This is a genomic window from Streptomyces sp. NPDC035033, from assembly GCF_040636735.1.
Taxonomy (GTDB): Bacteria; Actinomycetota; Actinomycetes; order Streptomycetales; family Streptomycetaceae; genus Streptomyces.
Genome location: NZ_JBEZUZ010000013.1, coordinates 57,672 through 105,935 on the forward strand (window position 1 = coordinate 57,672; position 48,264 = coordinate 105,935).

General features: G+C 71.4%; 41 protein-coding genes and 3 pseudogenes (1 of these 44 cut by a window edge). 29 read left to right on the plus strand and 15 right to left on the minus strand.

Features of this window, described 5'->3' with window-relative positions:
* The 3 genes from AB0E83_RS08450 to AB0E83_RS08460 all read left to right on the plus strand — a co-directional run.
* On the plus strand, positions 1 to 381 hold the 3' portion of the coding sequence (locus tag AB0E83_RS08450; RefSeq protein WP_362107834.1) for a hypothetical protein. The gene continues 105 nt to the left of window position 1, outside the view; 381 of the gene's 486 nt are visible here — the last part of the coding sequence; the start codon falls outside the window, past its left edge; its stop codon occupies positions 379 to 381.
* A gap of 418 nt (positions 382 to 799) precedes the next feature.
* Complete coding sequence (locus AB0E83_RS08455; protein ID WP_362107837.1) at positions 800 to 1,033, plus strand: hypothetical protein; 234 nt, start codon at positions 800 to 802, stop codon at positions 1,031 to 1,033.
* Entirely contained in the window at positions 1,033 to 1,302 is a 270-nt protein-coding gene (locus AB0E83_RS08460) for a hypothetical protein (protein WP_362107840.1), read from the plus strand. Before AB0E83_RS08455 ends, AB0E83_RS08460 begins: the two co-directional genes overlap by 1 nt.
* Before the next feature lie 327 nt (positions 1,303 to 1,629).
* On the opposite strand, the gene AB0E83_RS08465 is transcribed toward AB0E83_RS08460, so the two are convergent.
* The 3 genes from AB0E83_RS08465 to AB0E83_RS08475 form a co-directional block, all read right to left on the minus strand.
* Complete coding sequence (locus tag AB0E83_RS08465; protein WP_362107843.1) at positions 1,630 to 1,758, minus strand: hypothetical protein; 129 nt, start codon at positions 1,756 to 1,758, stop codon at positions 1,630 to 1,632.
* 1,070 nt (positions 1,759 to 2,828) lie between these two features.
* The gene (locus AB0E83_RS08470; RefSeq protein WP_362107846.1) at positions 2,829 to 5,594 is read right to left on the minus strand and encodes a DUF6185 family protein; all 2,766 of its coding nucleotides are present in this window, start codon (positions 5,592 to 5,594) and stop codon (positions 2,829 to 2,831) included.
* A 223-nt stretch (positions 5,595 to 5,817) separates the two neighbouring features.
* A complete protein-coding gene (locus AB0E83_RS08475) occupies positions 5,818 to 6,162 on the minus strand; it encodes a hypothetical protein (protein ID WP_362107849.1) in 345 nt (114 codons plus the stop codon).
* Between the two features lie 215 nt (positions 6,163 to 6,377).
* Between AB0E83_RS08475 and AB0E83_RS08480 the strand changes: the two genes are divergently transcribed.
* Complete coding sequence (locus AB0E83_RS08480) at positions 6,378 to 7,937, plus strand: hypothetical protein (protein WP_362107852.1); 1,560 nt, start codon at positions 6,378 to 6,380, stop codon at positions 7,935 to 7,937.
* A 61-nt stretch (positions 7,938 to 7,998) separates the two neighbouring features.
* Here AB0E83_RS08480 and AB0E83_RS08485 read toward each other — a convergent pair whose 3' ends face one another.
* The 3 genes from AB0E83_RS08485 to AB0E83_RS08495 all read right to left on the minus strand — a co-directional run bounded on the left by AB0E83_RS08485 (position 7,999) and on the right by AB0E83_RS08495 (position 13,300).
* The gene (locus tag AB0E83_RS08485) at positions 7,999 to 9,399 is read right to left on the minus strand and encodes a glycosyltransferase (protein ID WP_362107855.1); all 1,401 of its coding nucleotides are present in this window, start codon (positions 9,397 to 9,399) and stop codon (positions 7,999 to 8,001) included.
* A 213-nt stretch (positions 9,400 to 9,612) separates the two neighbouring features.
* On the minus strand, positions 9,613 to 10,908 hold the full coding sequence (wecB, locus tag AB0E83_RS08490; RefSeq protein ID WP_362107858.1) for a UDP-N-acetylglucosamine 2-epimerase (non-hydrolyzing): 1,296 nt from the start codon (positions 10,906 to 10,908) through the stop codon (positions 9,613 to 9,615).
* A gap of 415 nt (positions 10,909 to 11,323) precedes the next feature.
* On the minus strand, positions 11,324 to 13,300 hold the full coding sequence (locus AB0E83_RS08495) for a SpoIIE family protein phosphatase (RefSeq protein WP_362107861.1): 1,977 nt from the start codon (positions 13,298 to 13,300) through the stop codon (positions 11,324 to 11,326).
* 222 nt (positions 13,301 to 13,522) lie between these two features.
* On the opposite strand from AB0E83_RS08495, the pseudogene AB0E83_RS08500 reads away from it, so the two are divergent.
* Positions 13,523 to 13,733: pseudogene (locus tag AB0E83_RS08500) on the plus strand (IS5/IS1182 family transposase); the annotation flags it as partial.
* Positions 13,734 to 14,061: 328 nt separating this feature from the next.
* On the plus strand, positions 14,062 to 14,199 hold the full coding sequence (locus AB0E83_RS08505) for a hypothetical protein (protein WP_362107864.1): 138 nt from the start codon (positions 14,062 to 14,064) through the stop codon (positions 14,197 to 14,199).
* A gap of 124 nt (positions 14,200 to 14,323) precedes the next feature.
* Here AB0E83_RS08505 and AB0E83_RS08510 read toward each other — a convergent pair whose 3' ends face one another.
* Complete coding sequence (locus AB0E83_RS08510) at positions 14,324 to 14,539, minus strand: hypothetical protein (RefSeq protein WP_362107867.1); 216 nt, start codon at positions 14,537 to 14,539, stop codon at positions 14,324 to 14,326.
* 332 nt (positions 14,540 to 14,871) lie between these two features.
* On the opposite strand from AB0E83_RS08510, the pseudogene AB0E83_RS08515 reads away from it, so the two are divergent.
* The 10 genes and pseudogenes from AB0E83_RS08515 to AB0E83_RS08560 all read left to right on the plus strand — a co-directional run.
* Positions 14,872 to 15,093 (plus strand): annotated as a pseudogene (locus tag AB0E83_RS08515) (IS630 family transposase); the annotation flags it as partial.
* Between the two features lie 96 nt (positions 15,094 to 15,189).
* On the plus strand, positions 15,190 to 16,278 hold the full coding sequence (locus tag AB0E83_RS08520) for a LacI family DNA-binding transcriptional regulator (RefSeq protein WP_362107947.1): 1,089 nt from the start codon (positions 15,190 to 15,192) through the stop codon (positions 16,276 to 16,278).
* A gap of 130 nt (positions 16,279 to 16,408) precedes the next feature.
* Positions 16,409 to 17,716: an extracellular solute-binding protein gene (locus AB0E83_RS08525; protein WP_362107870.1), complete on the plus strand. Its 1,308-nt coding sequence runs from the start codon at positions 16,409 to 16,411 to the stop codon at positions 17,714 to 17,716.
* A gap of 100 nt (positions 17,717 to 17,816) precedes the next feature.
* A complete protein-coding gene (locus AB0E83_RS08530) occupies positions 17,817 to 18,713 on the plus strand; it encodes a sugar ABC transporter permease (RefSeq protein ID WP_362107873.1) in 897 nt (298 codons plus the stop codon).
* A gap of 89 nt (positions 18,714 to 18,802) precedes the next feature.
* Positions 18,803 to 19,657: a carbohydrate ABC transporter permease gene (locus tag AB0E83_RS08535; protein WP_362107950.1), complete on the plus strand. Its 855-nt coding sequence runs from the start codon at positions 18,803 to 18,805 to the stop codon at positions 19,655 to 19,657.
* A 24-nt stretch (positions 19,658 to 19,681) separates the two neighbouring features.
* Complete coding sequence (locus AB0E83_RS08540) at positions 19,682 to 20,695, plus strand: hydroxyacid dehydrogenase (protein WP_362107876.1); 1,014 nt, start codon at positions 19,682 to 19,684, stop codon at positions 20,693 to 20,695.
* 123 nt (positions 20,696 to 20,818) lie between these two features.
* Entirely contained in the window at positions 20,819 to 22,840 is a 2,022-nt protein-coding gene (locus AB0E83_RS08545) for a PQQ-binding-like beta-propeller repeat protein (protein ID WP_362107878.1), read from the plus strand.
* Positions 22,841 to 22,842: 2 nt separating this feature from the next.
* Positions 22,843 to 23,196, plus strand: coding sequence for a hypothetical protein (locus AB0E83_RS08550; RefSeq protein WP_362107881.1), 354 nt, complete (start codon positions 22,843 to 22,845; stop codon positions 23,194 to 23,196).
* A gap of 129 nt (positions 23,197 to 23,325) precedes the next feature.
* Positions 23,326 to 24,258 carry an ROK family protein gene (locus tag AB0E83_RS08555; protein WP_362107884.1) on the plus strand — a complete coding sequence of 311 codons (933 nt, stop codon included), beginning with the start codon at positions 23,326 to 23,328 and terminating at the stop codon, positions 24,256 to 24,258.
* 275 nt (positions 24,259 to 24,533) lie between these two features.
* Positions 24,534 to 25,568 carry a zinc-binding dehydrogenase gene (locus tag AB0E83_RS08560; RefSeq protein WP_362107887.1) on the plus strand — a complete coding sequence of 345 codons (1,035 nt, stop codon included), beginning with the start codon at positions 24,534 to 24,536 and terminating at the stop codon, positions 25,566 to 25,568.
* On the opposite strand, the gene AB0E83_RS08565 is transcribed toward AB0E83_RS08560, so the two are convergent.
* The gene (locus AB0E83_RS08565) at positions 25,558 to 26,286 is read right to left on the minus strand and encodes a GntR family transcriptional regulator (RefSeq protein ID WP_362107890.1); all 729 of its coding nucleotides are present in this window, start codon (positions 26,284 to 26,286) and stop codon (positions 25,558 to 25,560) included. The two genes, AB0E83_RS08560 and AB0E83_RS08565, sit on opposite strands and share 11 nt — an antisense overlap.
* A gap of 167 nt (positions 26,287 to 26,453) precedes the next feature.
* Here AB0E83_RS08565 and AB0E83_RS08570 point away from each other — a divergent pair, with 167 nt between their 5' ends.
* The 6 genes from AB0E83_RS08570 (at position 26,454) to AB0E83_RS08595 (ending at position 32,889) form a co-directional block, all read left to right on the plus strand.
* Positions 26,454 to 28,532: an alkaline phosphatase D family protein gene (locus AB0E83_RS08570; protein ID WP_362107893.1), complete on the plus strand. Its 2,079-nt coding sequence runs from the start codon at positions 26,454 to 26,456 to the stop codon at positions 28,530 to 28,532.
* Positions 28,533 to 28,711: 179 nt separating this feature from the next.
* Entirely contained in the window at positions 28,712 to 29,617 is a 906-nt protein-coding gene (locus AB0E83_RS08575; protein WP_362107896.1) for a phosphate/phosphite/phosphonate ABC transporter substrate-binding protein, read from the plus strand.
* Entirely contained in the window at positions 29,617 to 30,330 is a 714-nt protein-coding gene (locus AB0E83_RS08580; protein WP_362107898.1) for an ATP-binding cassette domain-containing protein, read from the plus strand. The genes AB0E83_RS08575 and AB0E83_RS08580 overlap by 1 nt, the downstream gene beginning before the upstream one ends.
* Positions 30,327 to 31,148 (plus strand): phosphonate ABC transporter, permease protein PhnE, encoded by an 822-nt coding sequence (gene phnE, locus AB0E83_RS08585; RefSeq protein WP_362107901.1) that lies wholly within the window; start codon positions 30,327 to 30,329, stop codon positions 31,146 to 31,148. The genes AB0E83_RS08580 and phnE overlap by 4 nt, the downstream gene beginning before the upstream one ends.
* Before the next feature lie 19 nt (positions 31,149 to 31,167).
* Complete coding sequence (locus AB0E83_RS08590; RefSeq protein WP_362107904.1) at positions 31,168 to 31,821, plus strand: phosphonatase-like hydrolase; 654 nt, start codon at positions 31,168 to 31,170, stop codon at positions 31,819 to 31,821.
* Between the two features lie 759 nt (positions 31,822 to 32,580).
* Positions 32,581 to 32,889 carry a hypothetical protein gene (locus AB0E83_RS08595; protein ID WP_362107953.1) on the plus strand — a complete coding sequence of 103 codons (309 nt, stop codon included), beginning with the start codon at positions 32,581 to 32,583 and terminating at the stop codon, positions 32,887 to 32,889.
* A 261-nt stretch (positions 32,890 to 33,150) separates the two neighbouring features.
* On the opposite strand, the gene AB0E83_RS08600 is transcribed toward AB0E83_RS08595, so the two are convergent.
* The gene (locus AB0E83_RS08600; protein ID WP_362107907.1) at positions 33,151 to 33,444 is read right to left on the minus strand and encodes a hypothetical protein; all 294 of its coding nucleotides are present in this window, start codon (positions 33,442 to 33,444) and stop codon (positions 33,151 to 33,153) included.
* A gap of 257 nt (positions 33,445 to 33,701) precedes the next feature.
* Here AB0E83_RS08600 and AB0E83_RS08605 point away from each other — a divergent pair, with 257 nt between their 5' ends.
* Positions 33,702 to 34,301, plus strand: a complete 600-nt coding sequence (locus AB0E83_RS08605; protein ID WP_362107909.1) for a TetR/AcrR family transcriptional regulator — start codon at positions 33,702 to 33,704, stop codon at positions 34,299 to 34,301.
* A 347-nt stretch (positions 34,302 to 34,648) separates the two neighbouring features.
* Here the strand turns inward: AB0E83_RS08605 and AB0E83_RS08610 are convergent, their stop codons facing one another.
* Positions 34,649 to 35,029, minus strand: coding sequence for a PPOX class F420-dependent oxidoreductase (locus AB0E83_RS08610; protein WP_362107912.1), 381 nt, complete (start codon positions 35,027 to 35,029; stop codon positions 34,649 to 34,651).
* 793 nt (positions 35,030 to 35,822) lie between these two features.
* Between AB0E83_RS08610 and AB0E83_RS08615 the strand changes: the two genes are divergently transcribed.
* Genes AB0E83_RS08615 through AB0E83_RS08635 form a run of 5 tightly spaced genes read left to right on the plus strand, consistent with a single transcriptional unit; the run spans position 35,823 to position 40,183 of the window.
* Positions 35,823 to 37,046 (plus strand): acyl-CoA dehydrogenase family protein, encoded by a 1,224-nt coding sequence (locus AB0E83_RS08615; RefSeq protein ID WP_362107915.1) that lies wholly within the window; start codon positions 35,823 to 35,825, stop codon positions 37,044 to 37,046.
* Positions 37,043 to 37,858: an SDR family NAD(P)-dependent oxidoreductase gene (locus tag AB0E83_RS08620; RefSeq protein ID WP_362107918.1), complete on the plus strand. Its 816-nt coding sequence runs from the start codon at positions 37,043 to 37,045 to the stop codon at positions 37,856 to 37,858. Before AB0E83_RS08615 ends, AB0E83_RS08620 begins: the two co-directional genes overlap by 4 nt.
* Positions 37,859 to 37,911: 53 nt before the next feature.
* Entirely contained in the window at positions 37,912 to 38,451 is a 540-nt protein-coding gene (locus AB0E83_RS08625) for an SDR family NAD(P)-dependent oxidoreductase (RefSeq protein ID WP_362107921.1), read from the plus strand.
* Positions 38,448 to 39,518 (plus strand): phosphotransferase family protein, encoded by a 1,071-nt coding sequence (locus tag AB0E83_RS08630; protein ID WP_362107924.1) that lies wholly within the window; start codon positions 38,448 to 38,450, stop codon positions 39,516 to 39,518. The genes AB0E83_RS08625 and AB0E83_RS08630 overlap by 4 nt, the downstream gene beginning before the upstream one ends.
* 17 nt (positions 39,519 to 39,535) lie before the next feature.
* Positions 39,536 to 40,183, plus strand: a complete 648-nt coding sequence (locus AB0E83_RS08635) for a histidine phosphatase family protein (protein ID WP_362107927.1) — start codon at positions 39,536 to 39,538, stop codon at positions 40,181 to 40,183.
* Between the two features lie 39 nt (positions 40,184 to 40,222).
* On the opposite strand, the gene AB0E83_RS08640 is transcribed toward AB0E83_RS08635, so the two are convergent.
* Positions 40,223 to 40,828, minus strand: coding sequence for a TetR/AcrR family transcriptional regulator (locus tag AB0E83_RS08640; RefSeq protein ID WP_362107930.1), 606 nt, complete (start codon positions 40,826 to 40,828; stop codon positions 40,223 to 40,225).
* A 100-nt stretch (positions 40,829 to 40,928) separates the two neighbouring features.
* Here AB0E83_RS08640 and AB0E83_RS08645 point away from each other — a divergent pair, with 100 nt between their 5' ends.
* Entirely contained in the window at positions 40,929 to 42,179 is a 1,251-nt protein-coding gene (locus tag AB0E83_RS08645; protein ID WP_362107933.1) for an NADH:flavin oxidoreductase/NADH oxidase family protein, read from the plus strand.
* 278 nt (positions 42,180 to 42,457) lie between these two features.
* Here the strand turns inward: AB0E83_RS08645 and AB0E83_RS08650 are convergent, their stop codons facing one another.
* The 4 genes and pseudogenes from AB0E83_RS08650 to AB0E83_RS08665 form a co-directional block, all read right to left on the minus strand.
* Positions 42,458 to 44,056: a succinic semialdehyde dehydrogenase gene (locus tag AB0E83_RS08650; protein ID WP_362107936.1), complete on the minus strand. Its 1,599-nt coding sequence runs from the start codon at positions 44,054 to 44,056 to the stop codon at positions 42,458 to 42,460.
* Between the two features lie 24 nt (positions 44,057 to 44,080).
* Complete coding sequence (locus AB0E83_RS08655; RefSeq protein ID WP_362107939.1) at positions 44,081 to 45,001, minus strand: acetoacetate decarboxylase family protein; 921 nt, start codon at positions 44,999 to 45,001, stop codon at positions 44,081 to 44,083.
* A 1,297-nt stretch (positions 45,002 to 46,298) separates the two neighbouring features.
* The gene (locus AB0E83_RS08660) at positions 46,299 to 46,763 is read right to left on the minus strand and encodes a transposase (protein WP_362107942.1); all 465 of its coding nucleotides are present in this window, start codon (positions 46,761 to 46,763) and stop codon (positions 46,299 to 46,301) included.
* Positions 46,764 to 47,709: 946 nt separating this feature from the next.
* A pseudogene (locus AB0E83_RS08665) lies at positions 47,710 to 48,264 on the minus strand (2,4-dienoyl-CoA reductase); the annotation flags it as partial.

Consider the following 48,264-nt stretch of genomic DNA (forward strand, 5'->3'; position numbering starts at 1 on the left):
GCCCGTCAGGAGCGAAGTCACCAGCGTCTTCTTGACGCCTGCGCCGGATTCGTCGCCTTGGCGGAGGACTACCGGCGGGCGCAGTACGACCGGTGGACAAGCTGGCACGCAGCGCCCGATTCCGAGGCGGCCGGCACAGCCCGGGCGGAGTCGCACCGCCTCTACGTCGAGGTCCGCAGCAGCATCTTCCGGCTCCGCCTCGTCACCCCCGACCCCCAGGAACGGCAGCTCGTCGACCAGGCGGCCGAGATACAGAAGAAGACACGAGAGATCTTCTTCGCCGCCGACAAGGCCGACATGCTTGCCAGGGGCGAGGCCGCAGAACGCGCCTGCGAAGCCTTCGCGCTCCATGCCGCAGAGGTGCTGGCGGCAAGAGGGTGACGAACCGGTCGGTTCACGCTCTCCGCACAAGCCGCCGGACTCGTTCCCGGAAGGCCCGGAAAAGCTCGTGCCACGAGGAGATCGTCGCCCCGTGGAAGACGGCGGACGCCGCTCTCTGACGACCCGGCAACGCGGCACCACACATGCGCGGGCAATCGTCGGACGGGCCGACGGGTGGCGATCTCCTGGACCCTGGAGAACGCCGACACTCGGCACCCTGGCGAACGCTGACACGCGGCCCCCTGGAGAACGCTGCCACTCGGCGCCGGCTGCCCTTCCCGTTCCCAGGAGGCTCTCCGGCCCTCACCGCCGGCGCGGCTTTGAGGAAGAGGCAGGTTCGGCCAGACCGGCTCCGGCGCCTTGGGCCCGGCGATACCGTAGTGAGCGACGTCCACCCCGCTCCTCCACGGAGGCATCGATGAACGAGCAGCCGGCCCCCGCCGACACCGTCCGGCAGCACCTGGATCCGGCAGCCGCCGACGCCGTACGCGCGTACGCGGCCCGGACCCGCGAAAGCGCCGACCAGTTCGCCGCGGTTCTCGAGGACCTCGCCACCAACGGACTGCCCAGCGCCGACGAGTGCACGCCGTGGGAGGAACTGCGCGAGAAGCACCTCGCCCGCCTCGCCGCCCAGCGCCCGGCCGTCGCCTGATGTCACCCCACGCGCGCCGGCGTGCCCGGATCGCATTCTCCGAAGCCGCCGCCAAGCAGCTCGAAGCGCTCACCGACGAGGCCGAGCTCCACGCCCTGGACCGCGCCCTGGTCGTCATCTCCGTCGACCCCGCGATCGGCGAACCGATCCCCGGCAACGCCCCCGGCCCCCAGCTCCTGCAGTACACCGACGAGGTCGAACAGGTACGCGTCCTGTACTTCGTCACCGCCCTGAAGACCGTGGTCGTCGTCGCCTACATCGAGGTCTAGCCTGGTCTTCGACGCCTGGACCCTTTGCTCCGCTGTTCGGACGGGGCCGAGCTGGCCTCAGGCTGCGCAGGCCCCCGTGCCACGCCATAGTTCCAGGCGGAGGGCCCCCGCCCGCCCGGATCTGACCCGATGAGTCTGGACACCCCTGTCACCAGCCACCGACCTGACCTGATCCCGTACCGGCTGAGGCACGTGCGCCACGCGAGGCTGCCCCTGCCGCAGGGCGGCGTCGGGGCCGGTCCTGTCCCGGGTGTCAGTGCGACCGTGCAGAGTGCCGGTCATGATCAACGACTTGGACAGGACCGACTGGGCGTCTCTGGAGCACGCCTACGGGGCGGCCGACGACGTGCCGGGGTGGCTGCGCGGCATGGTGTCGCCCGACCCCGCCGTACGGAAAGAGGCGTTCGACCGTTTCTCCAGCGCCGCGCTCCACCAGGGGAGCGTGTACTCGAGCACGGTGGCCAGTGTGCCGTTCCTGTTCGCGATGGCGGACGACCCTGCGACCCCTGACCGCGGGGAAGTCGTCGCGCTGCTGCTCGGCATCGGGCGGGAAGCGGTTGGCGCCGAGGAGGCATACGCCGCCGTCCGCGGCGAGGACGCTGAAGAGTGCACCGTCCACCCGGACACCGCACGCCTGATGCGCGAGCATGCCGACGCCTTCGTCACCTACGCCCATGACCCCGACCCGCGGGTGCGCAGGGCGTCGATCGAGGGTCTCGGGCTCTTCCTGGACGACGCCGGACGGGCGGGCGGTGGCGCTCCTGCAGGACCGCCTCGCGGAAGCAGGCGGGGCTGCCGAGCGTCTGCTGGTGGTGCGGACGACGGCCGACCTGGCGCTGCGCCTGCCCGCGGCCGCCACGCCGGTACGGGCGTGGCTGGACACGCTGGCCGACGGCGACACCACCGATCCGGACACCCGCCTGGCGGCGCTCGTCCACCGGGCCCGCTGCGCTCCCGACTCCACCGACGACCGGACGGTGCCGGCCGCGATCGAACTGCTCCGCCAGGTCACCCCCACGCCCCGGCCCGAGCAGGACCAGGAGCGCGGGGGCCAAGAGCCGTCCCGTCCCTGTGCGTGCGAGGCCGAGCCCGAACCCGACCCGGACGTCCCCGGGCACGTCGCGGCCGCCTTCGCCGACCTCGAACGGCGCGGACGCGTCCACGCCGCCACCACCCCCTTGCTGCTGGCCTTCCACACCGCCCTGGACATGCGCGCCGAGGACCGAACGGCTCTGCTCACCGAGCAGCTGCGCAGCCCGGACCCGGGAACCCGCTACGACGCCATCGACATGGCACGCCGTCTGATCACCTCCCTGCGGCCGATCACACCGGCCTGGTACGGCTCATCGCCGACTGCCTGCTCCCCGACGACTCCTACACCGCCGCGGCCGCGGCCGAGGCACTCGGTTCCCTCCACACCCTCGCCGAACCGGCCCGCGAAGCCCTCGCCGCCTACGTCACCGCCCACCGGCCCCGGGCGGCACCCGCCCTGCGCTGGAGCTTCAGCGCTGAGCGACCATCACGTTCTACCCTTTCGGTTCAGGTGGTTGAGGGGCGGCGTCGGGCTCGGAGAGGAACTGCCAGATGCTGATCATGGCGACGATCTGGGCGATCAGATACGCGAACTGCAGCGAGTAGTAACGCATCTGGTAGATCGACAAGAGGAGCCCCAGCCGACTCTGCCAGTAACGCTGCTCTGTGCGGAAGGTGTCGAAGTCGACGGCGATTCCAGTGACTGTCAGGACCAGGAGCATCGCCGAAACCGCCAGGGCGAGACCGGCAGTGCTCTCGTCGGTGAAGTGGAGAACGAGGCTGTCCGCCGCGGCCGGTAGCGCGAAGGCGGCTGTCACCGGCAGGGCCTTCGCCGCTCCGCGCCGACCGGGGAGCAGCCGCCAGAGGGCGCCGAGCACGAAGGCCGCTCCCGTCCAGGTCGCCGTCCAGCCGAGGAAATCCAGCACCAGGCCGGGGACACCGAAATGGTTGCTGAGGACCGACGTCCAGCCGTCACCGCGGATGCCCCAGACCCAGACCATGAGGACGGAGGCAGGGAGGGCAGGGATCAGGGAGAGACGGGCGCATCGGCTGCCATTGGCCCACCACGTGTCCCTGGGGCCGAGGGCCAGGGCCGCGTCCACTACGGAAATCCTGGCGGGGAGGCGGTCCGGGGCACCCGACGAGGGCGGATGCGCGGGCCAGTCGTGCAGGTCATCGAGGCGTTGTTCGAGGTCGCTGCGTTTCGGGGGTACGTCGCCGAACAGGCCCTGGTCCAGGCGGCGCAGCTCGGCATGGATCTCGCGGTAGAAGCGTGCTTTCTCCAGGAGTGCCGTCCGGCCTCCGGGGGCCGCTGCCGCCGACGTCAGGGGACGGCCTGAGAGTTCGAGGGGCTGAGCGAGCACGGATCGGCCGGCGAAGGGGGCTACCAGCCCGTACAGGGCCAGCATGCCGAGGAGGATCCACAGAGCGGTGGCCGCGCTGTTCCCGACGACGTACCCCCCGATGAGCGGGACCACGGCAGCGAAGAAGGTCAGGAACAGGATCCTGTCGGCCGGTTCTTCGAGCGGGGACACGGCAGTCGATGAACGCCAGGCGCGCAGGACCGCGAGTACCGCGACTCCCGTCAGCATCCACACGTACCACGACAGCACGTCCTGGGCTTGGGGCACGGAGGCCATGGCCTCCCACACGAAGTCGTTCATGTGGTCGCGGCCGTAGTCGGGAACGGTGCGGTCGCTGAGCCAGGTGGCCCGCTGCCATGCGCGTTCCTCGGTGAGGGCGAAGAAGGCCGTGACGAGCACCGTCCAGGCAAGCACGGCGGGACCTGCCACACGGAGCCTCAGGAGTCGGTCGCTCCCCGGACGGCGGCGGCTCTTGGGCAGCAGTTCCCCGTCGGTGGCCAGCCGCCAAGCCGCTGCCGTGAACGCGAGTGTGGACAGGGCGAAGAGCGAGGCAGAGGCAGTCGTCTCGGCCGCCAGTGCGACCGCTGATGCCTCGGCGAGCCCTCCGTGCCCCAGGTCGAATGCGTCCGGCACCGCCGCCACCAACAGGGGCGGTGCGGACAGGGCGGCGATCAGCACCCAGAAGCGACGCGGCGGCAGACCCAAGGAGAACAGGACGGCGACGACGGCCAAGGCGAAGCCGTGGTCGCGGAGGACCAGTTCGGGCGGCCAGAGCAGGAGGTCCCGCGTTTCCTCGTACCGCTGGAGCACGGCGCGGCCGTCCGTCAGAAGCGCCAGGAGCACGAGTACCACGGCCCATCGGGTGAGGTTCCGCAACGTGCGGTCTCGAACCACGGAGAGCGGAGCGGACCGCCTGCGGTAGAGGACCACTCCACGGAGGAGAAGAGAACCGGTCAGAACAGCGGCGATCACCGAACCCGTACGGTCCAGGAGAACAGCGGTCCACCGGTTGCTCTGAGCGGCCCAGGAACGCTGCCAGGAGGGCTGGAGGCGAACGGTCACGGCAGGAACCGAGGCCGTCGTGGAGGTCTCCTTGCCGGCGGCATGCGTGCGGGAGGGGCGTTGTCCGGGGCCCGACCGCGACTCGTCGGCCTTCTCCCCGCCGGGCGTGGCCGGATGCCACACCAGTGCCGTGGCGCCCTCGCCTTTACCGGGTCGCGGGATCGCGGTCCTGGCGCCGGGACCACCGGGATCCACCTTGATCTCGTCCCAACGGGCTCCGATCAGAGCCGGCGGCGGGAGCAGTCTGATCGTCCACTCGCCCCTGCCCGCGCTCACGCGCCAGACCCCCGTGTCGATGGGCCCCTCGTGCGTGTTGACCCAGGCATGCGTCCGGTCGGCGACCGTTACGCCGCCGTCCTTCTCGGACGTGATCACAGGCGGACCCTCACGCCATTCGGACCAGCGCCGATACTGGCCCGGATGAGCACGGGTGAGGCAGGACATCGCCCTGATGTACGCGGGGCTCTCCTCGCTCAGCAGCAGGTCCCGTACCAAGGGCCAGTCTCCGGGCACCACGACACGGAACTCGGTTCGTATCTTGGTGTAGGTGCGGTCCCCGTGCTCCAGCAGTATCCAGCTGCTCACACGAGCCGTGCTCAACTGTGCGGACCAGCACACGTCCGCCGGAGCGGCAGGACGGGCGGTCGTCGTCGCAGAAGCCGGCGGAGCGGTGAGGAACAAAGCGACGAGGAGACTGAGGAGACTCAGGACGGCCGGCGGGCGCGCAATGACCATCGTCCCGGAAACGACGCGCCAGACTCCCGATCCGATGCGTATGCCGCCGTCATGACTGCTCAACAGATCTGCCCCCCGACTGAAATCAGCAAGAGCCATGATGACGCATGCCCTGCGGACCAGCTCTGACGGTGGCCACTCCCCAGAGCCCCACAGACTCCGGCGAGGTGCGGCTGGGGACAGCCGGGCCCGTCACTGGGCCGCCCGCGAGGCCCCAGGGCCGACTCGGGCCTGTCCGGCGGATCTTGTGACCGTCCGAACGACGGCATCGCCGCTGGTCCGCGGACGATACCTGGGACCGGGTCCTGACGGGCCGGCTCCGTCAGCGGGCTTCCAGCTCTTCGGCTCGCTGCGTCAGCTCCGCCGCGATGCCGTCCCAGTCCGGACCGTGCAGCCACAGGTTCTGCGCGGCCTCCCGCAGAAGAGCCGGCTCGTCGGGCCTCTGCAGCAGCACGAGGCGATAGGCGAGGTTGCGCGTCCACACCGGAAGCCGGCCGTCGACCAGGTGCGGGCAGAGCTCCCGCAGCATCGACAGGATCGCGTCCGCACCGGCGAACGTCAGCTCTTCGACGAAGTGGTGCTCGCGGTGGTCCTGCCCGCACGGCGGCGTCGGGCGGTACTCATCCCCGTAAAGACACCGGGCGTGTTCGGTCAGCGTGCTGTGCATGCGCCGCAGCCTACGAGGTCATGTTCCACCGGACACCGGTGGGACCGTGTCGGTGGATCCCGCCACCTGCCCACCTGCCGAGCACACAGCACGCTGCCCGTGGGAGGACGGCGGGGGCCGCCGGCGCACCGGGGCCGTGGGCTGGCCCTGTATGACTTTCCCGGTTCGGGGTGTCGTCCTTGCGGGCCGGCCTGGGTGGCCGTTGAAGTGTCCGCATGACGAAAGCGCGTGATCGGCTCGGGTTCCGCCATCGGTTCGCCCTCTGCGCCGGTGCCGCCGCGGGCGGGCTGATGGCGGTGCGGCTGTTCGTGCCGTCCCCGGTCGGCATGGCCGACAACGGCGACGGGTTCCGCAGGATGTGCTCCCTCGACGCCGTGACGCTGGTTCCGCCCGGCGTGGAGCAATGGCTCGAGTTCGCTCACTTCACGTACGTCCGCGCGCCCCAGGACGGCTGCGACCCCGCTCAGGTCTACCCCAGCAGCGGCAACTGGCTGCTCCGCGCCGCGGAGGTCCTGAGCGGTCTGCTCGGCCTTCCCGGGGTCATCGACCTGAGGGCGCTCGCGGTGCTGTTCTGCGTCCTGATCGCGGGTGCCTTCGCGCTCTTCGCGGCCGCCCTGCGCGGAAGCGTCCTGCGGAGGACCGTGGTGTGCGCGCTGCTGTTCCTGGTCGTCGCGGACAGTACGTTCGCCGGGTACGCGGCGTCGCCGTACGGTGAGCTCGCGGGCCTGACGGGGATGGTCTGGGCCCTCGCGGGGGCGGTTCACCTCGGCGGAACGCCGGCCGCGCGCCTGGTCGGGCTCCTCGCCTGTACGGCGGGAGCCGTCGTCGCGGTGGCGTCCAAGACCCAGACGGCGACCATGGCGGTGCCCTTCGTGGTCCTCCTCGCGTTCGCCCGTGTCCCGCTGGGCCGGTGGCGGACCGGATGGCGGGGCCGGGCCGCACCGGCGCTGGCCGCGGTGGTGATCGTCGGCGCGGCCGTGGGCGAGATCGCGGCGCAGCCCGGGCAGTTCCGGAGGATCAACCCCACGGAGACGGTCTTCGTCGGCCTCCTTCCCCGCAGCGACGATGCCCGTGGGGCCGCCGTCGACCTGGGGCTTCCGGCGGACTTCGCGCGGTACGAGGGCAGGAGCTGGTGGGCGGAGAACCCTCCCCAGAGCGACCCGCGCTGGGCCGCGTACGAGGACCGGATGACGTACGGGAACATCGCGTCCTTCCTCGTCACCCATCCGATGGTGACCGCCCGCGTCGCGTACGACGCCCTCGACGACTTCGGGGCCGCCCGCCCGGACTACCTCGGCTCCTACCCCCCGGAGGCCGGGCTGCCCCCGGGTGCGCAGGAGTCGCGCCTCGCCCTGTTCAGCGCGCTGGTGCGCGACATCGGCGGCGGGCTGATGCTGGCGCTGGTCACCGTGCTGGGCGCCGCGGCGGTGCCGTGGTGGCGTCGCACGGCCGACCCCCGGCGCCGTGCGTTCGTGGCGACGGTGCTGTGCGCGGCGGCGCTGACCTGGACGCAGTTCCTGACGGCGGTCTACGGGGAGGCGATCGAGAACACCAAGCACCTGGTGTTCGCCGTCCTGGCCGGCGGGCTCACCGTGGCCATGGCCGTCGCGGTGCCGGCGGCCGGCGCGGGAGCCGGGCACGACCCGGTCGGCGGACGGTCCGGCCGCAGCGGGGAAAGCGACGGGCCCGACCCGGGGCACGGCGTCGACAAGGTCCCCGGACCGGGCACGGAGAGCACCACGTCCACGGGCACGACGGCCTCCGGCGTGGTCTGACCGCTCGCGGCCGCAAGCGGCCGGGGTGAACCCGGGCGCCCATGGCGACGAGGGGACGGAGTCAGCGGGCCCGCGCGTGGTCCGGAGACGCGGCGGGGGCGCGCGGCGGGGCGATCTCCGCGTTGCGCCGGGTCTTGGCCCATGTCCCGCGCCCCCGCACGTGGCGGCCCAGAGCGCGCCAGGTCGCGAGCGAGTAGCACCAGACGTACGCCGTGTAGGCGAAGCCCCAGCCGACACTGCGCCAGAAACCCTGGCCGGGCTCGCACTTCGCCCGGTACAGCGGACCCCACATGCCGAACTGGACGACGGCCAGCAGGAGATAGCTGAGCACGAGTCCCCACCGTGTCGTCCCTCCGGCGGTCGGGGACCCGTCGGCCCGGTCGATCAGGTGACCGATGGCGACGGCCAGCAGCACGGGGCAGACCATGCTGACGAGGAGCTGGAACCACGGCTGGAGGAGGGAGTAGCTGATCTCCAGCCTGCCCGGGACCGAGAGCCGCCGCGACCGCCACACGGTACGCAGGTGGCGGGCGCACTGCATCGTGCCCTGACTCCACCGGGTCCGCTGGACGAGCAGACGGCCCGCGCTCCACAGACCCTCCTGCTCGACCCAGGTGTCACGGGTGAAGGCCACGGTGCGGCCCGCGAGCGCCAGGTGCAGGGCGAGTTCGTAGTCGTCGAGCAGCGAGTTGCGCCAGGGACCGCCGCGCTCGGGGACGTCGTCCAGCGCACGCAGCGCGCCGAGTCGCACGAACTGGCCGTTGCCCCCCAGGGACACGGTCCCGGTGAAGGAGCGGCCGGCCTGGAGGGCCGGGACGGCGGCGCGGAACTCGATGTCCTGCATCCGTACCAGGGTGCGGGCGATCAGGTTGCGGACCCGGCCCGACCCGGGGCGGGGGCGCCGCTCGTCCCGGTTGCGCATCCGCACCTCGATCTGGACCGCGTCCACGGACGGGTCGCCGAGGAGGTGAGGGGAGGCGACGACGTCCAGGCATCCGGGCGCGGGGATGCCGTCGGCGTCGAAGACGCCGATCACGACGCCGTCGGGTGGGACGTCCCCGGGGAGCGTGGAGACCAGGGCGCGGTAGGCGGCGTTCAGGGCGTCGCCCTTGCCCGTCCGGGCGCGGGGCAGTTCACGGGAGACGAGGTGGATCCGGTGGTCGCCCTCTCGGTGCCGCGCGACGATGGCGGCGGTCTCGTCGTCGGAGGCGTCGTCCACGATCCACAGGTGGGCGTCGGGGAAGGCTCCGCGCAGCCGGGTCAGGGTCTCGCCGATGACCGCGGCCTCGTTCAGACAGGGCACGACGATGTGCCAGTCGAAGCGTGAGGCGTCGCCCGCAGGCCGCGGTCCGCCGCGGAGGAACGGGACGACGAGTGCCACCAGATAGCCGAGGGAGACCACGGCGAGCACGAGGAAGAGCGTCGTCGTGGAGGTCACCACGGCGCTCGGGGAACCACCCATCTCCTGGGTCCCTCCTGGGTAGGCCGCGCCCTGCGGGGCGGCTCCGGACACGGTCTCGGCCGCGGTCCTGCGCGGCGGGACGCGGGCCGACGGGGTCGGCCCGCGTCCGGACATCGGTCGGTCGTGTGCGCGGCGGTCAGACGCCCGCCGCACCGCCCTTCGCCGCGCGGACCATCCAGAGTCCGGCTACGACGAGGACCAGGGCGAGGACGCTCAGAGCGACGAGGAAGACAGTGGCATCGCCGCTGCTTCCCGTGGCGGCGAGGACGCCTCCACCGGCGACACCGGCTGCGTGGGGTGGTCGGTACACGGGTCTCCTCCAGAGGGAGTCGGGCCGGCCGGTACGGCGGCCGGCGAGGGCAGCGTGGCGGGGCGGACGCCGGGAGCCGCCACTGCGGAGTGCTCTGAGTCCCGGCGCGTACGGGGCACCGCTCGCTCGGCGAGGGCGCGGATGAGGGCGACGATGCGGTCGCTGGCCCGCCCGTCGCCGAAGGGGGAGGGGCGGGCCGCGAGCCGGGCCGCCAGACCGGGGTCCGCCAGCATCGCGCGGGCACGGACACCGACTTCCGGGCCGGGCGAGGCCAGCACCGCGAAGCCGTCGGTCATCGCCTCGGGGCGCTCGGTGTTGTTGCGGACGACGACGAGGGGCTTCTTGAGCACTGTGCACTCCTCCTGCACGCCGCCGGAGTCGGAGACCAGCAGGCGTGCTCCGTGGGCCAGCGCGAGGAAGGTGGCGTGGTCGACCGGCTCGACCACCCGCAGGCCGGCCAGCAACGGCCCCAGCCCGTACTGGCATGCCCGCGCCGCGGTTCGCGGGTGGATCGGCAACAACACGGGCAGCCCCAGCCCGGCGAGCTCGCCGAGGATCGCTCCGAGCCGCTCCGGATCGTCGGTGTTCTCCGGCCGGTGCACGGTGGCGAGGACGAAACCTCCGGGGCTCAGCCCGTATCCCCGCAGTACGGCGGCCCTGGAGGCGGGGCCGGGCAGCGAAGCGAGAACGGCCTCGATCACGGTGTTGCCGGTGAGGTGGATACGGTCCGGCTCGACGCCTTCGGCGCGCAGATGTGCCACGGCGCCCGCGGTGGGCGCGCAGTGCACGTCGGCGAGCACCCCGATGACCCTGCGGTTGATCTCCTCCGGCATGCTCCGGTCGTACGAGCGGAGCCCCGCCTCCACGTGCACCACCTGGATGCCCAGGTAGTGCGCGGCCTGCGCCGCGGCGGAAGCGGAGTTGGTGTCCCCCTGCACCACGACGACCGCGGGACGCGCCGTCTCGAACGCCTGGCCCAGCCGGCCGATCATGGAGCTCATCTGCTCGACGCGCGGCAGCCCGCCCACCCGCCGGATCCGCACCTGCGGATCCGGCAGTCCCAGCCCTCGGAAGATTCCGCCCGACAGGGAGTCGTCGTAATGCTGTCCCGTGTGCACCACCTGTGCGTCAGCGCCGAGCCCGTGGATGACCCCGGCCAGCTTCACCACTTCAGGCCGGGTGCCCAGCACCACAGCCACCCCGGCTCCTCTACGACTCAACGGACATCGTTCCTCACCGGTCTTCGGTCACGCGACCGACCTCAGGGACGAATTGAATAAAATACGAAAAACCCTCGCGGTCCGGTACCGCTGCCGGTGAGTCACGCGAACCACCTGTTTGCCCCACCGAGCACCTCGACGGCGAGACCGAAGCCTCAGGGCGGCGCACAGTCGCCACAGCACTCCTGACCGACCCGGGCCCGCGATCTGCCTTGAACCGGCCGCGCGCCGATGTCCACCACCGTGCCTGGACGGGGCAGGACGGCGACTTCGCCCCCCTGCCGTGCCCGTTCGGTCAGCAGCCGGGTAGCCGGCGATCCGGGCGGGAAGGCTCCCCGAGCGGTCGGTCCACGGGAGGTCCACCGGTGAAGCGGGACGGGCCTTCCGCGTCCGGTCACTCCGGCGAAGGGGGTTCCGGGAGGACCGGGTCGATGCGGAGGGCGATCATGGCGGTGTCGTCGCGCTGGTCGGAGAGGCGTTGGAGGGTGCGCAGGAGGTCGGGGAGTGCCTGGTGGCGGCAGACGGTGGCCTCGGTGGCGAGTCGGTTCAGTCCGGTGTCGAGGGAGGCGGAGGGCGTCTCGACGAGGCCGTCGGTGTAGAGCAGGAGGGTGTCGCCGGGGCCAAGGGTGTGGGTGTGGGTCGTACGGCCGGGGCCCGGCAGGACGCAGAGGGGGAGGTCGGCCGGCGCGTCGAGGTGGTGGGCATCGCCGTTCGCGGGGATGACCAGGGGCGGTGGATGTCCCGCGTTGGACCAGGTGAACCGCCAGGTTCCGTCGGCGCGGCGATGGAGGGTGGCGTGGACGGCGGTGGCGAACGCTGCCGTCTCCAGGCCCTCGGCCGTCTCGTCGAGGTGGGCGAGGGTGTCGGCAGGGGCGGCGCCGGGGCCGCTCGCGTAGGCGAGGGCGCGGAGCATGCTGCGCATCTGGGTCATGGCGGTGGCGGCGGGCAGGTCATGGCCGGCGACGTCGCCGATGTCGAGGACGAGGGTGCCGTCGGGCAGGGTGAAGGCGTCGTACCAGTCGCCGCCGATCTCGCTGTCGGAGCCGGCGGGCTGATAGCGGGCGGCCAGGGTCGCGCCGGGCACGGACGGCGGATCGGTGAGGTGGGCGCGCTGGAGGCCGAGGGCGATGCGGCGGGCGTGCTGGAGGTCGAGGACCTTGCGGATCGGCCGCTGGGGCTGGTGGAGGACCTCTCTGAGCAGGGAGACCTCGCTGGTACCGGGGACGGGGGTGTCACCGCTGGTGGCGGTGACGGCGTAGCCCAGGACGGTGTCGTCGACGGTGAGCGGGATCAGGGTCATGCTGGTCGCCTTCGCGGCGGTCAGCCACCGTTCGGTGACGGCCGGCACCAGGCCGGGCGGGACGGGGCCTTCCGGTGGCAGCGGGAAGGTGCGGGGGGTGTGCCGGACGAGGAGGTCGCGCAGTTCGCCCGTGACCGGCAGGCTCTGGCCGCGCAGCGCCGGCGGGGCGGGAAGACCGGACCGGCCGGCGGCGGCGACCCTGCGCGCGGTGACCTCGGCGTGGTCGGGCGGGGGCCAGTCGTCGTAGGAGAGCAGCAGGATCAGGCAGTAGTCGGTGAGTTCGGGCACGATCACCTGGACGACTTCGGCGAACGCCTCGGGCAGGCTCTCGCCCGAGGCCCCGGCGACCTTCACCAGCAGCTGGTCGCGCAACTGCCTGTTCCAGGAGTCCTCGACGTCGACGGTGGCGGCGATCCAGTCGGTGTCCGGGTCTGCCGGGTCTACGGGGACGGCCCGGGTCCTCACGTGGCGGAACGTTCCTTCGGCGGCCCGCAGCCGGTAGTCGCTCTGGACGACGCCCGCGGTGTCGGGCGTGGCGCCGCCCTCCCACTCGGCCCTCAGCCCTTTCCGGTCGCGGGGATGGACGTGCGGATACACGCTGCCGAGCCGGCCGGACGGCGGAGGCGTCCCGGTCAACCGCTCCCAGCCGGGGACGGTCTCCTCGATCGTGCCGTCCGCGTGTTTCACCCACACCATGTGCGCGATGGCCTTCACCAGGGCCTCGTACCGCCGGCGCTCGGCGCTCTCGGTGGTGGTGTCCATCGCCAGGGCCAGGACGCCGGGGCCCTCGGCGGTGGTGACGGGGGTGCACGTGTACATGAAGTGCCGGGCCTGGTCGGCGGCGCCCGGGTCGGTCCGACGCTCGCCGGCCGTCTGCCGTGCCCGGCCGGTGGTCCGTGCCGCCTCCAGGACGGACAGGAACCGGTACGCGTCGGGGTCGGAGAACACCTCGCCGGCCGGCAGTCCCTTCTGCCGGGGGCCGAACAGGCGGGTGAACGCGTCGTTCGTGTACAGCAACCGGTTGTCGGGTCCGGTGAAGACCGCCGCCGCGGGGACCGCGCCGTCGAACACCCGCGGATCGAGCACCGGCCGGCGGTCAGTGCTCCGGCCGCTCCGGCGCCGAAGGCGACGTGCCGCGCCCGTTTTGCGTCTCATGGGGCTATTTTCCCGGAAAGCGCCCGCCTGGACGGGCAGGCCCCACAGCCGCGTCGCCGGCCCGTCCGGCGGTCTCCACCAGCCTCCGCGGCTCGGCCACGATCTCCGCGTACCGATGCGCGCTGGACGCTGCCGCCCCATGCGGGACAGCCAGTGACCTGGGCGAAGACCTACCTGAACCTGACGGTCAGGACCGTCAGCCGCCCCAGGGACGCCTCCGGATTCATCGTCCCGCCCCGGCGCCGGGTCGTCGAACGCTCACACGCCAGGGTCATGCACGCCCGCCGACCGCCGACATGCGCGCGACTGCGAATGGCGCATCCAGCACTCGGAATCGCTCATCACCTGGCCACGACCACCCTCAGGACCGGACGCATCGCCCGCCGGAACTCTCGCAGGAGCGGACGGTCGGCCTCCCGCGAGGCCCACCGCGGCTGATCACCCCGGCACTGACGGTCAGCAGCGCCACCAAGAAACCGCCCGGCCTTCCCGGGCCTGGAACCCCATCCTCCCACCGCCACGAGGAGACCTCCAGCGGCCCGGCCTCGTTACGCGAATGCCACCCGAACGGCCTACGCGTCCCCATGCCGGGCGAGCGCCGTTCGCCCGTTTGAACCACTCTGGCAAGCAGTCCATGCCATCGCATCGCCGTGATCACCACTCCATTTGGAGGCGTCATGGTCGTGATCGCCCTGCTCCTGCCGGGACTGATCGTGTTCATGCTGTTCGGGCTGGACGCCCTGGAGAACTACCTCTTCCCCCGGCACGCCGGCCGCTCCCAGGCCGACGACGGACAACCTCTGGAGGCACCCTGACAGGGGTGGAGGTGTCCGCGGCTCCAGACACCGACGCGGTGCTGGCAGCCGCGGACACGGTGCACGCATCCCCGACGTCCGTCAGCCGCGAACGACACGGCCGTGCCACACGCAGGCAGAAGGTTCAGGCAAGCGCGCCCATCATGATCGCGTCGTCGAGCTCTTCGATGACCTTGCGGAGCTCGCGGGCTCCGCGAGGCGACATCGCTCGGACCACGCCGTCGAGCAGGGCACGGCTTTCAAGCGGGTCGCCGCAGCAGTACCAGTGCGCGTTGCCGAACTCGTCGTCGTGCCAGAGCTCGCGCTCGGAGCGGTGGACGTAGTCCTTCCACAGGCGCAATGCGGCGCTGGTGTCCCCCGGCTGGAGGTAGTTCCGCGTGCGTTCAAGGCGAACGATCTCGGAGAGCGCTCGCGGGGAGAGGCGGTCGATGGCCGGCCTTGAGCGTGGTGACCGCTGCCGGTCCGGGATGCCGGCCCGGATGCGTCCTGGCCGTCTACGCGGCATGGACCTTTCGGTTGGTCGTCATGCCGTACATGGTGCCATGACCGCGAACGGTGTCTCGAACGGGTTCGCTCACGTGGGTAATCACCGGACGTGGCGGCGGCCTTCGGTCTGAGGGCCGATGGCGGGCGAGGTCCGTCGAGCACCGGATCGCCGGTCCGGGCGGCATGCCGCGTCCGGGCGGCCCGCGGACGGTGACGGACGAGCAGGTGGCCGCACTGGTTTCCAGGACGCTGGAGTCCACCCCGCAAAACGCGACCCACCGGTCGACACGCTCGACGGCGAAGGAGCCGGGCCTGTCGCAGTCGACCGTGTCGCGGATCCGGCGGGCGTCCGGTCTGCAACCGCACCGCTCGCAGACGTTCAAGCTGCCGACGGATCCGTCCTTCGTCACCACCCGTGAGTTTCCGGGCCCGGTTGATACCTTTCGTTTGTCGAGTGAAAGCAAATGGCTTCGCTTGCTAGGAGAGATAGAGGGGGCACGTGACGTGCTGGCTGAAGAGAGGCGTGAGGTCCTCCTGCGCCTGATCGAGCGCCGGGGAGCGGTCAAGGTGAAGGACGTGGCGGAGGAGATGGGAGTCTCCGCGGTCACCGTGCGCCAGGACGTCCGGGAGCTGGCGGGCCGGGGGCTGGTCGTGCGGGTGCACGGAGGCGCCATGTCGCCGAGCGCGGCGCAGGCGGCCGATGCGGCCGGGCCCACCCCTCGGCCCGCGAGGGGGCAGGGGAACGTCTTCGGGCTGGTCGTCCCGCCCGGAAGCTACTACTACCCCGAGATCATCCGAGGAGTGCAGGACGCGGCACGCGCGCAAGGTGTGCGCATCGTGCTCGCGGTCTCGGGCGAGACGCCGGCGGACAATCAGGAGCAGGTGCGGAGGCTGATCGCGGCGGACGTCGACGGCCTGCTGTTGATGCCGCGCGCCGGGCTGGAACCCATGGATCTGGCCGAGAAGTGGCTGGCCGGCCTGGACGTACCGGTCGTCCTCCTGGACCGCAGGGCCGGCGGGCAGGCCGGGCGACTGGAGCAGGTCGCGTCCGACCACGCCTACGGCGCGGGACTGGCGGTGCGGCACCTCGCCGAGCGGGGACACGGGCGGATCGCGCTGGTCGCGCGGGTGGAGAGCCCCAACACGCCGTTGATCCGCGAGGGGTACGCGGCGGCCTGTCGGGAACTACGGCTGCCGGCGGGCCCGGAGTACGGGATCGAACCGGCCGACGGAGCGGCGCCGGCCGAGTGGTTCGAGGAGTTCGCGCGGGCGGTCGAAGCGGGTGAGGTCCGGGCCGCCCTCGTCCACAACGATCTTGACGCCGTTGCTCTGGTCGGCTTCCTGCAGGCGCGTGACCTGCGCGTTCCGGAGGACCTGGCCATCGTGACCTACGACGACGAGGTCGCCGAGCTGAGCGATGTGCCCCTCACCGCCGTGGCGCCGCCCAAGAGGGCCGTGGGGGCGTGGGCGGTCGACCTGTTGAGGCGCCGGATCTCCGACCCGGCCGCACCCCTGGCGGAGCTGCTGCTCCGCCCGGAGCTGCACGTGCGGGAGTCCAGCGGTGCCCTTCCCGCGCCCGCCGGGCCTGCGTAGGGCGAGGTGGAGCACCGTCAAGTGACATCGCTTGCTTTCGTTTCCTTTCATATGAAGCAAAAGCATTGACGGGTCGCGTTTCCTGTCGAATGATTCCGGTCAACGCCCCCGCGAACGATCGGTGCCCATCATGCTTCGCAGAACCACGGCCGTCCTGGCCGGCCCCGTCACGGCTCTCGCCCTGCTCGTCACCGCCTGCGGAGAGACGGGCCAGGGGGCTTCCCCCGAGGCGAAGAAGACCGGAGAGGTCACCTTCTGGTCCTTCGTGAAGGGGTCCGACAAGGTGGCTGCGGCTTTCAACCGCAGCCACCCGGACATCACGGTGACCTTCGAGACCGTCCCGTCGGGCCAGGAGTACTACTCCAAGCTCACCAACGCCGTGAAGGCCGGCACCGCGCCGGACGTCGCGGTGGTCGAGTACCCGCACCTGCCCGAGTTCGCCGCCCAGGGGAAGGTCGAGGACCTGAGCGGCACGCTCGGCCCGCTGGTGAAGGAGCGGTTCCCCGAGGCGACGCGGCAGCTGGTCGACCTCGGCGGCAGGACCTGGGGCGTCCCGCGGGACGCGGCACCCCTGATGCTGATGTACCGCAAGGACTTCTTCACCCGGCACAAGATCGAGGTTCCCACGACGTGGGACGCGTACCGGAACATGACGGAGCAGGTGAAGAAGGCCGACCCCGCCGCCCGCGGCGGCGTCCTCTACACCGACAACCCCGGGGTCCTCGAAGCGCTCTCCTGGCAGGCCGGCGGACAGTGGTTCTCGACCGGGAAGGACTCCTGGAAGGTCACGGTCGACGACGACCCGTCGAAGAAGGTCGCCTCCTTCTGGGGAGACCTCGCCCGCGAGGACCTCGTGCGCTCGCTGAGCCAGCTGGACCCGTTCTGGACCAGCGTCCAGAAGAGCCGGACCGTCGCCTACGTCTGCGCCAGCTGGTGCGCCGGAGCCCACCAGGCCACCGTCCCCGACCAGAAGGGCAAGTGGGCCGTGGCCCCTGTTCCCACCTGGGACGGAAAGCCGGCCTCGGGCATGTACGGCGGTTCGTCCTTCGTGATCCCGAAGGGGTCCGACAACAGCGGCGCGGCCGCCGAGTTCATCAAGTGGATCACCACCGATCCCGAGGGCATGAAGGCGTGGGTGGCCTCCGGCACCAGCAGCATGTTCCCCGCCGACCCGGACCTCGTGCCCGTCACGAAGGCCGCCTTCACGACGGACTACTACGGCGGGCAGGACATCTACGCCCTCATGTCCCGGTCCTACGACGCCATCCCGCCCGGCTGGACGTGGGGACCGGTCATGGGAGCCACCAACACCGCCCTCGTGGACCAGCTTCCGAAGGTCGCCGACGGATCGGTGAACCTGCCCGACGCCCTCTCCACCGCCGAGCGGATCACCGTCACGCAGATGAAGCAGCGAGGCCTGACCGTCACCGCCCCGTAGGGGACCGGAGCCGCGCCCGGGGGCCGGCCCCGCCCGAGCGGCGGGGCCGGCCCGGACCCCTCAGCCCCTGCTCTCCCCGCCCCACCCAAGGAAGGCCGGCATGGCAAGCCCATCCGCCCGAGGACAGCGTCGGACCGCCGTACTGCTCCTCGCACCGTTCTTCGGCCTCTTCGCGGCCGTCACCCTCGCCCCGCTGCTGTACGCGGCCTGGCTGAGCCTCTTCACCACCCGCACCTCCGGCCTCGGGTTCGGCGGCACCGAAAGCGTCTTCTCGGGACTCGGCAACTACGCCCGCGCCCTGTCCGACGAGGCGTTCCGCGACGGATTCCTCGTGATCGCCGCGTACTGCGCGATCTACATCCCCGTGATGATCGGGGGAGCGCTGGTCCTGGCCCTGCTGCTCGACTCGGGCCTGGCCAAGGCACGGAACTTCTTCCAGCTCGCGCTGTTCCTGCCGCACGCCGTCCCCGGGCTGATCGCCGCGCTGATCTGGGTGTACCTCTACACCCCCGGCCTGAGCCCGGTGATCGACCTCCTGGAATCCGGCGGCCTCGACATCGACTTCCTCTCGGTCGACAACGCCGTCTTCTCCGCGGCCAACATCGCCGTCTGGGAGTGGACGGGCTACAACATGGTCATCTTCTACGCCGCCCTGCAGGCCGTGCCCCGCGAGACCCTGGACGCGGCGAAGGTCGACGGCGCCGGCGCCGTACGGACGGCCCTGTCCGTCAAGGTCCCGATGATCTACCCCGCGGTGGCCCTCGCCGTCCTGTTCACCGTCATCGGCTCGATCCAGCTCTTCACCGAGCCGAAGGTCATCTACAACGCCTCCAGCGCGATCGGCAGCAGCTGGACCCCCAACATGTACGTCCAGACGGCCGCCTTCCAGAACAACGACTTCGGCCTGGCCGCGGCGGCCTCCCTGCTGATCGCCCTGTTCGCCGCCGTGCTGTCGTTCGTCGTCACCTGCCTCTCGCGCCGGGGGAGCACGTCGTGACCAAGACCTCCACGCTCGACGCCCCGACCCCCACCCCCGTCACGCCGCCGTCCGGCCGCCGGCCGGCACCTCGTCGACACAAGGGCCCCGTGAAGTCACCGTCCGTTCTGCTGTCCAAGGCCGGGGTCACGGCGATGCTGGGCCTCGCCACCCTCTACACGCTGCTGCCGCTGACCTGGCTGCTGCTGTCCTCCACCAAGAGCCGCGAGGACCTGTTCGGCACGAACGGCTTCGCGCTCGGCGAGGAGATCCACCTCGCCGACAACCTCGGCCACCTGTTCCAGGCCGACGGCGGCGTCTACCTGCGCTGGCTGATCAACACCGTGCTGTACGCCGGTGTGGGCGCCCTCCTCGCAGCGGCGTTCAGCGTCGCCGCCGGCTACGCGTTCGACAAGCTCGCCTTCCGCGGCAAGGAGCGCCTGTTCTCGCTCGTCCTGCTCGGCGTGATGGTGCCCGGTACGGCCATGGCGATCCCGCTGTACCTCCTCGCCGCCAAGGCCGGACTCGTGAACACCTTCTGGGGCGTCTTCATCCCCGGCCTCGTCTTCCCCTTCGGCGTGTACCTGGCCCGGGTCTTCAGCGCCTCCTACGTACCGGACGAAGTCCTGGAGGCGGCGCGGATGGACGGGGCCGGCGAGTTCCGGACCTTCTGCCGCATCGCCTTCCCGATGATCGCCCCCGGTTTCGTCACCATCTTCCTCTTCCAGTTCACCCAGATCTGGAACAGCTTCTTCCTCCCCCTGGTGATGCTCTCCGACCAGGACCTGTACCCGGTCAACCTCGGCCTCTACGTGTGGTACTCCTCCGCGCTGACCCAGGGACACCCCGAGGACTACCTGCTGGCCGTCGTCGGCTCGCTCGTGGCCGTGGCCCCGCTGATCGCCGTCTTCCTGATGCTGCAGCGGTTCTGGAAGTCCGGCATGACCGCCGGCGCCGTCAAGTAGGACGCCACCGTGAGGAATCCAGCCATGCCCTCGACCTCCACCCCACGCCCCCGCGCCCTGTTCGCCATGGGCCGCCGCCACCGGGACGCGCTGTTCCCGCCCTCAGCGGTCGAGCGCCTGAGCATGTACGTCGACATCGACCCGGACCACGTCGCCGAGGACCTCACCGAGGAACCCGCCCTGGAGGACGTGGAAATCCTGATCACCTCCTGGGGCTGCCCCGCCCTCGACGAGGAGGTCCTCGCACGGGCGCCGGCGCTGAAGGCGATCGTGCACGCGGCGGGCAGCGTCAAGCACCACGTCACGCAGGCCTGCTGGGACCGCGGCCTCCAGGTCTCCTCGGCCGCCGCGGCCAACGCCGTCCCCGTCGCCGAGTACACCGTCGCCGCCGTCCTCTTCGCCAACAAACGCGTCCTGGAGATCGGCGGCCTCTACCGCGACCACCGCGCACCCCTCGACTGGTCCCGGCACTTCCCCGGCTTCGGAAACTACCGCCGCACCGTGGGAGTGGTCGGAGCCTCGCTCGTCGGGCGCAAGGTGATCGAACTGCTGCGGCCGTACGACCTCGACATCCTCCTCGCCGACCCGTACATCAGCACACTGCGGGCGGCGGCGATGGGGGTCCGGCGAGCGGAACTGGACGAACTGGTCCGCCGCTCGGACGTCGTCTCCCTGCACGCCCCCGAGCTGCCCGAGACCCGTCACCTGATGGACGCGCGCAGGCTCGCGCTGATGCGCGACGGCGCCACCCTGATCAACACGGCCCGCGGCTCCCTCGTCGACACCGACGCCCTCACCGCCGAAGCCACCAGCGGCCGCATCCACGCCGTCATCGACGTCACCGACCCCGAGGTGCTCCCCACCACCTCACCGCTCTACTCCCTGCCCAACGTCCTCCTCACCCCCCACATCGCCGGCTCGCTCGGCGGCGAACTCCACCGGATCAGCGCCGGCGCCCTCGACGAGATCGAGCGCTACTGCTCCGGAGAACCGTTCGCGCACGCCGTGCACCACGCCGCCCTCGCGACGTCGGCCTGACAGCCCGGCCGGTCCCGGACGACGCCGGTCCGGGAACCGGCTGGCGCCGGCCGTGCCATCCCCGCCACGGCATCCGCTCCTCCCCGCTCCGTGTCCCCGCACGACGAACAAAGGAGTTCCCCCATGCAGCACTCCCGACCGGTGGGCAGACGCCAGCTGCTCATGGCAGGCGGCGCACTCGGGCTCACCGCCGCCGCGGCCCCGCTGCTCACGGCGCAGGCGCGGGCCACGCCCAGCGGCCCCTCCTGCACCCGGATCACCGACCTCGGCCCCGGCATCCGGCAGTTCGCCCTCATGAGCGCGCTCCAGGTCGGCGACACCGTCTACATCGGCTCCCGCAACCTCGAACCCACCCGCGTGCTCGCCTTCCACCTGCCCACCCGCAAGGTGACGGCGCAGACCGTCCTCGGCGTGGGCCACTCGATCCAGGCACTCGCCGCCGACCCCACCGGCAGGTACCTGTACGCGGGCATCCTGACCAAGGGCGACGAGGGAAAGCCGAACCTCTTCCGCTGGGACCTGACCACTCCGGACAAGCCCGCGGTCGCCATCGGCCGGACCGAGGACAGGGACGTCCGGGACCTCGCCGTCGCCCCGGACGGCACCGTCTACGCGGTGGGCGGCATCCCCGGCAAGGCGCCCGCGCTGTGGATGTACGACCCCGGCACCGGCAAGGTGACCAAGCTCGGCGTCCCCGACCCGGGGGCCACCCTGGCCAGGGCCGTCGCGGCCACGGACACGACCGTCTTCTTCGGCGCCGGCAGCGTCCTGGCCGGCGGGGACGGAGCGAGCAAGGCGTCGCTGTACGCCTACGACCGGGCAGCCGGCACGTACCGCGACGTCACGCCGCCGGAGATGGCGAAGGACCCCAGCCTGCGCGACCTCTTCGTCGCCGGAGACCGCCTCGTGGTCAGCACCTCGGGATCGACCGAGCCCGCCAAACTGGCCGTGATGGACCTCGCCGACCTCTCCTCGTACAGCCTGACGCCGACCACCGGCAAGGTCGTCAAGAACCTGACGGCGAACGCCGACACGGTCTACTTCGCCACCGACACGGGCCTGCACTCCTACTCGTCGGCCACCCAGGTCATCAGCCCGGTCGAGTTCGACGGCGACCTCGGCGAGATCTGGGGCCTCGACGTCGTCGGCGGCACCCTGACCGTCGTCTCGGGATACGGCTTCGTCGGCGAGATCGACCTCGCCACCGGCCGGGCCGTCGTCACCGACCTCGGCCGGGCGGGCGCGCCCGTCACCCCGCAGACCACGATGGGCATCGCCGCCGACCACCGGTACGCCTACGTCGGCGGCAACAACGGCATAGCCCGCCACGACCTGCGCACGGGCAAGGTCGTCAACCTCCGCGCGCCCGGCGAGGCGAAGGACGCCCACGTGCTGGACGGGGTCCTGTACACCGGCCAGTACAGCTCGCAGGGCATGTGGACCTACGACCCCACGGCCGACGGACAGCCACGTCAGCTCGCGGCCTTCCCGAGCGAGCAGAACCGTCCGCTCGACGTCTGCCACGATCCGGTCAACGAGCTCCTGCTGGTCGGCGTGCAGTCCGACACCGAGGGAGGCGGCTCCCTGTGGACCTACTCCCCGAAGACCGGCAAGAAGGCCGCCTACGTCAACCCGGTCGACGGGACCCAGCTGGTGCGTGCCGTCGCCACCCGGGACGGCGTCGCGTACCTCGGGGGCGACAACCCCACCGCCAAGGGCCCGCGCGGCACCCTCGTCGCCTTCGATCCGGCCGCCGGTCGCGAGCTGTGGCGCCTCGACCTTCCCGCCTCCCTGACCACCGGCACGGCCGCGCTGGCGGTGCACGGCCGGCACCTGTACGGGCTGACGCGCAAGGGCGGCTTCTTCGTCGTCGACCTCACGATCCGCCGGGTGGTCCACACCGCCGACCACCGCGCCCTCTGCCCCGGCTTCGCGGCCATGGTCACCAGCCGGGGCGTCGTCTACGGCGTCTCCGACACCACCCTCTTCCGCTTCGACCCCAAGACCTTCGCCGTCAGCACCGTGGTGGCCGAGATCAACGGCGCCTGGTACAGCGGCCCGCACGTCAACGCCGACGATCGCGGTCGGCTGTACACGATGCGCGGCCACCACCTCGTCCGCATCGAAGACAGGCCGGTGATCTGATCATGCGGAAGCCGACGAGGCGGTCCCTCACGGCCGCGGTGATCGCGGGCACGCTCACCGTGGCGGGCCCGGCCCCCGCACAGGCGGGCCAGAACGGCGGGAAAGGCGCCGTGGTGGGTTCGTGCGCGGAGGACGGCGGCCCCTCGGCCCTGCTGACCATCGACTACAGGAACGGCCGGCTGAACTCCGGCATCCCGGACCTGACCACGACGCACGCGACGGCCGCCGACGCCTCCTCCTTCGGCTCCCTCAAGTGGGGCCTCTACCGTCCCGGCCGGTCGCTCGAGAAGGGGGACGTGCCGACGAGGATCGTCCACCACGACGACATCCGCGTCCCGGACCTCTCCCAGGGATGAGAGCCGGCGGGGCGGGAGGGTCCTCCGCCCTGAGGCCCTCCCGCCCCGCGCCGCCGCGGTACGAGGCGGCGGCAGCGAGCACCACCCAGTGGGCCGGCCCCGCTGGAAGTCACCAGAGGAAGTGTTTCCGTGAGGCATGTCATCGCCCTCGACGTGGGCGGCACCGCAATGAAGGCGGCCCTGATCGCGCTCGACGGGACGCTGCTGTACGAGGAGCGGCGGGCGACCGGGCGCGAACGCGGACCCGAAGCCGTCGTGGAGGCGGTCATCGGCCTCGCGGAGGACCTGAGCGCCCGTGGCCGGTCGCGCTTCGGCACGGCGGCCGAGGCCGTGGGGGTCGCCGTACCCGGCATCGTCGACGCGCGGCGAGGCGTCGCCGTCCACTCCGCCAACCTCGGCTGGTGCGACGTCCCGCTGGGGGAGTCGCTGAGCCGCAGGCTCGGAGGGACGCCTGTCGCGGTCGGGCACGACGTCCGCGCCGGCGGCCTCGCCGAGGGCCGTCTGGGAGCGGGCCGGGGGAGCGGGCGGTTCCTGTTCGTGTCGCTGGGCACCGGCATCGCCGGTGCCCTCGGCATCGACGGCGGGGTAGAGGCGGGTGCCCGCGGGTGCGCTGGCGAGATCGGCCACGTCGTCGTCCGCCCCGGCGGCCCCGCGTGCGGTTGTGGCGGACGCGGCTGCCTGGAGGCACTGGCCTCCGCCGCCGCTGTCGGCCGCGCCTGGGCCGCGGCGAGCGGCGATCCCTCCGCCGACGCCGCCGACTGCGCCCGGGCCGTCGACGCGGGCGACGAGGCCGCGTCCGCGGTGTGGCGGACGGCGGTCGACGCCCTCGCCGACGGCCTGGTCACCGCGGTGACGGTCCTGGATCCCGGCACCTTGATCATCGGCGGCGGCCTCGCCGAGGCGGGCGACACCTTGCTCGTCCCTTTGCGCGCGGCGGTGGCGGAACGCGTCACGTTCCAGAAGCTGCCCGCGATCGTGCCGGCGGCCCTGGGGGACGCCGCCGGATGCCAGGGCGCGGGACTGCTCGCCCGGGACCTGCTCGCCACGGCGGCGGCCGTCTGACAGCGGCGGCCCGAGGCCGGAGCCGTAGAGCGTGTCTCCTTGATCTGCGTGTCGGTCGATCGGGTGTGTCCGCCCGGCTTCGACGCCGCGGCGTACGAGCAGCGCAACGCGGTCCGGGCGAGATCGCCCTCCTGGGCAAACTTGTCAATACATCTTCTTGCTCAGGGGTGGGCGGCCATGGCAGGTTGGCATCCGTGACTGCTCTGAAGCTTCCAGGCGACCTCGTCCATGCCCGTTGCGCGCGTTGGGAGGGTGTGGGGCGGCCGTTCTCGACCGTGACCGTCAGCACACCCCGTACTCCGGGGCCGGGTGAGGCCCTTGTCCGCATCGACCTCGCGACCGTGTGCGGGAGCGACCTGCACACGGTCGGCGGCCGGCGGCCGTCCTCGCTGCCCGCCCTGCTCGGTCACGAGCAGGTCGGCACGGTGATCGGGGTGGGGGAGGGCGGTGTGCGGTGTGTGGACGGCAGCCCCGTGGTGCCCGGCACGCGGGTGGTGTGGTCGGTCACGGCCTCGTGCGGTGCGTGCGACCGCTGCCTGGGAGGCATGACGCAGAAGTGCCGACGGCTGCGGAAGTACGGGCACGAGCCGTGGGACGACGCCTCCCCGCTGACGGGGGGGTTCGCGACCCACTGTGTGCTCCTGCCGGGTACGGCGGTCGTGGCCGTACCGGACGGCCTGCCCGATGTGGTCTCCAGCCCGGCCTCGTGTGCCACGGCGACCGTCGCCGCCGCGTTGGACGCGGCCGGAGCACTCGACGGGCGCAGGGTTCTGGTCTCCGGGGTCGGCATGCTGGGCCTGACCGCGGTGGCCATGGCCAAGGAAGCGGGAGCTCGTGTCCTCGCCGTCGATCCCGAGCCGGCGAGGCGTGAACAGGCGCTGCGCTTCGGCGCGGAGGAGGCCCGGCGGACCGGCTCGTCGCCCCAGGACGTCGACGTGGCGCTGGAGCTGTCGGGGCGGCCCGAGGCCGTGGGGGCCTGTCTGCGTTCGCTCGGCGTGGGCGGCACCGCGGTCCTCGTGGGCTCGGTGTCGCCCGGCGAACCCGTGGCCCTCGACCCCGAGAGCGTGGTCCGCGGCCTGCACACGATCGTCGGCGTCCACAACTACCGGGCCGAACACCTCCAGAAGGCGGTGGACTTCCTCGCCGGCCACCACGGCCGCTACCCGTTCGCCGAACTGGTCGGGGGAACCTTCCCCCTCGACGCGCTGGACGATGCCGTGGCCGCCGCCCGCGGCTCCGCCGCACCGCGGCAGGCGATCCTTCCGTCCCCGCGGACCGACCTGGTCACGGCCTCGTCCGTCACAGCATGACGGTGCGTGCGCTGCGCGTGTTGGTGACGGTGACGGTGGCGACGTCCGGGCGGTAACGGTCGTCCGACCACTCGATCGGCACGCCGCTGGAGTCGGTGGTCAGGCGTCGCTCGCGCAGGAGCGGCGAACCTTCGGGAACCTCCAGCAGGCGGGCGTCCGTCGCGTCGGCCGCGACCGCGTCGAAGGTGTGGCGGGCCGAGTGGAGGTCTACGCCCTGGTCGGTGAGCAGGGCGTAGATCGAACCGGCGTCGAGGTCGGCGTCGAAGAGGGGGCGGCCCACGGCCGCCGTGTAGGTCATCCGTTCCAGCATCGCCGGGCGGCCGTCGAGCAGGCGCAAGCGCAACAGCTGGACGACGAGCTCGTCCTGGTCGAGCTGGAGCGCGGCGGAGACCTCGGGCTCGGGGCGGCGCATCGCGATCTCCTGCAGCCGCTGTCCCGGCGCGTGACCGGTCAGTTCGGCCCGGCGGGTGAAGGAGAGGAACGATTCGAACGGCTGGGCGGGCACGGCGTCGAGGACGACGGCGCGCCTCCCCTTCCCGCTGCTGATCAGGCCCTCTTCCCGAAGCGTGGCCAGGGCCTGCCGCACGGGGCCGCGGGAGGCGGAGAACTCCTCGCACAGCTGCGCCTCGGAAGGCAGCGCCTCCCCGACCCGGATCCGGCCCCGGCGGATGCGCTGTCGCAGCGTGCTCGCGATGGTCGTGTGCAGCGGTGTCCCCATGAACGTGACCTTACTGGGTAAGGCCCCCAGACCCGGATCCGGGCGCAGGCGGGTGAACACTCGATGACCTGTAGATACAAGTCATTGATTTCCGGGAGTCCTCTCTGCCAGCGTTCCTCGCGCATCGACCGCTGCGCGTTGCCCGCGTTCCCGCGAGAGGACCAAGGATGACCACGAAGGGCTTCGAGAGACGACGGCTGCTGACGGGCGGCGTCGCCACCGCCCTGACCGCCACGGCCCTGGCCGCGGCCTCCCCGGCCACAGCGGCCACCGCCGCGACGGCGCCGCCGCGCGCCGCGGTCCTGGAGTACGGCGACCAGTGGACCAAGGCCACTGGTCTGGCCGAGCTGCTGGGCAGGGCCGGCTTCGACGTCGTCCCCCTGGACCTCGCGCGGCCAGCCACCGACCAGCCGGAGCCGGTGGACCTGATCGCCTTCGGCAGCTTCACCAACAACGACTCCCGCTATGTCTCCTACACCGCCGCCCACGCCGAATCGCTGCGCGTGTTCGCGGAGAGCGGCGGCGTCGTCCTGGACCTGGCCCAGTCCGACCAGCTCGGGGCCGCGGTGCCCTATCTGCCCGCTTCCCTCGGGGCCGTACGCACCGACGCCGACTACGACACCATCCACCCCGTCGCCCTGGACCACCCGCTCGTCGCAGGGCTGCGCACCAGCGGCGGCCTGGTGTTCACCGGCCGCGCGTCCGGCATCCGGGTCAGCTGGGAGACCGTCCAGGAGTGGCGGTCGATGCGGGTCCTGATGGCCTGCGCCGCCGGCGGTTTCCCGCCGGCCCTGCTGGAGGGCGCGCACGGGCGCGGCCGCTTCCTGGTGGGCAGCCTGACCGTCGACAAGTGCTTCGACGCCGCCGGTACGCCGATCCAGCCCCCCGCCGCCGTGGCCGACAGCGTGGCCTTCTTCGAGGCGCTCGCCCGTTACGTGGGGCTCGTCCGGCAGGGGGCCGCGCCCGCCGTGCCACCGACGCCGATGCCTCCCGAGCGGGCCGCCGGACCGCTCATAGGCCACGTCGGCTTCGCCTCCGCACGCGTCTGGGCCCGGCCCGGCCTCGACCCCACCGACCACGCCCGCTGGTCGTGCACCTTCCGGAAGGAGAACGGCGCGGAGCGCTCCGTCGAGACGTCGCTGTCCACAGCCAACGACAACACCCTTCTCTTCGACCTGCGCGGCCTGTCCCCGGACACCCGGTACGAACTGGCCATCGCCCCCGTGGTCCCTGCCGCCGGCTTCGCCGCGCTGACCGGGTCCTTCACGACCGCGCCCCCGCCGGGCAAGCCGGCGGTCGTCACCATGGGACTCGGCTCCTGCGCTCCGTCGACCCCGGACCGGGTGTGGACGCGGATCATGGACGAGGGCTGCGACAGCTTCGTCCTGCTCGGCGACACCCCGTACGTGGACACCTCGGACCTGGCCGTGGCACGGCGCAAGCACCGGACGTTCCTCCAGCAGCCCGAGCTGGCGCGGCTGGTCGCCTCCCGGCCCGTCTGGGGCACCTGGGACGACCACGACTTCGGCGGCAACGACAAGCACGGCGACCACCCGGGCAAACGCAACAACCGCACCGCGTTCGTCGACTACCGCGCCAACGCCGCCTTCGGCCACGACGCCGCCGGGACCCCGCTCACCACCCGCGCGGACGGCCTCGGTATCTACACCTCGTTCCGACGCGGCCCGATCGAGGTCTTCCTCCTCGACCCGCGCTGGTTCAGCCGCACCGAACCCAGCTGGGCCGACCCGTCGAAGCCCGGCTGCCTGGGCCAGGTCCAGTGGGACTGGCTGCGCGAGCGGCTCCTGGCCAGCACCGCGCCCTTCAAGGCGCTGGCCAGCGGCATGATCTGGGACGACAAGCAGAACAGCGAGTCCGACGACTGGGGCACCTACGCCCACGAGAAGGAGGCCCTCCTCGACTTCATCGCCGAGCACCGCATCCCCGGCTGCTTCCTCATCGGCGGCGACATCCACGTCTCCCGCGCCCTGAACTACGGACCGCGCGTCGGCTACGACCTCTGGCAGTTCATCGTCAGCCCCCTGCACGACAGCACCATCCCCGGCCTGAACGTGCCCAGCCCGCACCTGGTGCACAGTGCCGTGGAGCCGCACACGTTCCTGAAGCTGGTCGCCGACACCGAGGCCGAGACGCCGACGCTGACCGCGACCTGGATCAACCGCGACGGGCGCCGCCTCTTCGAAGTGCGCCGCACCGCCGCGGAGATGGGCCACGCCCCGGCCTGACGGTCACCCCGCCGGGCTTGCCCGGCGGTTCCCAGATGAACAACGGGTGACTTGTAGATACAAGATCTTGACCCGGGTCGGCCCGAATGAGACGTTGCTTCCGGCCGGCCCGGCGCGATCTCGCCGCACCCCGCCCCTCCCCTCACTCCCCGTACCGATCTTCCTCATCGGAGTACACCGTGCCCGCACGCCGCCTCGCCCTCGCCGGCACCCTCGTCGCCGCCCTCGCCCTCACGGCCTGCGGAGGAGGCGACCCCGCCGGAGCGGGCTCCCCGACCTGCCCCGGCGGAAAGATCCGCTTCGGCGTCGAGCCGTTCGAGGACCCCGCCCGCCTCACTCCCGCCGCCAAGGTGCTGGCCGACGCCCTCGGCAAGAAGCTCGACTGCCCCGTCGAGCTGACCGTCACCGAGGACTACTCGGCCGAGGTCCTCGCCATGGAGAACCGCAAGCTGGACATCGGCATCTTCGGCCCCCTCGGCTACGTCTTCGCCGAGAAGCGCGCGCACGTCGAGGCCGTGGCCTCCTTCGGCGACGCGAACGGCAAGCTGTCCAGCTACACGGCCGGGATATGGGTGGCCAAGGACTCTCCCGTCACCTCGCTCGACCAGCTCAAGGGCCGCACCCTCGCCCTCGGCTCGCCCGGTTCCACCTCCGGCGACGCACTGCCCCGCAAGGCCCTCCTCGACGCCGGTCTGACCGAGGACGACGTCAAGCTCAACTACGCCGGCGGCCACCCGGAGGCTTTGCTCGCGCTCAAGAACGGCGCCGTCGACGCCGCCGAGATCAACTCCCAGCAGCTGGCGAGCGCCACCGACGCCGGTACCTTCGACCGGAAGCAGTTCCGCAGGGTCTGGTTCTCCGAGCCCATCCCGAACGACCCGATCACCGTCCGCGGCGACCACTCCCCGGAGTTCAAGAAGGCCGTCCGCGAAGCGCTCCTGGAGCTCCCGCCGGCCCAGGTCGCCGAGATCGGCGCGCTGCTCGACGTGAGCCCGCCCGGCCCGCTGGTGAAGGTGGACAAGTCCACCTACCAGCCCCTGTTCGACCTCGCCGAGACGCTGAAGCTCACCGAGAAGGACGTCTGATGCTCGACCTCTCCGCCATCACCGTGCGCTACGGCGGACGGCCCGTGCTGCACGGCGTGGACGTCACCGTCGCCGACGGCGAACTCCTCGCCGTCCTCGGCGCCAACGGCTGCGGAAAGTCGACGCTGCTGCGCGTCGCCGCGGGCCTGGAGGCGCCGGAGTCCGGCCGCGTCACCGTGGCCGGCGGGCCCGCGGGACCGCTCGACATCGCCCTGATCTTCCAGCACATCCACCTGGTCCGCCGCCGTAGCGTCCTCGACAACGTGTGTGCGGGAGCACTCGGCCGGCTGTCGCTGCGCCATTCCCTCGTCCCCGCCCTCTTCCCCCGGACGCTGCGCGAGGAGGCCATGGCCTGTCTGGACAGGGTCGGTCTGGCCGACCGCGCCCACGACCGGGCCGGCAGCCTCTCCGGAGGACAGCAGCAGCGCGTCGCCGTGGCCAGGGCCCTGTGCCAGCGCCCCCGGGTCCTGCTCGCCGACGAACCGGTCTCCGCGCTCGACCCCGCCGCCTCCGAACAGGTCCTCGCCCTGCTCGCCGAACTCGCCCACGCCGAGGGCCTCGCCGTCCTGGCGGTGCTGCACCAGCCGTCCCTCGCCGCCCGCCACGCCGACCGGATCGTGGGCCTGCGCGAGGGCCGGATCGCCCTCGACGGAGACCCCCGGCAGAACGTCGACGCCCTGTACCAGCCGACGATCCTGAAGGCCGTGTCATGACCCTCGTCCACGATGACGTGCGCCGCGTCGCCGTCCCCCCGAAGCCCCGCCGCCCCCGCCGGACCGCGGTGGTCGCGGCCGTCACCGCCGTGGTGGTGGCCGTGCACGCCGTCGCCTGGGACGCCACCGACGTCTCCTTCGCGGCACTGATCGAGGGCTGGCGCGGCATGGCCGACTTCCTGGCCGAGGCGATCCCGCCCGACCTGTCGTGGGAGGTCCTCGGACCCAGCCTCTCCGGCGCGCTCGTCACCCTCTGGATCGGCCTGCTGGGCACGACCCTCTCCATCCCGTTCTCCCTGGCGCTCGCCCTGCTCGCGGCACGCGGCACGTCGCCCTCCGGCGCCGTGTACCAGGCGGCGAGGTCGGTGCTCTCCTTCCTGCGGGCCGTACCCGACGTGGTGTTCGCCCTCATCTTCGTCACGGCCGTCGGCCTCGGCCCCTTCCCGGGCGTCCTGGCCCTCGTCTGCCACAACGTCGGCGTCATGGGCAAGCTCTGGGCCGAGGCCCTGGAGGACGCGGACCCCGGCCCCTCCCAGGTCCTGCGCTCGGCGGGCGCCGGCCGGATCCAGGTCGCCGCCCACGCCCTCCTGCCGACCGTGACCCCGCAGCTCGCGGGCCTGCTGCTCTACCGCTTCGACGTCAACGTCCGCTCCTCGCTGGTGCTCGGACTCGTCGGCGCGGGAGGCATCGGCTTCCTCATCAACCAGTCGATCCGACTGTTCAAGTTCGACGAGATGCTCACCCACATCCTGGTGGTCGTCGTCCTCATCGTCGCCGTCGACCGCCTGTCCGCCACCGTGCGCAAGCGCCTGTCCTGACCCCTCCCGAAGGAACACGATGATCAGTCTGGTCGTACTCGACATCGCCGGAACCACGGTGGACGAGAAGAACGCCGTCTACGACGTGCTCGCCGCCGTCGTCGCGGACCACGGCACCCCGGCGGACGACGCCGCCCTGCGCCGCTGGATGGGCGCCGACAAGCGCGAGGCCCTCGCGGCGCTCACCGGTGACCCGGACGCGGTGGAGGCCCTGCACGCCGACTTCGTCAGCCGCCTGCACGACACCTACGCCGCCCTCCGCCCCGCGCCGCTGCCCGGCGTTCCCGAGGCGCTCGCCGCCCTCCGTGCCGCCGGCGTATGCGTCGCCCTCACCACCGGATTCGACCGGCAGGTTACCGACCCCCTGCTCACCGCCCTCCACTGGCGCGTCGGCGAGGAACTCGACGCCGTCGTCTGCGCCTCCGAGGTCCCCGCCGGCCGCCCTACCCCCCACATGATCCACAAGGCCATGGAGCTGGTGGGCGTCACCGACCCCGCCGAGGTGCTCGTCGCGGGCGACACCGCCCTCGACATCCGCGCCGGTCGTGCCGCCCGCGCCGGCGTCGTCGCCGGCGTCCTCACCGGCGCCCAGACCCGCGAGGAACTCACCGCGGAGGAGCCCACCCACATCCTCGACGGCGTCGCCGACATCCCCGCCCTCCTGGGCGTATGACGGACACCGCTGACACGCGCACGTGACCGTCGCCCCGAGGCGACATCCGCGCCGGAGCCGCGGAACGCGACGAGCCGACCCGCTGACGCGCGGGTCGGCCCGTCATCTTCCCCCAACCGCGTCTCCGGACCCGCGGACGGCGTCGTACGGTGGGCGATCCGCGACACGACGCCGTTCGGCGGCGCGCGCAGGCCGGCCCTTCACCGCTCCGGCGGTGAGACCCCGCACGATCTGCCGACCGCAGAAGACGAAGGCCGCGTGATGGCGATGGTGCCCCACCACCTCCGGGACCGGCTGCCCTCCCCAGTGCCGACCGCCGTCACTGACGAGATCCGCGCTGAGCTTTCCCGTGGCCTGACCGTGCAGCAGCTCATCCATCGGATCGGCCGCCGCTGGGTCCAGCACGGCTGCGAATCGGACGCCGAGTCCTGCGAGGGCCCCGGCATCCTGCGGCCCGTCGGCGTCGGCGTCGCCCTGGTCCGGGCCGGGGGCTGCCCGGCGCCCGGTGCGACGACGGCCTCGACCTCGACTCCGGGGACCTGTGCCGTACCTGCGACCGCGCGTGGGAGGCCCGAGCCCTCGCCGCCAAGGAGTTCGGCGTGGACCGCGCCACCACCCCCCGGGCCATCGATGAGGTGCGGCCTCTGTTCGCCGAGCGGGGATGCACTGTCAACCCTGACGTGCGACCGCGGACCCTGACCGAGGTGGTCGATCACCCCGGCGCCGGCGGGAGGACCGGGGAGCATCGACGGCACGGAGATCCGCGTTCGGCGGCCCACCGCCGGACGCGGGCGCCGGGACAAGTTCGTCTCCGGCGAGAACAAGCAGAACCCTGTCACCTCCATGGTGGTCACGGACGGCGAGGGTCGCGTGCTGCGGTGCGGCCCGACCGTGCCCGGCAGCTGCGCGGACATCACCCACGCCCGTCAGCCAGGGCCGGTCGCGCTTCTGGCCGACGGGCCCGCGGTCGGGATTCTTGCCGATGGCGGCTACCAGGGCCTCGGCGCCCAGGCCGGCGGACGCGTGGTCACACCCACTGCACCGCAAGTTCAAGAAGGACGCCCCTGAGCGGTACGAGGAGATGCAGGAGCGAGAGCGCAAGGCGCACTCCTCACGCCGCGTCCGGGGCGAGCACGGCATCGCCCACCTGAAGAACGGGCGGGCACCGACCCGCCACCTCGGCCGTCGTGAGCACATGAGCGACACCGTTCAGGCCGTCGCCGGCCTTCTGTCACATCAGCAGACCGCAGACCCGGGCCCGCGACGACAGAAGTGAGCGTCAGTCCCGCCGAAGACCTCGACGTCCCACCGCCTCCGCGCACGAGCTCGTCAGGTGATGCGGGTGACACCGCTGCGGGGCCATCCGTGCAGGTCCCTCCAGGGAGCGGCGGTCGCGGCGCGCCAGTCGAGCTGCCAGCCGGGACGGTAGCCGCGGGCGCCCCAGCCGTCGGGGCGTTTGCCGGGTACCGTGCGGCCGGCCTGCTGTGCTTCCTGTGCGGCGCGGTACGTCTGCTCCGCGATACGCACGGCAGCGGCGGGATCGGTCGCCATGCCGGTGAAGACATGGACTCCGCTGTTTCCGGCGGTGCTTCGCATAGGGACGTTGACCTCGTAATAGGTCATGACTCCGCCTCCTTTCAGGCGGTGGAGGCCCACGCGGGAAGACGGAAGGGAAAAGCTGGTGGCGAGCTTCACGACGCCGGGATCCAGCCTTCGCGAGGCCCCCGAAGAGAAGCGATGTAAGCATCGCCAACATTAAAAGAGGGAGGTGTGCGGTGTCAACATTGGCCGCCCGGGAGACCTCCGGCGACCCGCGGCCCCGCCGGGACAACCTCCAGGTCAGCTTGTCGAGCAATGCTCAGAAAGCTAGTCTCCGCAGAATGACCGCCAAGCCCGCGCCCGCCCGTGCACGGCTGAAGCCGGAGGAGCGCAGGGCTCAGCTGATCGGCATCGGCCTGCGCCTGCTCACCACCCGGCCCATCCATGAGATGTCCATCGACGAGGTCGCGGCCGAGGCGGGGATCTCCCGAGGGCTGCTCTTCCACTACTTCCCCACCAAGCGGGACTACTACGTCGCCGTGGTCCAGGCGGGCGGGCGCCGGCTGCTCCTTCACGCCGCGGACCCCGGGGAGGGCACCCCCGCGGACCGAGTGCGCGGCATCGTCGACGGCTTCGTGTCGTTCGTGCAGCGCCGCAAGGACAACTACGTGGCGGTGGTGCGCGCGGCGGCCGGCGGGGACGAACGGGTGCTGGAGGTCTTCGAGGACAACCGCCGCACCCTGGCCGACCGGGTGCTCCACGCTGCGGACATCCACGCCCCCACGCCGCTGCACCGGCTGGCCGTGCGAGGCTGGCTGGCCATGATGGAGGAAATGGCCATCAGCTCGACCGGTGACGTCATCCTCAAAGAGGATCTGGTCGACCTGCTCGTGAGCAGCCTCGAAAGGGCCATGGAACAGTTCGCCGCCGTATCTCACTGACTGCCCGGCTCTCACTGACTACCCGGCCGGGCGGGCGCCGCCCGGCCTGCCGGCGGCAGGGGCCCCGGAGTGCCGTGCGGGCCCGTGGCCGTGGCGGACCGCGTGGCCGCGCGGAGCCCGCTGACGGCGGCCGGTACGCGCAGGAGGCTCCGCCTGCGCTGCGGGGCAGCCGCTCTCAGGCCCTGGCCGGGCCCTGGCCGAGGGGGCGGTACGGCAGGGGGCGGAGGCGCGGAATGCGCATCCTCCGGCGCGGAGGTCTGCCCGGCTGATGCCGGGCGCCGGCGGGGCGGGCGAAGGAGGCGTGAACCGATGCCCCGCCGCCCTCCCCGGCGGACCGGGCGGCAGGTTCAGAACCTCACGGCGATGGCGGCGTGAGGGCGCCTTCCCCGCCGGGCGATGGTCGCCGGCCAGTCGGCCAGCCACCACTGCCAGGTGTACTTGCGGGCCAGCCACTTGCGTACGGCCCTGAGCCCGTCCGCGCCGAGCAGCCGGCCGGTGCCCTCCAGCCGCATCGCGCCCTCGGCGATCCGGCCGCGGACGTCGCACGCCGCAACGGTCACGCGTGCGTCGCGGCGGAGCCGCTTCACCTTCCAGGAGTCCGCTCGGGTCCACACGTACAGCTCATCACCCTCGACGGCGAACCACACCGGAGTGGCAACCGGAGTCCCGTCCTTGCGGTACGTGGTCAGGCTGATGTACCGGGCCTGTCTCAGTTCGGCGGGAATCATGCGCTGCGCCTCTCGACCATCCTGCGGGACATGCACGGCGCCGATGCCGCTGGTGCTGCTCGTCGCGACGGCGGCCCCAGGACGGGAACGCCACCGCTGCCTCCTTGGCGCGGTGGCGCGGCCCCGGCGTCTCCGCCCGGCACGGAGTGGGGCGGGGCGGTCGAGCGCATCCATGGTCGGCCTCCCGGCGAGGAGGGGGTCGGTCCTGCCGGGAGACCGGTCACAGATGCGCCCGATGTGTGCGCCGTGCACATTAGCCCCCGGAGTGAGCGGTGTCAACATCGGCCGGGCCCTCCGGACCGACCCGATGGCGACGCCGGATCCGGAGCCGGCCGGGCGTCGGGCGACAGCTTGTCGAGCATCGCTCAACAAGCTAGGGTCGGCGGCCATGACTTCAAAGTCCGTACCGGTCGGTATGCGGCGTGGGGCAGAAGAACACCCAGCTGGGCCCACCCGGCACAGGACCACGCCTGCTCACCGCCCGACCCATCCACAAGATGCCGCGAACCGGTGCCGCAGGCCCTAAAGGGCCTCGTCAACGCCCCTGTTCCCCGGGCCGCGCATACGCGCCTCGCCTTGCCGTGCCGGCCGACGGCCGCGGCGGGGGAGAAGACCGCCGACCAGGCCATGGGGCCGTCGCCAAGGCCGGGCCGCCCCGATCGGGTGCGCCGCCCCGCGGCGGACGCCACAGGGCGGCGCGCCCCCGGCCGCCTCCGGCGGGCCGGCCGGAGACGCGCATCCGGCCGGCACGCCAGGCCGATCACTGAGCAACGCTCGACAGGACGGAAAGCACATGGACTTCGGACACTCGCCCAAGACGCGCCAGTACATCGAGCGCGTCAGCGGCTTCATGGCGTCGCATGTCCTGCCGCGCGAGCGGGAGTACATCACCGCGCTCCGCGACCAAGAGGACCGATGGGCTTCCATCCCGTCGATGATGGACGAGCTGAAGGCCAAGGCGAGAACAGCCGGGCTGTGGAACCTGTTCCTCCCCGACGCCACCCACGGCGCCGGTCTCACCAACACCGAGTACGCGCCCCTGGCCGAACTCATGGGCCGCTCGCTCATCGCGCCCGAGATCTTCAACTGCAACGCCCCCGACACCGGGAACGCCGAAGTCCTGCTCCACTACGGCAGCGCCGAACAGCGCCGGCGCTGGATGGAACCGCTGCTGCGCGGCGAGATCCGGTCCGCCTTCTGCATGACCGAACCGGACGTGGCCTCCTCGGACGCCGCCAACATGGCCGCCACCGCCGTCGTGGACGGCGACACCATCGTCCTCAACGGCCGCAAGTGGTGGAGCACCGGCATCGGACACCCGGACTGCCGCTTCGTCATCTTCATGGGACTCACCGACCCCGACGCCCCGCGCCACGCCCGCCACTCCATGGTGCTCGTCCCTCTCGACACCCCTGGCGTGCGCATCGAACGGATGCTGCCGGTCTACGGCTACCTCGACGAGCCCTACGGCCACGGGGAGGTGTCCTTCTGCGACGTCCGCCTTCCGCTCGACTCCGTCATCGCCGGCCCCGGCCGCGGCTTCGAGATCGCCCAGGGCAGACTCGGCCCCGGCCGCATCCACCACTGCATGCGCCTGATCGGACTCGCCGAGAACGCCCTGGAACTCGCCTGCAAGCGGGCGACCTCACGGACCGCCTTCGGCAAGCCGCTCAGCAGTCTCGGAGGAAACCGCGAACGCATCGCCAAGGCCAGGATCGCCATCAACCAGGCCCGGCTCCAGGTCCTGCACGCTGCCTGGCTCCTGGACACCGTCGGCGCTGCCGGTGCCATCAGCGAACTCTCCCAGGTCAAGGCAGCCGTTCCGGCAATGGCCTGCGAAGTCGTCGACATGGCGATCCAGCTCCACGGCGGCGCGGGCCTCTCCGACGACTTCCCCCTCGCCTCCTCCATGGCGGCCGCCCGCGCCCTGCGCCTGGCCGACGGCCCCGACGAAGTCCACCTCGGGGTCATCGCCCGCGTCGAACTCGGCCGGTACCGTACCCGGGACGCGAGATGAGCAAGCGCGTCCTCATCACCGGCGGCAGCTCCGGACTGGGCCGCGCCCTGGCCGAGCGCTACGCCGCCACCGGAGCCCGCGTCCTGATCGCCGACCGCAACCGACCTGAGCGACTTCCCGCAGGGGTGGCCTCGTTCATCCGTATCGACGTACGCATGCATGAGGACTGGCAGCGTGCCCTTCGATGGTGCGAGAACTACTGGGGCGGCCTGGACATCCTGGTCAACAACGCCGGAGTCACCGCGGCCGGACGCGTCGAACAGCTCCAGAGCGACGACTGGGACTGGATCCTCGGCATCAACCTCAAAGGCGTCGCCCAGGGCTGCCAGACCTTCGTCCCGCTGTTCAAGCGGCAGGGCAGCGGCCACATCGTCAATGTCGCCTCCTCCACCGGCCTGCTGAACCCACCGGGTACCCCCTCGGACAACGCCTCGAAGGCCGCTGTCGTCTCGCTGTCCGAGAGCATCAGACAGGAACTGGCACCCTTCGGGATCCACACCACCGTTGTCTGCCCAGGCCCCATCCGTACCGACCTCAGGGCGGAACTGCACAGCCCTGACCCCGGCATGGCCGAAATCGTCGACCGAGAGATCCAGGACACCCCTCATACCGCGGAACAGATGGCCGGAAAGATCACCGACGCGGTCGGCAAAGGCCGCTTCCTCGTCATCACCCACCCCGAAGACCGGCGCGCCCTCTGCCTGAAGAGGCTCTTCCCCCGAGTGGCGGACGCCCAGGCCGCAAGAAGGTGGCGGCGTACCGCCATGAAGCTCAAGGCCCCCGGCTCTCGGGAGCGGGAGGAGGCGGCGTGATCCGACGAGGGAAGACACTCATCACCGGGGCGGGCTCAGGCCTTGGCGAGACGATGGCCCGCACCTTCGCCGCCCAGGGCCGGCATCTCGCACTGTGCGCCCGCCGTACCGACCGTCCGCAGACTCTCCGAGAAGAACCCCTTGCGGCCCACCCGGGCATCAGGGTGTCCGTACGCGAACTCGACGTCAACGACCACCAGCAGGTCTTTGACGTTTTCCGCGCCCAGGGAGCCGGACACCTCGTGGCCGTCTCCTCGATGAGTGCCGTGCGCGGACTTCCCCGCAACCTCACCACCTGCGCGGCCGGCAAGGCCGGCCTCTCCGCCCTCGCCGAAGGCATCCGAGCCGAGATGACCCTCACCCGCACCCCGATCGCCGTCACCACGCTCCGCCCCGGCCACATCGCCACCGACCTGAGCGCGGGCGCGGCAAGGACACCACTGATGACCTCCACCGAGAAGGGAGCACGCGCCATGGTCAGAGCCATCGAACGCGAGCGCCCCGAAGCGAAAGTGCCCGCCCGGCCCTGGGGCCCCATGGGGATCCTCATGCGCCACCTGCCCCTGCGACTCGTGGCCGAGGCGGGCCGATGAACGACACCGACCAGAGCGCGGTCCGCACCGAAGACGCCTTCGACGTCGAAGCGACCCACGCCTGGCTGACCCGGCAGGTGGAAGGCATCTCGGGCCCCGCGCCCGACGTCGTCCAGTTCACGGGCGGCGCATCGAACCTCACCTATCTGCTGAGCTATCCGCACCTCGACACGGAACTGATCCTGCGCCGCCCGCCGGCGGGAAAGAAAGCCGGTTCCGCGCACGACATGGCCCGCGAGTACCGCGTTCAGAAGGCGCTGAAGCCCGCCTTCCCGCTGGTCCCCACCGTGCGGGCGCTCTGCCAGGACCCCAGTGTCATCGGCGCCGACTTCTACGTCATGGACAAGGTCCCCGGGCTCATCCTCCGCGGCAGACTCCCTGATGGCATGCACCTGCCGCAGGAGAAGGCTCGATCGCTGTCGGAAGCCTTCATCGACACACTCGCCGACCTGCACCAGGTCAACCCCGTAGAGGCCGGACTCGCCGGCCTCGGCAAGGGACAGGGATACGTCCGCCGCCAGGTCGAGGGCTGGACCCGCCGCTACGCACAGGCCCGAACCTGGAACACCCCCAGCTTCCGGCGCGTGACAGCCTGGCTGGCCGACCACCAGCCCGGCGACACCGCCATCTGCATCGTCCACAACGACTGGCGCCTGGACAATCTCGTCCTCGACGAGAACTCTCTGCAGGTCACCGGGGTTCTCGACTGGGAACTGGCCACCCTGGGCGATCCGCTGATGGACCTCGGCAGCGCCATGGCCTACTGGGTCCAGGCCGACGACGGCCGCATGGCCCGGGCGATGCGCCGTCAGCCCAGTCACCTCCCGGGCATGCTCACCCGCGCGGAGATCGTCGAACGGTACTGCGCCCGGACGGGGCTGTCTGCCGAGAACTGGCCCTTCTACGAGGTCTTCGGCCTCTTCCGGCTCGCAGTGATCGCCCAGCAGATCTACTACCGCTACCACCACAGGCAGACCCGCAACCCGGCCTTCCGCAACCTCTGGATGGCCGTCAACTACCTCGATCGCCGCTGCCGGGCCACCATTCGCCGCACCAGCGGCAGCTGACAGCCGGGAAGACCTCCATGCCACTCATCTGTCTCGTCCGCCATGGCCAGGCGTCCGCCACGGCCGGCGACTACGACATGCTGTCCAGTCTCGGCCGAGCCCAGGCGTCCGCCGTCGGCCAGGAACTCGCCCGCCGAGGTCTGCGTGATCCGCACCTCGTCTCCGGAACCCTGAACCGGCAGCGTGACACGGCCCGTATGGCTGCCGAGGCAGCCGGCTTCCAGGGGCCGGTCCATCAGGACGCACGCTGGAACGAGTACGACCACATCGCCTTGCTGGACCGCTACGCCCCGCCCCGCGACAAGGAGCGGTCCGTGCAGGACCTGCTCGATCATGCCCTGACGGCCTGGATGAAAGACCCCCGGGCCGCCGAAGGCGGAACCTGGTCCGCGTTCGCGGAAGGCGCCCGTGCCGCACTGGCCGAGCTGCCCGCCGCGCTCGGCCGTGGCCGTGATGCCGTCGTGTTCACTTCGGCCGGTCTGCTTGCCGCAGTGTGCGGCGCACTGCTGTCGCTGCCGCACGAAGGAGTGGTCGCACTCCATCGGGTAGCCGTCAACGCCTCCGTCACCACCCTGGTGGTGGGCGGAGCCGGGACGACCCTCCTCACCTTCAACGAGCACGCCCATTTCGCCGGTGACCTGCGTCGGATGCTCACCTACCGGTGAGGCCGCCACCCGATCGTGCGGACCCGGGCCTTTCCTTCGTCAGCCGGTCGCGATCGCCGCCCGCATCGCGGGAGAGGCGCCGAACAGGGCGATCACGGAGGCGCGGACCTGCTTGGCGACGGTCTCGGGGGTGGAGGAGTCGAGCTTGCCGTCGAGGTGCAGGAACGCCAGGCCGTGGACGAGCGCCCACACGGTGGTCGCCAGGGCCTCGGTGTCCTCGACACCGGGAAAGGCGTCGCGCACGATGCCCCGCACGTACTCGGAAATCGCTTCCGTCGCGGCGACGCGTTCCTCGTTGGTCGGGTCGCAGGGTTCGGCGAACATGGCACGGAACAGCGGGGGATGCTCAAGAGCGAACTGGACGTAGGCGATGGCGACGGCGGCGAGGTCGTCCGGTGTCGCCGGGGCGGGATGGGCCGCCGACAGGTGCCCGGCCAGCTCGCGGTATCCCTCCGCCGCGACGGCGGAGACGAGCGCCTCGCGGTCCGCGTAGTGGCGGTAGGGGGCCGTGGCCGAGACACCGGCGCGGCGGGCGACCGCCCGCAGCGACAGGCCCGCGCTGCCGTCCTCCTCCAGCAGTTCCCGGGCCGCCCGCAGGCAGGCGGCCCGCAGATCACCGTGATGATACGTGCTGTTTTGTGACATGGGTCACACTCACTCTCCCGATGTGCTCACTGCTTACATTGCAGTCGAAATGTGAACGGTGCATACATCCTAAACGATCGAAAAGGAAGAGGGAACTGGGATGACCAGTGAGCTGTTCTCTCCGCTGCTGCTGCGCTCCGGGGTGGTCCTGAAGAACCGGATCGCGAAGGCGGCCATGGAGGAGAACATGGCAGGCGACGGCCAGCTCCCCGGCGAACAGATGCTCACCCTGTACCGCCGCTGGGCCGCCGGCGGCGCCGGCCTGCTGATCACCGGCAACGTGATGGTCCACGCCGAGGCGCTGACCGCCCCCAACGGTGTCGTCCTCGACGAGCACGCGCCCCTGAAGCCGTTCGCCGACTGGGCGAAGGCCGGCAAGTCCGGCGGCGGGGCGATCTGGATGCAGATCAACCACCCCGGCCGTCAGGTCGCCTCCGACATGCCCGGCGTCGTGTGGGGCCCGAGCGACATCGGCGTCAGCCTGGGCAAGCACAGCAGCCGCTTCGGCAAACCCACCGCCATGACCCCCCAGCAGATCGAGGACACCGTGACAAGATTCGCCGTCACGGCCCACCGCGCGGAGAAAGCCGGTTTCGACGGGGTCGAGATCCACGCCGCCCACGGCTACCTCCTGTCGCAGTTCCTCTCGCCCCTGGTCAACCAGCGCACCGACCAGTGGGGCGGCTCGCTGGAGAACCGCGCCCGGATGCTCCTCGACATCGTCCACTACATCCGCGCAGCCGTCTCGCCGGCCTTCGCCGTCGCGGTCAAGCTCAACTCCGCCGACTTCCAGCGGGGCGGCTTCGACGCCGACGACGCCCGCCAGGTGATCGAGATGCTCGCACCCCTCGGCGTCGACCTGGTCGAACTGTCCGGCGGCAGCTACGAAAGCCCCGCCATGACCGGCCGCCCCGCCGACGAGCGCACCCAGGCCCGCGAGGCGTACTTCCTCGACCTCGCCAAGGACCTCGTCAAGACCAGCCCGCTGCCGCTGATGCTCACCGGCGGCATCACCCGCCGCGTCACCGCCGAACGCGTCCTCGACAGCGGCGTCGCGGTCGTCGGCATGGGCACCGCGATCACCCTCACCCCCGACCTCCCGCACCGCTGGAAGAACCACCGCGAGGCCGACCGCATGATGGAGCCCGTGACCTGGTCCGACAAGGCACTCGCGGCCTCCGCCGGCATGGCCCGGGTACGTCACCAGATGCGCCGCATCGCCCGCGGGCGCAGCACCAGGTTCTCCACGAGCCCGCTGCTCGCCCTCATGTCCGAACGCCGCAAGCAGCGTCGCGCCCTGCGTACCTACCGCGTCTGGCTGACTACGACGAGAAGGACGAAGTCGACGTGAGGTGCCCGGTGTGGTGGGAACGCCCGGCCGGCCGTTCCCACCACACCCCGGCCTCGGCCGGTCGTCAGGCTGGCGATGAAGCGCTGTTCGCGCACTGGCAGGACTGTGCCGGCGTGCTGCTCCGGGCAGACAGCGGCGGTGCGGGTGAGGGGCGAGGAGCGGCGGTGATCCGCAAGGAGACAGGCCCCATACGCCTGCGGGCTTCGACCGGCCCATCCTCTGCGGGGGTGACGGTGGACCGGTCGAAGCCTGTGCGCGTGCCGGGTGGGCGCTGCTGCTCAGCGCATGCCCACGGCCTTCATGACCTTGAGTGCGCCGGTCAGCAGGTCGGCCCAGGTTTCGGGGCTCATGCCGCCCGGAGGGTAGAAGCCCTGGAGGCGCTGGTGGGCGACGGTCTGGGCCTCGGTGTACTTGAGGATGCCCTCGGCACCGTGCCGGCGGCCGAGGCCGGAGTCGCCCATGCCGCCCATGGGGGCGTCGATGCTGCCCCAGGCTGCCGCGAAGGCTTCGTTGACGTTGACGGTTCCGGCGTGCAGGCGGGCGGCGACGGCCCGGCCGCGGGCGCCGTTGCCCGACCAGACGCTGGCGTTCAGGCCGTAAGCCGTGGCGTTGGCCCGCGTGACGGCCTCGTCGACGTCGCGGTAGGAGTAGATGGACACGACGGGACCGAAGGTCTCGTGGTCGTACACCGTCATGTCGGGAGTGACGTCGGTGAGGATGGTCGGCTCGTGGAACAGCGGCCCGAGGTCGGGGCGGGCCTTGCCACCGGCGAGGACGGTGGCACCCTTGGACACGGCGTCGGCGACGTGCTCGGTGACGGTCGTGAGCTGCGAGGGAGTGGTAAGGCTGCCGACATCGATGCTGTAGTCGTACGCGGCACCGATCTTGAGCTTCTTGGTACGCGCGACGAACGCGGCGACGAACTTGTCGCGGATCGACTCGGCCACGTAGAGGCGCTCGATGGAGACGCACAGCTGTCCCGCGGAGGGGAAGCAGGCGTTGACGGCGCCCTCGGCGGCCTTGTCGATGTCGGCGTCGTCCAGGACGATCATGGCGTTCTTGCCGCCGAGTTCCAGGGAGGCGCCGATGAGGCGCTTGCCGGCGTCGCTCGCGATCTGGCGTCCGGTGGCGGTGGAGCCGGTGAACATCATGTAGTTGGCATTGTCCATCAGCGCACCGCCGATGGAGCTGCCCCGGCCGATCACCATCTGCCAGACATCGGCCGGCAGGCCCGCCTCGTACATGAGGTTCATGGACCACAGGGCGGTGAGGGCGGTCTGGGTGTCGGGCTTCTGCACGACGGCGTTTCCGGCCATGAGTGCTGCGATGGTGTCGCTGGCGGCCATGCTCAGCGGGTAGTTCCACGGCGAGATCACGGTGACGACGCCCTTGGGGTGGCGCAGCTCGGTGGTGTGGGTGAGCAGTGGGATCGCGCCGCGGCGGCGCTTGGGGCTGAGGTACTTGTCGGCGTTGCGGGCGTAGTAGCGCGAGACGATGCCGATGTCGACGACCTCGAGGTAGGCGTCGCGGCGGGTCTTGCCGTTCTCGGCCTGCATCAGGTCCAGTGCCTCGTCCTGCCGGGCCAGGACGAGGTCGTGGTAGCGCAGCAGGATCCGCTTGCGCTCCGCGATCGGAGTGGCGGCCCAGGACTTCTGCGCGATCCGGGCCCGCCCGAACGCGGCCTCGACGTCCTCGGGAGTGGAGACGGGGAAGTCGGCCAGGGGGAGGCCCGTGTAGGGGGCGTTGGTGGTGACCCGGGCCGCGTCCGGCGCGGCCGAGACCCGCGCGGTCAGCTGCTTGAGCAGGGCCGGGGTGATGGACGCGGGCAAGCCCAGGCTGCGGGTGCCCTTGGGGCGGCTGGCGTGGTCGGTGACCATGGCAGGACTCCTTGCTGCTTGCTGCTACTTGTTCCGGCTCTGGATCGAGGTGGGCACCGGCATGTGGAGGGCGGCCTGACCCTCGGTCATGACGTCGAACTGGATGGTCCGCTTCGGCTTGAGCGAGCGCAGGTCGTCGGACATGCGGCCCTCGCCGAGCTGGAGGGTGATGCCGTTGGTGCTGCGCGTCGTGCCGGCGTTCAGGACGTTGGTCTGGTTCAGGGTGGAGTGCCAGGCGCCGTCGATCTTCGTGTACGAGGTGAGCGAGCCGACGCGCTCGCCGCTCGGGTATGCCCTCTGGGTCGGGGTGTCGGCCAGAAGCGACAGGTCGACGCCGCCGGAGGCGTTGGCCACGCGGGCGGTCGTCCGGTGGTCGTTGATGTCGACGTCGAGGTCGGTGACCCACTTGGGGAAGCCGTAGCCGTCGTGGCCGCGGACCTGCGCGATCTCCGAGTTCACGGGCAGGGACAACACGTACGCGTCGAGGTGCTCGTTCTTCAGGCCGGAGACGAGGTCGAAGAAGCCGAGCTTGCCGTGCCGCGCGGGCTTGACGGCGATGCCGACGGTGGCCTCGGTGTAGAAGTCGATGTCGCACACGTCGTAGCGGAAGAACATGACCGAGATCAGGCCGAGGCCGGGCACGATCTCCAGGGGCGAGAGCTCCTCGGGGAGCCGGGCGCGGATCGCCTTGGACGGCGCGATCATCGTGAGCCGGGCGGTGGACATCGTGTAGTAGAAGTTCGGCGTGAGCGTCGGACCGATCGGGGAGTCGACCTTGGTCTTGGGCAGCCGGCGGAAGAAGTCCACGCCGCTGACCCGGGGGTCGCGGGCGATCTCGTCGAGGTTCGGCTTCATCCGGTAGCGGTCGTACAGGCCCCCCTTGGGGACGGTGACCTCACGGCCGCCCAGGTCGACCTTGACGGTGTCCTTCTGCGTCGAAGACATGGCAGGGGCTCCTCACTCTCATGTAAGCGGTGTATACATGACTATAGGAGGTAATGTAAGCACCGTCAACAATAGGGCGGGGGGATTTTGCCCAGGGACCTCGGGCGGCACCGGAAAAGGGGAGCGGGGGAGGCCCCGGAACCGGCCGGAAGTGCCTTCGGGACGAAGGTGGCGCCCCACGGCCGGCCGTCGACCCCGGGGCGGGTCGGCGGTGGGGCGATCTGGTCCCGTAGGTGACCAGCGAAACGTCGGGCCGCTCGGAGGGCGGTGTCGAGCAGCGCCGTGACCTCAGTGGCGACACGCATGGCGCATGCCATGCAGGACACAACAGCTCCCGCCGCGGCGAACGGTCCGCACAAGTGCGGGCCGGCTCTTTGCGGAGGAGGCCCCGCCTTGGCCGGACGCCCAGTTCTGACAGGACATTGTCGTCCCGCCGAGGGCTGCCCCACTTGATCCTGTCGGCGACCTTGGAGCTGCCGGGAACGGACGCGGAGTTGCAGGTCGCGGAGGGCTCACGGAGGAAAGCCGACGGTGCGGGGGCTCTCGCGGGAGGCGGCGCACTGCGCGTGGGCCGGGCCGGCACCGACTCGTGGTGAACCAGGCCACGATCAGCGGGGCCGCGGTCGGCGAGGAGGCCGGGCGGGGGCCGTGCCGGCCTTGGCTGACCTGTCCCTGGGGGCAGGTGACTCGCCGGTGCCCGTAGTTGATGGCGGGCGTGGCGGGCCGAGGTGTCGTAGGGGGAAGACGATCACCCAGGACGGGGGCGGCAGCTCGGTCCGTCTTCGGTTTCGGCGGTGCGCCGGGGCGGACGGCCCGCGGCGTCACGGTGATGGTTCTGCACCATGATCTGGCGCGGGACCTGGACGCGGGAGCCCGACGTACGATCGGCTCCGTGCCGGTAGAGGTGTTCCAGGAGCCGCACGGTGTCGTCGCCGGCGGCAAGGATCCTGGTCTTGGGCATGGTGGGGTTCTTGCCCAGGCGTACCGGGGTGGGTGGAATCGGTGCGCTGCCGTGGTGCGCTCGCGCACCGGACCGGCCTCCTGCCGGCGTACACGTGAATGTACCCGGCCGGGTATCGACGAACGGGCCAGGCAGGGGCCGTCAGCTGATTTTCCGGGGAAGGTGGCCCCGCTTCGGCACGCCAGTGGTCGGCGTCGTGCGGATCGGCCGTCCAGCCGGCCAAACGTTCAGCGCCTGCACGGAACGCGTCGGGCAACGACAATTCCTTGCCGACCACGAGCCTGAGAGCGTCGACGTCATGAGTGGCGTGCTCGGTCCCGCACCAGCAGGCCACGTTCACCGCCGCATCGACCACGAGCCGGCCCGGTGCTGGTTCCGGCACCTGCGGCAGGAACCCCAGCCGGTCACCTCTCGCAGCCTGCCCGATGACATCCAGCCCCAGGACGACCGGTGTCCCCGGCCGCGTGCCCGCGACAATGGCACGGGCCGGGGCTCATTCCCCATCCGCTTCCCGCAACAAAGCCCCACGGCTGGATGGCCGACCGGCTGGATACGTTTTCCGTACCTGACCGGGGCACCGGCATGTACGCCGACACCTTCCTCAGGCGGGCCGGCGCGAGGTCGAGGAGACGGTCGGCGCGATCGTCTCTCGGTGAGACGGTCGCGGAAGTCGGTCAGCATGCTGTGGTGGAAGCCGGGATCGTTCAGTTCCATGGCCGTCGCGTACTGGAAGTCGATGCGGCGCTGCACCGCTTCGTGCTCGGCCTGCCGGACCGGCAGGCCGAGCACGAAGCGCAGCACACAGACGGTGGCCGGCTGGGCGGGCGAGCGGCCCGGACGCCCGTCACGCGGATATCAGAGAGCGAATTCCTCGTCATGCCAAAGTCCGCCCCGGCGGTCTCTCTTCCACATCTCCGTCGTACCGCCCGGGTTGCTCACCGGCGTGATCCGCGCGGTCAGCGGCGGGACTTGCTCATCCGAACGAGCGCGGATCGGCAACAGACACCTCGACAACTGCATGGGCCCTCGCAACACCCCGAGCGCGTCCACCAATTACGCCAGTGCACCGGGCAACTCCAAGATCCCTGCCAGAGCGAGTCAGTGGCCTTGCCTGAGCCGGCGGAACGCGGTGGAGAGAATGCTGGACCAGACGGTACTCACGGCTCCCGGCTGTTGGTCTTCCTCCGGCTCGGCAGGGGCAGGCCTCTCCGAGGAGCTTGAACCCGCTGCGCTATCAGCGTCCAGCCAGTGCTCCTTCATCTCCTGGGCGAGGCTGTAGGCAGGAGTTTCGAGTTCTGGGGCCGAAGGCACAGAGGTGTGCGAGGAAGCAGCGCGACCGCCTTCGGGCTGATGATGCGATACAGGGGCATCGGGCAAGTGGGGGCGCGATGGCGAAGGGCCCACGACATCCGGGTCGGCCAGGCTCGGGATCGGTTCTGGCATTGTCGTGCTCCGATGGTGAGGTGTCTGGTCGTTCGAGTGCCAAGGCGGCGCCGCCGGCGCGGTTCTTCGTGGTCCAGAGTGCGTACTGTGCCGCGGGTGCAGCGGCTAGCAGGGGCGGGCTGCTGATGTTGAGTCGGTGATGAACCCGGTGTGATCGGGGGAGCGCTTCCTGCGGAGCGGGTGCCTGGGTGCAGTAGGCATTGTGGTGCAGCAAGCGCAGAGTTCCGGGGATTGACCGTGCAACATCGGTGATCGGCGGCGCCGCAAGCGCAGCGGTGCGTGGTGAGGCGCCACCGGTCAGGGTTCAGGCTTCGGTGCCCCGGGGCTTGGTGAGCCAGGTGCGGTAGGCGCGCAGGGCGCGTTGCTGCTTGCGGCGTTCGGAGATGAGGGCGATCGCCGGGTGGGTGTTGGGCTTGGTCCGGCGTCCGCGGGCGAGGCGGCGCATCTGGTGGCGTACCTGGGCCATGCCGGCGGCGGAGGCGAGGGCTTTGTCGGACCAGGTGACCGGCCGCATGGCCTGGTCGGCTTCGCGACCCTGGCGCCAGCGTTCGGGGAGGTCGGGGGTGACGGCGAGCGCGGTGCCCATGCCGAGGACCGCGACGCCGCTGTCGAGGACGCGTTCGGCGGTGACGCGGCGGGTGATGCCGCCGGTGAGCATCAGGGGCAGCGGGCTGGTTGTGACGAGGTCCTCGGCGAGGTCGAGGAAGTAGGCTTCGCGGGCCTGGGTGCGCTCGTCGGCGGGGCGGCCGGTCATGGCGGGGCTTTCGTAGCTGCCGCCGGACAGTTCGACCAGGTCGACGCCGAGGGGTGCGAGCATCTCGATCACCTGGCGGGCGTCGTCGGCGTCGAAGCCGCCCCG

Excerpts from the sequence above, each read along its gene's own strand:
- AB0E83_RS08550 (WP_362107881.1), top strand. The coding sequence starts at position 22,843 with ATGCGGAAGCCGACGAGGCGGTCCCTCACGGCCGCGGTGATCGCGGGC.
- AB0E83_RS08480 (WP_362107852.1), top strand. The coding sequence starts at position 6,378 with ATGACGAAAGCGCGTGATCGGCTCGGGTTCCGCCATCGGTTCGCCCTC.
- AB0E83_RS08580 (WP_362107898.1), top strand. The coding sequence starts at position 29,617 with ATGCTCGACCTCTCCGCCATCACCGTGCGCTACGGCGGACGGCCCGTG.
- AB0E83_RS08650 (WP_362107936.1), bottom strand. The coding sequence starts at position 44,056 with ATGGTCACCGACCACGCCAGCCGCCCCAAGGGCACCCGCAGCCTGGGC.
- AB0E83_RS08565 (WP_362107890.1), bottom strand. The coding sequence starts at position 26,286 with ATGGGGACACCGCTGCACACGACCATCGCGAGCACGCTGCGACAGCGC.
- AB0E83_RS08485 (WP_362107855.1), bottom strand. The coding sequence starts at position 9,399 with ATGGGTGGTTCCCCGAGCGCCGTGGTGACCTCCACGACGACGCTCTTC.
- AB0E83_RS08570 (WP_362107893.1), top strand. The coding sequence starts at position 26,454 with ATGACCACGAAGGGCTTCGAGAGACGACGGCTGCTGACGGGCGGCGTC.
- AB0E83_RS08625 (WP_362107921.1), top strand. The coding sequence starts at position 37,912 with ATGGCCCGCACCTTCGCCGCCCAGGGCCGGCATCTCGCACTGTGCGCC.
- AB0E83_RS08475 (WP_362107849.1), bottom strand. The coding sequence starts at position 6,162 with ATGCACAGCACGCTGACCGAACACGCCCGGTGTCTTTACGGGGATGAG.
- phnE (WP_362107901.1), top strand. The coding sequence starts at position 30,327 with ATGACCCTCGTCCACGATGACGTGCGCCGCGTCGCCGTCCCCCCGAAG.
- AB0E83_RS08545 (WP_362107878.1), top strand. The coding sequence starts at position 20,819 with ATGCAGCACTCCCGACCGGTGGGCAGACGCCAGCTGCTCATGGCAGGC.
- AB0E83_RS08505 (WP_362107864.1), top strand. The coding sequence starts at position 14,062 with ATGGTCGTGATCGCCCTGCTCCTGCCGGGACTGATCGTGTTCATGCTG.
- AB0E83_RS08635 (WP_362107927.1), top strand. The coding sequence starts at position 39,536 with ATGCCACTCATCTGTCTCGTCCGCCATGGCCAGGCGTCCGCCACGGCC.
- AB0E83_RS08605 (WP_362107909.1), top strand. The coding sequence starts at position 33,702 with ATGACCGCCAAGCCCGCGCCCGCCCGTGCACGGCTGAAGCCGGAGGAG.
- AB0E83_RS08525 (WP_362107870.1), top strand. The coding sequence starts at position 16,409 with ATGCTTCGCAGAACCACGGCCGTCCTGGCCGGCCCCGTCACGGCTCTC.
- AB0E83_RS08615 (WP_362107915.1), top strand. The coding sequence starts at position 35,823 with ATGGACTTCGGACACTCGCCCAAGACGCGCCAGTACATCGAGCGCGTC.
- AB0E83_RS08620 (WP_362107918.1), top strand. The coding sequence starts at position 37,043 with ATGAGCAAGCGCGTCCTCATCACCGGCGGCAGCTCCGGACTGGGCCGC.
- AB0E83_RS08645 (WP_362107933.1), top strand. The coding sequence starts at position 40,929 with ATGACCAGTGAGCTGTTCTCTCCGCTGCTGCTGCGCTCCGGGGTGGTC.
- AB0E83_RS08455 (WP_362107837.1), top strand. The coding sequence starts at position 800 with ATGAACGAGCAGCCGGCCCCCGCCGACACCGTCCGGCAGCACCTGGAT.
- AB0E83_RS08640 (WP_362107930.1), bottom strand. The coding sequence starts at position 40,828 with ATGTCACAAAACAGCACGTATCATCACGGTGATCTGCGGGCCGCCTGC.
- AB0E83_RS08540 (WP_362107876.1), top strand. The coding sequence starts at position 19,682 with ATGCCCTCGACCTCCACCCCACGCCCCCGCGCCCTGTTCGCCATGGGC.
- AB0E83_RS08470 (WP_362107846.1), bottom strand. The coding sequence starts at position 5,594 with ATGGCTCTTGCTGATTTCAGTCGGGGGGCAGATCTGTTGAGCAGTCAT.
- AB0E83_RS08610 (WP_362107912.1), bottom strand. The coding sequence starts at position 35,029 with ATGATTCCCGCCGAACTGAGACAGGCCCGGTACATCAGCCTGACCACG.
- AB0E83_RS08530 (WP_362107873.1), top strand. The coding sequence starts at position 17,817 with ATGGCAAGCCCATCCGCCCGAGGACAGCGTCGGACCGCCGTACTGCTC.
- AB0E83_RS08460 (WP_362107840.1), top strand. The coding sequence starts at position 1,033 with ATGTCACCCCACGCGCGCCGGCGTGCCCGGATCGCATTCTCCGAAGCC.
- AB0E83_RS08600 (WP_362107907.1), bottom strand. The coding sequence starts at position 33,444 with ATGACCTATTACGAGGTCAACGTCCCTATGCGAAGCACCGCCGGAAAC.
- AB0E83_RS08655 (WP_362107939.1), bottom strand. The coding sequence starts at position 45,001 with ATGTCTTCGACGCAGAAGGACACCGTCAAGGTCGACCTGGGCGGCCGT.
- AB0E83_RS08630 (WP_362107924.1), top strand. The coding sequence starts at position 38,448 with ATGAACGACACCGACCAGAGCGCGGTCCGCACCGAAGACGCCTTCGAC.
- AB0E83_RS08590 (WP_362107904.1), top strand. The coding sequence starts at position 31,168 with ATGATCAGTCTGGTCGTACTCGACATCGCCGGAACCACGGTGGACGAG.